Source organism: Pseudomonas sp. MEJ086 (genome assembly GCF_030209025.1).
Classification (GTDB): domain Bacteria; phylum Pseudomonadota; class Gammaproteobacteria; order Pseudomonadales; family Pseudomonadaceae; genus Aquipseudomonas; species Aquipseudomonas fulva_A.
The window spans coordinates 57,672-112,869 of record NZ_JARVSV010000041.1 but is presented as its reverse complement, the minus strand read 5'-3'; the positions used below and the strand labels follow the sequence as shown (position 1 = coordinate 112,869).

The window sequence follows — 55,198 nt, the reverse complement described above, 5'->3', positions numbered from 1 at the left end:
CGAATGGCCGCCAATCGCTGGCAAGCCAGCTCCTACATGGGCTCAGCTATCAACGCGATCACGTAGGAGCCGGCTTGCCGGCGATGCGATGGTGGGTGTGTTGCGCAATCTGTGCTGCCGATGAGATTCGCCGCGAGGGCATGGCTCCTACGCTGGCTTAGCTTTCTCTATCTCTATTGCCCACCAAGCTATCGACGGTCGGCACGCGGGTGTCCGTTTCCATCTGCGCATCGTGTTCCAGTTGGTGGCTGAAGCGCTCCAGGGAGCCGTTTTCCGGTTGTGCGTCGCTGGCGAATACCGGTGGGCTGAGCAGGTAGGCGCCCAGCAGGCGGGAGAGGGCGGCGAGGCTGTCGATATGGGTGCGTTCGTAGCCGTGGGTGGCGTCGCAGCCGAAGGCGATCAGCGCGGTGCGGATATCGTGGCCGGCGGTAACCGCGGATTGGGCATCGCTGTGGTAGTAGCGGAACAGGTCGCGGCGTACCGGGATCTCGTTGTCGCTGGCCAAGCGCAGCAGTTGTCGGGACAGGTGGTAATCGTAAGGGCCGCCGGAGTCATGCATGGCCACGCTGACGGTGTGCTCGGTGGAGCGTTGGCCAGCGGCGACCGGAGCGATGTCGATACCGACGAATTCGCTGACGTCCCATGGCAGTGCAGCGGCCGCGCCGGAGCCGACTTCTTCGGTGATGGTGAACAGCGGGTGGCAGTCGATATGCGGCTCCTGGCCACTTTCGACCACGGCCTTGAGCGCGGCGAGCAGCGCTGCGACACCCGCCTTGTCGTCCAGATGGCGGGCACTGATGTGGCCACTCTCGGTGAACTCGGGGAGCGGATCGAAGGCCACGAAGTCACCAACCGAAACCCCAAGGCTTTCGCAGTCGGCACGGCTGGCGACCAGGGCGTCCAGGCGCAGTTCGACGTGGTCCCAGGAAATCGGCATCTGGTCGACTTCGGTGTTGAAGGCGTGCCCGGACGCCAGCAGGGGCAGCACGCTGCCGCGCAGCACGCCATGGTCGCTGAACACGCTGACGCGGCTACCTTCGGCGAAGCGGCTCGACCAGCAGCCGATGGCGGTCAGGCACAGGCGGCCGTTGTCCTTGATCTCGCGCACCATGGCGCCAATGGTGTCGAGGTGCACGGAAACCGCACGGTCCGGGCTGTAGCGACGGCCTTTGAGGGTGCCGCGGATGGTACCGCGCCGGGTCATCTCGAAAGGGATGCCGATTTCCGTCAGGCGCTCGGCAACGTAGCGCACGATGGTGTCGGTGAAGCCGGTTGGGCTGGGAATGGCGAGCATTTCCAGCAGTACTTTCTGCATGTACTCGAGGTCGGGTTCTGGAATTTGCGACATGGGATCTCCATCTATGACGGGGATGGCCGCCGAGCGGCGTCAGTCTTGGGTGAATGCTTTGACGCCTGTCGACGGACGGTAAGAATCAGGTCTCTGTTACATGCTGACCTGCTATAGCGGTGAGGGTTTCAAAGAGCTTTGGGGATCGTTCGCGCCGGGGGCGACGCTCCTACGCACGAGGTGATGCAACCGCCTCGTGGGAGCCGCGCCCCCGCGGCGAATCGTTTGGGCAGCGCCGACATTGCGGTATGGCCGCTATCGTTCGCGCCGGGGGCGACGCTCCTACATACGGCGTGATGCAACCACCTCCGTGGGAGCCGCGCCCCCGCGGCGAATCGTTTGGCCAGCGCCGGCATTGCGGTATGGCCGCGATCGTTCGCGCCGGGGGCGACGCTCCTACACACAGTGTGATGCAACCACCTCGTGGGAGCCGCGCCCCCGCGGCGAATCGTTTTGGCAGCGCCGACATTGCGGTATGGCCGCCATTGTTCGCGCCGGGGACGACGCTCCTACGCGGTATGCCGCAACCAGTAAGAACTTCCGGAATCACCTGTCATACTCAATCGCCTACGCCATGGCTGAGCGGGAACAGCAGGTCGATGAATCGCTCGGCGGTCGGCTGCGGCTCGTGATTGGCGAGGCCGGCGCGTTCGTTGGCCTCGATGAACACGTGCTCGGGCTGATCGGCTGCCGGTACCAACAGGTCGAGGCCTACCACGGGAATGTCCAGGGCGCGAGCGGCCTTGACCGCGGCTTCAGCGAGCGTCGGATGGAGGATGCCGGTGACGTCTTCGAGAATCCCGCCAGTGTGCAGGTTGGCGGTCTTGCGCACGGCCATGCGCTTGCCCTGAGGCAGCACGCTGTCGTAGTCGAAGCCGGCGGCATGCAGGGTGCGCAGGGTTTCGGCATCCTTGGGGATGCGGCTTTCGCCACCCGTAGCAGCCTGACGACGACGGCTCTGCGCGTCGATCAGCTCGCCGATGGTGTGGCGGCCATCGCCCAGCACTTCTGCCGGGCGGCGTATCGCGGCGGCGACCACTTCGAAGCCGATCACCACGATGCGCAGGTCGAAACCTTCGTGGTAACTCTCCAGCAGCACACGCTCGTCGAAGGGGCGGGCGCGCTCGATGGCGGCTTGCACGTCGGCCGGTGTGCGCAGGTCGACGGCGACGCCCTGGCCCTGTTCGCCGTCTACCGGCTTGACCACCAGGCTGCCGTGCTCGGCGAGAAAGGCCGCATTGTCTTCCGCGCTGCCTGCCAGGCGCTGGGCTGGCAGGCTCAGACCGGCACGGCTGAGGGTGCGGTGGGTCAGGCGCTTGTCCTGGCACAAGGTCATGGTCACGGCGCTGGTCAGGTCGGTCAGCGATTCACGGCAGCGGATGCGGCGTCCACCCTGGCTGAGGGTGAAGAGACCGGCTTCGGCGTCATCGATATGGGCATCGATGCCACGGCGCCGTGCTTCGTCGACGATGATGCGCGCGTAAGGATTGAGGTTGTCGTCCGGGCCGGGGCCGAGGAACAGCGTCTGGTTGATGCCGTTCTTGCGTTTGACGCTGAAGGTCTGCAGCTCGCGGAAACCCAGCTTGGCATACAGCTTCTTGGCTTGGCCGTTGTCGTGCAGCACGGACAGGTCGAGGTGGCTCAGGCCACGGCTCATGAAGTGCTCGACAAGATGGCGCACCAGTACTTCGCCAACGCCTGGGCGGCTGCAGGCTGGGTCCACCGCCAGGCACCACAGGCTGCTGCCGAGTTCCGGGTCGTGGTAGGCCTTCTGGTGATTGAGGCCCATCACGCTGCCGATCACCGCGCCGCTGTCTTCATCTTCGGCCAGCCAGTAGACGGGGCCGCCCTGATGACGGGGGGTCAGTTTTTCCGTGTCGATGGGCAGCATGCCCCGAGTCTGGTACAGGCAGTTGATCGCCTGCCAGTCGGCTGGCGTCTGCGCGCGCCGCACGCGGAAGCCACGAAAGCCGCGGCGGGCCTGACGGTAGTCGCTGAACCACAGGCGCAGCGTGTCCGACGGGTCGAGAAAGAGCTGTTGGGGTGCATACGACAGCACCTGCTGTGGCGCCGCGACGTAAAGGGCGATGTCGCGCTCGCCGGGCTGCTCGCTGAGCAGCTCTTCAGCCAGCACCGAGGCATCCGGGAAGGTGTGCCCGATCAGCAGTCGACCCCATCCGCAATGCACGATCTGCGGCTGGCTGATGCCGTCGCCGTGTTCTTCGGCGAAGCGGGCCTGCAGGCGCTCGTAGGAGGGGGATTGGCCTCGCAGGAGGCGTTGATTGTGGGCAGTGGCTCGCATTGGAGAGTGTTCCTTTGCTTTCGCATGTCCGGCATGTGCCGGCGATCGGTTGACCTGTCTGCTGATCCGCATCGAGGCGGATTCGGCCATTCCTGTTGGGTTGCGGGGGAGCCACTGGCTCCCCCGTCCTCGCTTACAGCCCCTGTTCGCTCAGCCACAGGTTGAGTGCTGCCATCTGCCACAACTTCGAACCGCGCAGCGGGGTCAGCTGGCCTTGCGGGTCGGTCAGCAGGCGGTCGAGCATCTGCGGGTTGAAGATGCCGCGGTCATGAGCCGGGTCGACCAGCAGATCGCGAACCCAACCGAGCGTAGCGCCCTCCAGGTGCTTGAGACCCGGCACCGGGAAGTAACCCTTCTTGCGGTCGATGACCTCGGAAGGGATGACCTTGCGTGCGGCTTCCTTGAGCACGTACTTGCCGCCTTCTGGCAGTTTGTACTGGCCGGGGATGCGCGCGGACAATTCGGCCAGGCGGTAGTCCAGGAACGGCGTGCGGGCCTCGAGGCCCCAGGCCATGGTCATGTTGTCGACGCGCTTGACCGGGTCGTCGACCAGCATCACCGTGCTGTCCAGGCGCAACGCCTTGTCCACGGCCGCGTCGGCACCGGGCTGGGCGAAGTGCTGGCGGACGAACTCACCGGCCACGTCATCGGTCAGCCAGGCGGGTTGCACGCAAGCGGCATATTCATCGTGCTCGCGGTCGAAGAAGGCTTTGCGATAGGCGCTGAAGGCGTCTTCGGCACCATCGACCAGCGGGTACCAGTGGTAGCCGGCGAACAGCTCGTCAGCGCCCTGGCCGCTTTGCACCACCTTGCAGTGCTTGGCCACTTCCCGCGAGAGCAGGTAGAAGGCGATGCAGTCATGGCTGACCATCGGCTCGCTCATGGCGCGGAAGGCGGCTGGCAACTGATCGAGAATCTCGTTCTCGCCGATGCGCAGTTGGTGATGCTGAGTTTCGAAACGTTTGGCGATCAGGTCCGAGTACTGGAACTCGTCGCCACGCTCGCCACCGGCATCCTGGAAACCGATGGAAAAGGTCAGCAGGTTCTCGACGCCGGCCTCACGCAGCAGGCCGACCAGCATGCTCGAGTCGACCCCGCCGGAAAGCAGTACGCCGACATCGACCGCCGCACGCTGACGGATCGAGACCGCCTCGCGCATGCCGTCGAGTACCGCATCGCGCCACTCGTCGAAACCGTAGTTGGCTTCGTCGGCGTTCGGGCCGTAGTTCAGCGTCCACCAGACCTTCTGCTCGACCTTGCCATTGACGTCGATGCGCATCCAGGTCGCGGGTGGCAGCTTCTCGACACCGGCAAGAATGGTGCGCGGTGCTGGCACCACGGCGTGGAAGTTCAAGTAGTGGTTGAGTGCGATGGGGTCGAGGGTCTTGCCGATGTCGCCGCCTTTCAGCAGCGCTGGCAGGCTGGAAGCGAATCGCAGACGATCCTTGGTCTTGGACAGGTACAGCGGCTTCACGCCAAGACGGTCGCGGGCGATGAACAGCTGTTGGCTGTCGCGTTCCCAGATCGCGAAGGCGAACATCCCGTTGAGTTTGGGCAGCAGGTCGGCGCCCCAGGCGTGATAGCCCTTGAGCAGCACTTCGGTATCGCCGCCCGAGAAGAAGCGATAACCAAGCTGTTCCAGCTCGCCACGCAATTCCGGGTAGTTGTAGATGGCGCCGTTGAAGACCATCGACAGGCCGAGATCGTTATCGATCATCGGCTGGCCCGAAGCCTCGGCGAGATCCATGATCTTCAACCGGCGATGACCGAACGCAACGGGGCCGCGGCTATGGAAGCCATGGGCGTCAGGGCCACGCGGGGCGAGGTGGTGAGTGATACGTTCAACGGCAGCCAGGTCGGCTGGTTGGTTATCGAAGCGTAGTTCGCCTGCTATTCCGCACATAGTCTATAAAGCCCTCGTATTTCCTGGGCTCTGTTCCTCCTTAGCGTCAGTCCGTACCAGTTGTGTACCGGTTCTGAGTTCCAGCGCGCGTCACCGCGCACCGGAGACAATCGAGCATCTGGGACCGATGCATGCCTGCGGCAGCACAGCGGTCCCGAGCTTTTTCGAGTCACCTCGGCGCAGGAATGTTCAATAAAATGACGGGGTGGGTGGCGTACGGCTTGCGAATCCTTCCTTGCGGCCAGTACTGGCGGCAGTGCCGAAATCGCGGCGTGGTCACGATCATTCGCGCCGGGGGCGACGCTCCTACGGATGCGGTATCGCGATCACCATGGTAGGAGCCGCGCCCGCGCGGCGAATCGCAAGGGCAACACCGAAATCGCAGTATGGCCACGATCATTCGCGCCGGGGGCGACGCTCCTACGGATGCGGTGCTGCGATCGCCATGGTAGGAGCCGCGCCCGCGCGGCGAATCGCAAGGGCAACACCGAAATCGCAGTATGGCCACGATCATTCGCGCCGGGGGCGACGCTCCTACGGATGCGGTATCTCGATCACCATGGTAGGAGCCGCGCCCCCGCGGTGAATAGCAAGGGCAACGCTGAAATCGCGGCACATCCACGAACATTCGCGCCGGGGGCGACGCTCCTACGGATACGGTATTGCGATCACCGTGGTAGGAGCCGCGCCCTCGCGGCGAATCGCAAGGGGAGCAATCGAATTGCGGTATGGCCCACTAGAGCCAGATTGCATCCCAGTGCGGATAATCGCCTATTCGCTTTACCAATCCAGCGCGCAATGGATTGGCTACGATGTAACGCGCAACATGAAGTACATCGTCCTCTCTGCGCACTGCATGATCGTGGAAACCCTTTTGCCAGATTGGCTCACCGATATGCCTCGACGACAGCGACTTCACTCTACCAACGAGCTGTGACAGGGTTCCTTGTCGTAACTGAAAGAGCCAATGTAGATGATCAGGCATCAACACATAGCTTAACGTCGTGTGCGTACCCGCCAGTGCGTCCTGCTTGATTATGTTGATCAGCTTCCTGGCTTGGTGAAAGTCAGCGAAGACAGGTTTTCTATTCAGAGTCACCGTGGTTATCAGGTAAACCTGGCCATGGGCTGACCACCTTCCCAAGCGAAGCCTATGGGCAAATCGGTGATTGGCGTTCACATTAATCCCTCCTTGGATCTACGTGTTTCGCTAGTGTAGTTCAGCGATCGGAACATTCGTTTTTGGCGAACAGCTGGGATCCGCGGTACAGCCACGATCATTCGCGCCGGGGGCGACGCTCCTACGGATACGGTATTGCGATCGCCATGGTAGGAACCGCGCCCCCTCGGCGAATCGCAAGGGCAGCGTCCGAATCGCGGTAAGGCCGCAACTGTTGGCGCGCCGCGCACCAATCGGTAGATATCAGCCCTTGCGGATCAGTTGCCGCAGCATGAAGCGGTTGGGGTGGCAGGCTTCGGCGATGTCCTGGGGGACTGGCAGCGGTTCGTCGTTGAGCCAGGCGGCGATCAGCTCGCCGGACAGCGGTGCGGTGATCAGCCCGCGGGAGCCGTGACCGCCGTTGATGTACAAGCCTTCCTGCCAGGGGCAAGGTACCTGCGGCACCTGGCGGGCGTCACGGGCCAGTACGGCGTAGGCCTCGGCGAAGGCGACAGGATCGGCGAGCGGCCCGACGATAGGCAAATAGTCCGGGCTGGTGCAGCGAAAAGCCGCGCGACCTTGCAGCGTATCCGGCTCGAGCGCGTCGACTTGCAGGCGGTCGGCGAGGTCGCCGGATATCTCCCGCAGCAGCTCCAGATTGCTGGCGTGTTCGGCGCCACTCGGCGTCAGGTCATCGCTGTCGAAATTGAAGCTGGCGCCCAGGGTATGTTCGCCCTGGCGAACCGGCGCCACATAACCTTCGGCGCACACCACAGTGCGCAACGCGATGCTCGTTGGTGACGCAGGCAGGCGGCTGATCTGCCCGCGGATGCGCTTGAGCGGCAACTGCGCGCTCTGTGCGAAGCGGGTGATATCCGCAGCCCCGCAGAGCACGACAACCGCTGCGCGGGCAATCATTCGCTCACCGCTCCAGGCCTGCCACTCACCGTCCACGCGTTTGAGCTGCAAGGCATGTTGACAACCGTGCAGGTTCACCTTTGAGTGAGCGATCAGATGCTGGCAGAGCGCAGGCGGGTGCACCCAGCCGGCGTCGGGGTAGAACAGCCCGCCGCTGGCCAGCCCGACACCCGCCTTGCGCTCGGCTTTCTCACGATCGATCTGAGTCAGCAAGGTGTCGGGAAAGGCGGCGGCAAGCTTGGCCTGGCGCTGTGCTTCACGCTCGTCGAAAGCCAGTTGCAGCACGCCGCAGTCGTCCCAGTCCTGTCCCTTGTGCAGACGCTCGAGCAGCCGGCGGGTGAAACCGAAGCCGTCGACGATCAGCCGCGACAGTGCCGTGCCATGGGCGGAGAGCTTGAGATACAGCACGCCCTGTGGATTGCCGGACGCTTCCTGAGCGATGGTCGCATGGCGTTCCAGCAGCTCCACCTGCCAACCCCGCGCGGCAAGGCTGGCGGCGGTGGCGCAGCCGGCGAGCCCTGCGCCGATCACCAATGCACTGCGCTCGCGTGGCCTATGGGCCGGGCGGGCGAACCACGGCTTGCTCAAGGTGCTGGCTGCACCGCCGAAGGTGCCGCGCATGACTTCCCATTTCTTGCCGAGGCCGGGAACCCGCTTCATCTGGAAGCCCGCGTCGTTGAGCGCACGGCGAACGTAGCCGGTGGATGTGAAGGTGCCGAGCGTGGTTTGCGCGGTGCTTAGCCGGGCCAGTTGAGCGAACAGGTCGGGGGTCCACATCTCGGGGTTCTTCGAGGGCGCGAAACCGTCGAGAAACCAGGCGTCGACACGAGTATCGAGCTGCGGCAGCATGGCCAACGCGTCGCCGATCATCAGCGTCAGTACCACGCGACCGGCGTCGAAAACCAGGCGCTGAAAGCCCGTGTTGATACCGACATATCCATCGAGCAGTTGCTGGCTGTAGCGCTGCAGCGACGGCCACAGCGCTAGCGCGCGCTGCAGGTCGGCGTGGGTAAGCGGGTGCTTTTCGACACTGACGAAATGCAGCCGTGCACCGCTTGGGGCCATTTGCTCGAACAGCTCCCAGGCGCAAAGAAAGTTCATGCCGGTGCCGAACCCGGTTTCGCCGATCACCAGCTGCTCGTCAGGTTGCAGCGCAGCGAAGCGTTGCGGCAGGTCGTTGTTGCTGAGGAATACGTAGCGCGTCTCTTCCAGGCCGTTCTCCCGGGAGAAATAGACGTCGGCGTATTGGCGTGACGAGGGCTGGCCCTGTTCGTCCCAGTCGAGTTGTGCGTGTTGATCGGCCATGGCGGCGTTCCTGAACGGGCAGGGCGGCGATTCTAACAGGGGCGATGTGCAGCGTGAGCGCCAACGCGGCTTGCACTGCAATGCCAACGGCCCCTAGTCTGGAGCATACCGTTCAGGAAGAGGTGCTTATGTTCGAATCCGCCGAGATCGACCACGTCATCGACAAGGCCACTTTCGACGCCGAAGAGCAGGTGCTGCGCGAGGCGCTGCTCGAGGCGCAATATGCGTTGCGCGAGCAGGGGCGTTCGGCGGTGATCATCCTGATCAACGGCATCGAAGGCGCAGGCAAGGGCGAGACGGTCAAGTTGCTCAACGAGTGGATGGACCCGCGCCTGATCCAGGTCAGCACCTTCGACCAGCAGACCGACGAAGAAATGGCCCGACCGGCAGCCTGGCGCTACTGGCGGCAACTGCCGCCCAAGGGGCGGATCGGTATCTTCTTCGGCAACTGGTACAGCCAGATACTGCAGGGCCGCGTCCACGGCGACCTGAAGAAGGACGACCTCAATGGCGCCATCGACGGCGCGCTCGGCCTGGAGCAGATGCTCTGCAACGAAGGCACGTTGATCTTCAAATTCTGGTTCCACCTCTCCAAGAAACAGATGCTGGGCCGTCTCGAGAGCCTGCGGGACGATCCGTTGCACAGCTGGCGCCTTAGCCCGTTGGACTGGCAGCAGTCGAAGACCTACGACAAGTTCGTACGTGTTGGCGAAGATCTGTTGCGGCGCACCAGCCGCGATTACTCGCCCTGGTACATCGTCGCCGGGGCGGACGCCAATTACCGCAGCCTGACTGTTGGGCGCGTTCTGCTCGAGGGGTTGCAGGCCGCACTGCGCGGTACGGGTGAGCGTGCGCCGCTGCCTCATGCCACGCCGTTGATGACTCGAACCGACCAGCGCAGTCTGCTCGACAGCCTGGATATGAGTGCGCACCTGAGCAAAGCTGACTATCGCGAGCAATTGACCCGCGAACAGGCACGCCTGTCACTGTTGATGCGCGACAAACGCATGCGCCGCCATGCCTTGGTGGCGGTGTTCGAGGGTAACGATGCCGCTGGCAAGGGCGGAGCCATACGCCGGGTCGCCGCGGCGCTGGACCCCCGGCAATACCGTATCGTGCCGGTGGCAGCGCCGACCGAGGAGGAACGTGCGCAACCTTATCTTTGGCGTTTCTGGCGGCACATTCCGGCGCGCGGCAAGTTCACCGTGTTCGATCGTTCCTGGTACGGCCGGGTATTGGTGGAGCGGGTCGAGGGCTTCTGCGAACCGGCGGACTGGTTACGTGCCTATGGCGAGATCAACGATTTCGAGGAGCAGCTCAGTAATGCCGGCGTGGTGCTGGTGAAGTTCTGGCTTGCCATCGATGGCGACACCCAGCTGATGCGTTTTCGCGAGCGCGAGGCCAATCCGGTGAAGCGCTTCAAGATCACCGAGGAAGACTGGCGCAACCGCGAGAAGTGGCCGCAGTACCGCGAAGCGGTGGGCGATATGGTCGATCGCACCAGTACTCGCCTGGCGCCTTGGACGCTGGTCGAAGCCAACGACAAGCAGTTCGCCCGTGTAAAGGTACTGCGCACCATCAATGATGCGCTGGAAGCTGCTTTCGAAAAGGACGGGCGCTGAGGCCGTCGATATCCGCGGCCCCTGGCCTGGCGTTGAGTGAAGCGATACCCAGGGTTGATGGCCGATGGGTCAGGGCCTGAAGCCACCCTCGCTGTTGCGGCTCTCGATGATTGCCAGCGACTGCAGCATGCGGTCGATATAGCGAGGGATGCTGCGCTCGGCCTCATCCCGGGAAAAGTAGGGGCCTTCGAGGGTGCCTTCGCGCGTCGTGAAGAAGAACCGACCATTGATCGTGGTGACCCGGTCACTGCGGAAATGGGTGGTCGGGGTCGTATCCTGTGCACGCTGAGTCATCATGCCTGTCACCTCCTGTGAACTGATCTCCCATGCAGTGTATCAGCGGATGGAAAATCTGCTGGCGATGCCCGGACGTGCAGTCTGGCTGTCTGCGGTCATGCCGATGGATCCGGGCGGATCAACCATCGCCCGCAAGCGGGCTCCTACAGTCGAGTGGCGTTTTGGGGGTGAGGGCGTGAGCCGATATCGAGATATTCCAACCTTTCGCACGGTAGTGATTCGCGCCGCCGCGCACCCCGTAGGAGCCCGCTTGCGGGCGAGGCGATGGTGGCCATTCTGATAGATCGGGGGCTGAACGACGGATCGCCCGCAAGCGGGCTCCTACAGTCGGGTGGCGTTTTGGGCTTGAGGGCGCGAGCCGAATTCGAGACATTCCAGCCTTCCGCACGGAAGTGATTCGCGCCGCCGCGCATCCCGTAGGAGCCCGCTTGCGGGCGAAGCGAGGGTGGCCATTCTGATGGATCGGGGAGGCCGAACGACGGATCGCCCGCAAGCGGGCTCCTACAATTGAGTGATTTTTTGGACTTGAGGGCGCTAGCCGATTCGAGACATTCCAGCCTTCCGCACGGAAGTGATTCGCGCCGCCGCGCACCCCGTAGGAGCCCGCTTGCGGGCGAGGCGATGGTGGCCATTCTGATAGATCGGGGGCTGAACGACGGATCGCCCGCAAGCGGGCTCCTACAGTCGGGTGGTTTTTTGGACTTTAGGGCGCGAGCCGATTCGAGATATTCCAACCTTTCGCACGGTAGTGATTCGCGCCGCCGTGCACCCCGCAGGAGCCCGCTTGCGGGCGAAGCGATGGTGGCCATTCTGATGGATCGGGGAGGCCGAACGACGGATCGCCCGCAAGCGGGCTCCTACAATCGGGTGGTGTTTTGGGGTTGAGGGCGAGCCAATTCGAGAAATTCCAGCCTTTCGCACGGAAGCGATTCGCGCCGCCGCGCATCCCGTAGGAGCCCGCTTGCGGGCGAAGCGATGGCGGCCATTCTGATAGATCGGTGGCCGAACGACGGATCGCCCGCAAGTCGAGTGGTGTTTTGAGCTTGAGGGCGCGAGCCAATTCGAGACATTCCAGCCTTTCGCACGGAAGCGATTCGCGCCGCCGCGCACCCCGCAGGAGCCCGCTTGCGGGCGAAGCGAGGGTGGCCATTCTGATAGATCGGGTGCCGAACGACGGATCGCCCGCAAGCGGGCTCCTACAGTCGAGTGGTGTTTTGGGCTTGAGGGCGTGAGCCGATTCGAGACATTCCAGCCTTCCGCACGGTAGCGATTCGCGCCGCCGCGCACCCCGTAGGAGCCCGCTTGCGGGCGAAGCGATGGTGGCCATTCTGATGGATCGGGGAGGCCGAACGACGGATCGCCCGCAAGCGGGCTCCTACAGTCGAGTGGTGTTTTGGGCTTGAGGGCGCGAGCCGATTCGAGATATTCCAGCCTTCCGCACGGTAGTGATTCGCGCCGCCGCGCACCCCGTAGGAGCCCGCTTGCGGGCGAAGCGATAGTGGCCATTCTGATAGATCGCGGGCCGAACGACGGATCGCCCGCAAGCGGGCTCCTACAGTCGAGTGGTGTTTTGGGGGTGAGGGCGCTAGCCGATTCGAGATATTCCAGCCTTCCGCACGGTAGCGATTCGCGCCGCCGCGCCCCCCGTAGGAGCCCGCTTGCGGGCGAAGCGAGGGTGGCCATTCTGATAGATCGGGGAGGCCGAACGACGGATCGCCCGCAAGCGGGCTCTTACAATCGAGTGGCGTTTCCGGCGCGCAGGTGCTGTCGGCTATTCAGCGTCGGTCCGGTAGCGTCTTCTGTTTGAGGATGTACAGGCTGACGAGCACGGCGCTGGTCAGCATGAACAGGCGGGCCCATATCAGTGGTACCAGCCAGCAGGAAACACCGATGCTCAGCCACATCAGGCCGATCGCGTAAATCTTAGCCTTGCGGGGGATGCCTTCACCTTCGAGATAGTCGCGAATCCATGGGCCGAGGCGAGGGTGTTCCACCAGCCATAGATAGAAGCGTCGTGAACTGCGCATGAAGCAGGCCGCAGCCAGCAGCAGGAAGGGAGTGGTTGGCAATACCGGCAGGAAGATGCCGAGTACGCCCAGCGCTACGCTCAACCAGCCGAGGGTCAGCAGGCTATAGCGCAGCAGCGGGTTGCGTGTTTCGTAAGGTTCGCGCGCCATATCGATGGCGTCGCCATCAATGATGGCGAGGTTTGAGCAGGGCGGGCTTCTCTTCTGGCGCGTTGCACAGCAGGAACAGGGCGGTGAGCAGTTCGGGGATCTGCTCGATCATGCTGTCGACCAGATCGCGGTCACGGGCAATTTCGGCGAATTCCGGCTGCTCGTCGAACAGGCCGGAACCGACCATGATCGGCAGCAGCAGTTCGCTAACTTCGTCTTCGGCGTCGTCGAACCATACCGCTTCGCGCAGGAACACGCCTTCCATGAAGCCGATGCACCAGCCGCGCAGGTCGGAGTCGTCAGGCTCGTCGCCCAGGTCCAGGTCGCAAGGGACTTCCGGCTCGTCGTCACTGGCCAGCTGGCGAGCGATGTGGGACTGCAGCTGGATAAGCGTGGCTTCGATGTCATCGCGCTCTTCATCGCTGCGGTAGTGCGGCGGCTCGGAGAACAGGGCATCGATCCACTCGCGGGTCTCGACCTTGTCCGGGCAGATGGAGAGGGCGGTCAGGTAACCGTGTGCGGCGACATAGTCCAGCGCCTCTTCGTGCAGATCATCAGCATCGAGGAAGGCTTGCAGACGGGACAGTTGCTCGGCGAAGGACATCGGTGGCTACCTTGAAGAAGTAAACGAGGCTGGATTCTAGCAGGCTGTTGAAAAACTATCTGCGTTGCCGTTGCTTCGTTGAAAACAGGTTCGAAATGCTCATTTACAACTCGTAAACTCCGCGTTCCCACCTGTTTTCGCCTTGCACCGGCTGCCTCGCCTAGGTTTTTCAACGGCCTGTTAGAGCAGACCAACCAGCCCGGCCAGAGTTGCAGGCAAAACGGCGTGCTAAACGCTAAAAAACACATCCTTTGCCCGTCGCCGCGAGACACTTGCGTATAATGCCCCGCTTGATTCGGAGACCCTACATGCTCGAGCAGGCGCAACGCATCCTCAAAGACGTATTCGGCTATGACAGCTTCCGTGGCCGCCAGGGTGCGATCATCGAGCGCGTGGCCAGTGGTGGCGATGCGCTGGTGCTGATGCCGACCGGTGGCGGCAAGTCGCTGTGTTTCCAGGTGCCGGCGTTGCTGCGCGATGGCCTGGCGGTAGTGGTTTCACCGCTGATCGCGCTGATGGACGATCAGGTGGCGACCCTGGAAGAGCTGGGTGTGGCCGCTGTGGCGCTGAACTCTACGCTGGATGCGGATCAGCAGCGCGATATCGCTGATCGTATCCGTCTCGGCGAGATCAAGATGCTCTATCTTGCCCCGGAGCGTCTGGTGCAGCCGCGCATGCTGGCCTTCCTGCAGCAGTTGCAGATCGCGCTGTTCGCCATCGACGAGGCTCACTGCGTGTCCCAGTGGGGGCATGATTTCCGTCCCGAATACCTGCAGTTGGGGCAACTGGCCGAGCTGTTCCCCGATGTGCCGCGCATCGCCCTGACCGCGACCGCGGACATGCGTACCCGTGAGGAAATCGTCAATCGTCTGCATTTGCAGAATGCCGAGCGCTTCCTGTCCAGCTTCGACCGTCCCAACATCTTTTACCGCATCGTGCCCAAGGAGCAGCCCCGCAAGCAGTTGCTGGCGTTTCTGGCCGCGCGCAAGGGCGATGCAGGCATCGTCTATTGCCTGTCGCGCAAGAAGGTCGAAGAGGTGGCAGGCTTTCTGACCGAGCAGGGCTTTCCGGCGCTGCCCTATCACGCCGGCCTGCCGGCCGAACTGCGGGCCTACAACCAGAAGCGCTTCCTCAATGAGGAAGGGCTGATCATGGTGGCGACCATCGCCTTCGGCATGGGTATCGACAAGCCCAACGTGCGCTTCGTCGCGCACCTCGATCTGCCCAAGTCGCTGGAAGCCTATTACCAGGAAACCGGCCGTGGCGGCCGCGACGGTCTGCCGGCCGACGCCTGGATGGCCTACGGCCTGCAGGACATGATCTTCCTCAAGCAGATGCTCGCCAATTCCGAAGGCGACGAGCGCCACAAGCGCGTGGAGCAGCACAAGCTCGATGCGATGCTCGCGCTGTGCGAGGAAACCCGTTGCCGCCGCCAGGTGCTGCTGGCCTATTTCGACGAAGAGTTGCCGCAGCCCTGCGGGCATTGCGACAACTGCACCGACGGCGTGCAAACCTGGGACGCCACCGAACCGGCGCGCCAGGCGCTGTCGGCCATCTACCGCAGTGGTCAGCGTTATGGCGTCGGCCACCTGGTGGACATTCTGCTCGGCCGTGACAACGAGAAAATGCGTGGCCTTGGCCATCAGCATCTCTCTGTTTTCGGTGTGGGCAGTGCGCTCAGCGAAGGCGAGTGGCGCTCGCTGTTCCGTCAGTTGGTCGCGCGTGGCCTGGCTGATGTGGACTTGGAGGGCTACGGCGGGCTGCGCCTGTCCGACAGCTGTAGGCCATTGTTAAGGGGGGAGGTGACGCTGCAACTGCGCCGTGACCTCAAACCGCAACAGAGTGCCAAGGCCTCGGGTAGCCCGGCGCGGCAGTTGGTGCGGGGTGAGGAGCGCGAGCAGTGGGAAGCACTGCGTGCCCTGCGCAAGCGTCTGGCCGAGGAGCACGCGGTGCCGCCTTACGTCATCTTCCCGGATGCCACGCTGCTGGAGATGCTGCGCAGCAAGCCCACCACGCTGGCGGAAATGGCCCGTGTCAGTGGTGTAGGCGCGCGCAAGCTGGAGCGTTACGGCGATGCTTTCCTCGAAGTGCTGGCCGGCAACGAAGCGCCGCAGCCGGTGATCGATCTGCGTCATGAATTGGTCAGCCTGGCGCGTGCCGGGATGACCCCCGCGCAAATCGCCAGTCAGCTCGGCTGCAGTCAGAAGAGCGCCTACTCGCTGCTTGCCGAGGCCATCGCTGACCAGCAGATTTCCCTGGAGCAGGCTCTCGATCTGCCTGAGGAACTGCTCGGCGAGATTCAGGACGCTTTCCTCGATGGCGAGGGTGAGCTACCACCTGTGGCGCAGATCAGCCCGCTGTTCGTCGGGCGCGTGGAGGAGGGTGTGCTGCATTGCGTCCGAGCCGCATTACAAGCTGAATTCGAAGCCTGATCGACGATTATTGACGCGACAGTCTCTTATCTCGCAACGACCGCAATCTTGCTCTCTGTCAAAAGCTATGGTTAGCTCGCTAATAATTAGTTTTTGATAATTCCAAGAGCGGCCTCAATGTCCCAATCCGAACAACACCGTTTTGCCATGCAGTTGGCCCAGCTGTCCCGTTCCTGGCGCGCCGAGCTGGATCGGCGGCTTGCCGGTCTGGGGCTGTCCCAGGCGCGCTGGCTGGTGCTGCTGCACATCGGCCGTTTCGCCGAGCTGCCGACCCAACGTGAGTTGGCCCAAAGTGTCGGTGTGGAAGGGCCTACCCTGGCCCGCTTGCTCGATAGCCTCGAGGCGCAGGGGCTGGTCACCCGCCAGGCAGTGCCCGAAGATCGTCGCGCCAAGAAGATCGCCTTGTGCCCTGCCGCCAAACCGCTGATCGAGCAGATCGAAGCCATCTCCACGCAACTGCGTGAAGAGCTTTTCGCTGGCATCGACGAGGAGGATCTGCGGCGCTGCCAGCAGGTCCACGCACGCATTCTGGGTAACCTGGAACGGCGTTGATGCAGGACCTGTCTCTCCTGCAGAGACGCTTCGGGCCACGTTATCCGCAGTATCTGTTGGTCGTGCTGATGCTGGGCAGCATGGCGATGATTCTGGCGTCGACCAGCATCAATGTGGCATTGCCGGCGATCATGGTCGATTTCCACATTGGCCGCCCCCTTGCCCAGTGGCTGTCCACCGGGTTTCTCGCGGCGATGACCGCTGGATTGCTGCTGTCTGCCTGGGCCCAGGCCCGGTTCGGCGCTCGCCGGACGGCGCAGGCGGGCCTGGGGTTGTTCATCGTTACCTCGTTGCTCGCGCTGGTGGCCGATGCCGCCTGGCAACTGATCGCCTTGCGCGTCATTCAGGGGCTGTGCGCCGGTATCGTCCAGCCGCTGGCGATGGTGCTGATCTTTCAGGTGTTCGCTGGCGGTGGTCGCGGTACCGCGCTGGGGGCTTACGGGCTCGGCGTGATGATCGCGCCAACGCTGGGGCCGACCATCGGCGGCTATCTGGTCGATGACTTCGGCTGGTATGCGGTGTTCTGGCTGCCTCTGCCAATGTGCGTGCTGGCCATGCTCGCCGGGCAGTTTCTGATGCCCAGCGCGCGTCAGCGCAATACGCCATTTCTCGACCTGTGGGCATTCAGCCTGTTGTGCGTTGGTCTGTTCGCCTGGCTCGGTGCCCTGGCCGAAGCGCAGCGCTTTCCCTGGGGGCAGCCACGGGTCTGGCTCACTGGCCTGCTCGGCAGCCTGGCGATGGCAGGCTTTCTATGGCGCAGCCGCCACAGTGCTCGCCCGCTGCTGCCGCTCGGGCTCTGGCGGCATGTCGGCTTTCGCAAGGCCAGCTGGGTGGCGCTCGCGCTCGGCATGGGGCTGTACGGCACTACCTATCTGATTCCACTGCATGTGCAGACCATCGAGGGCTATAGCGCGGGCAGGGCCGGTCTGCTGTTGCTGCCAACCGGCATTCTGATGGGCGTGGCCTCGTTTCTCGGTGGCTGGCTGAGTGACCGTCTGTCCACTGCGGTGTTGCTGGTCAGTGGCTTGCTGATGTTGGCGCTGTCTTCGTTCGGGCTGGGTTGGCTGGAACCGGGGGCATCCTTTTTGGTGCTTTGCTGCTGGGCCTGCGTGGGACGAGTCGGCCTGGGTATTCTGTTGCCCGCACTGAGCACCGGAGCGCTGGACATTCTCGGCCGTGAACAGCTGGCGCACGGAGCGGGCGCAATCACCTTCGTGCGTCAGTTGGGCGGTGCATTCGGCGTCAACCTGCTGACGTTCTTTCTGGAGTGGCGACATCGCCGGGAGGGCGGGGATTTCTCTGCCGAGGTGGTGGCGTTTCAGCAAAGTTATCTGCTGATGGGGGCGCTGTTCGTCTTGACCGTTTTGGCTGCCTGGAACATTCGCCCGTCACAACGTTGACGTCGTTCACATAACTAGCCGTATTTCTGGCTTTTTGCGTATGATGGCCAGATGCTCGACTTCGAGCGGATCATGCGGGTTGAAAACTCGCAAGCCGTTGAATCGAGACCATACTCACTACTCGGTGGGACAAGGAGCGTTTGCCGACGCAGCGCTGTGCTACGCCGCATCTTGCAGGAAGACCGATCCGGTTTCGGTTGCTGCAGCTACTCTTCGAGCGGAGTTATCGGGAGCTTTTATGACTCGTGTTCGTCACTTACTGATCGGCCTGGCATCAGGTTCGGCATTCTATTCGGGACTGGCGCCAGCGCTGGGGCTGGGTGAGATCACCCTGCATTCGGCACTCAATCAGCCGCTGAATGCCGAGATCGAACTGCTGGCGGTCGGCGATGACATGAGCACTTCGGATATCAAGGTCTCGCTGGCGCCGGCAGATGCCTTCAATCTTGCCGGTGTCGAGCGCATCTATTTTCTCAATGACCTGCGCTTCAGCCCGGTACTGCGCGGCGGCAACAGCGTCGTGCGGGTGGTCTCCAATCAGCCGGTGCGTGAGCCCTATCTGAACTTCATCGTCGAGCTCAAGCGGCCGGGCGGCCAGTTGCTGCGCGAATACACGGTGCTGCTCGATCCGCCGACGTCATCGTCCTACACCAGCCAGGCGGCTCAGGTTGGCAACGAACAGTTCACATCGTATGCGCCGCCGCGCCGCACGCCGATCGCCAGCCGCGGTGAGCGTTATCAGGTCGCCAGCGGCGAGAGCTTGTGGACCATTGCGTCCAAGCTGCGGGTTGAGGGCAATCAGTCCTCCCTGCAGGACCTCATGCTGGACATTCACGCGCTCAACCCCGAGGCCTTCAGCAACGGTGATATCCATCGTCTGCGCGCCGGGGCCTCGTTGCTGCTGCCGGATCACGCCCGCATAGCCGAAGCCGCACCCAGCCAGCCTGCGCAGTCAGGGCCTGCACCGCAGCCTGCAGCCCCTGCGCAGATCATCCCCGATACCGCGCCGCAACAGCCTGCCGAACCGCAGGTGGAAGTGCTTGCGCAGATTCGCCGTGTCGAGGAAGAGGTCGCCAACCGCAGTGCCGAGAACCTGCAACTGCAGCAGGACCTGCTGGTGGTGCAGAACCAGTTGAAAGACATGATGACGCGCATGGAGGCGCGTGATCAGCAGATCGCCCAGTTGCTCGAGCAGCTCGCCCAGCGCCCGGCAGCAGCTGCGCCTGCAGTGCCGGCCGCCGAGAGCGCACCGCCTGCGGCCGCGCAGGAGCCTGTTGCCGCTCCGGCACCTGCTGCGCAGCCGGCTGCGGAAGGTTTCTGGAATCTGTGGAACATGCTGCTGGCAGCCCTGCTGGGCTTACTGGCGCTCCTGTTGTTGCTGTTCAAGCGCAAGCGCACGCCTGCCCCCGAAGTCATCGCCGAGCCGGTCGTGGTGGTGCCGCCAGTGGTTCAGGCGCCCGCGCCCGAGGCTGTCGAACCGGTCGTGGCGCCGCGGGCCACGGTGGTGGATGTACCGCTGCCAGTACGCCCTGCAGTTGTCGCGAGGGCGGAGCCGAATCCCACCGATCCGCTGGATGGCGCCAATATCTACCTCGCCTATGGCCGTATAGGCGAAGCGGTATCCGTACTGCGCCAGGCGTCGCAAGCCAACCCGCAGCGTCTGGACATTCGCTTCCGTTTGCTCGAAGTGCTGGCACAGCAGGGCAATACGGCCGCTTTTGCCGAAGAAGAGAGCACGTTGCGTAACGCCGGGTTCGACGGTGAGCGTATCGACGAGCTCAAGGGCCGTTACCCGGCACTGTTCGCCTCGCAGCTGAGTGCCCAGGACCCTGACGATTCACTGGAGCCGCTGGAAGGTCTCGATGAGCTGATCCTCGAATTGGACGACACACCGGCTCCGGCGCCCGCGTCCGAGCAGAGGAAAGCCCAGGAGGACGATTTCCAGTTGAACCTGGACGATCTGTCGCTGGATGCCGACTGGGATCTGGTCAACCCCTTCGAAAATGGAGCACGCAAGAAGCGTGGTGGCGTCGAGGCCGAATCCTCCGCGGCGCAGAGTGCCGAGCAGTCCACCGATATCTTCGGCCACGATGCCAGTAGCCCGTTCGCTGGCACCATGCTGGTCGAAGAGGAGGGGCCGGAGGATGAATGGCTCGAGCTGGACGATCTGCCCAGTGAGTCGGCTGAAGGGTTCGACCGCTTCGTCACCAACCACGAGAACCTCACCAAGCTCAACCTGGCGATGGCCTACATCGAACAGGACGATCTGGAAGCAGCCTGCGACATCCTCAACGAAGTGATCAACGAGGGTGACGAGGACGAGAAGCAGGAAGCCCGCGAGCTGCTCGCGCGTATCGCGTAGGCGCGTTCCCCCTGGCGCGAATGATTTTGCCTTACCGAAATTTGGGTGTTGGCCGCACGATTCGCCGCGGGGGCGGTTGCAGCACATCGCAGGTGGGAGCGTCGCCCTCGGCGCGAACGATTTTGGCCTCACCGCAATTTTGGTGTTGGCCGCACGGTTCGCCGCGGGGGCGCGGCTCCTACGCTAATGCGGCATTTCCGCCGACTGTAGGCGCGTCGCCCTGGCGCGAAAGCGATTGCGGCCATTCCACAAGACTGCAGCGCTACGACCATTCGCCGCGAGAGCGCGGCTACAGGGCTGGTGCAGTAACGCGGCTTGTCATGGCCGGCGCGCTGTTAAGATAGCGGCCAGAGCAATGGAGCCCACCCATGACCCCCAGCAAAGCCGAAGTCACCATCACCTATTGCACCCAGTGCCAGTGGCTGCTGCGCGCGGCGTGGTTAGCCCAGGAACTGCTGTCGACCTTCGCCGATGACCTTGCCAGGGTCAGCCTCGAACCAGCCACCGGCGGTACTTTCCGCGTTCAGTGCAACGGTGTCGAGATCTGGGAGCGCAAGGCCGATGGCGGGTTTCCCGAGGCCAAGGTGCTCAAGCAGCGGGTGCGCGACCAGATCGACCCGGCCCGCGACCTGGGCCACAACGACAGGCCCGCAGCCAATTGAGTCGCGCCGACTAGGCGGTTTTCGGCACTTGCCGCGAGCTGGCCTGAGCAGCGCTCATGCATACCGCGAAGATGATCAGGCTGCCGCCAGCGAGCATGCCAGGAGTCGGAACCTGGTTGAACAGCAGCCAGGCGAAGCCGATGCCGTACACCGGCTCGAGGGCGAAGATCAGTGCTGCATTGCGCGCTTTGACGACCCGCAAGCTGGCCACCAGCAAGCTGTGCGCCAGCGCCGTGCACAACACGCCCAGTAGCGCCAGCCAGAACCATTGAGCGGCTGCCAGGCTCGGCAGCGTTGCACCCGCGAATGGCAGGGAACAGGCCAGTGCCACGAGGTTCTGCCCCATCGCCGCCTGGATCGGCTCGACGTGTCTGGCGATGGTTCGGCCAAGCAACGACAGCAGGGCGAACAGCAGCCCCGACATCACTCCCCAAAGCAGTCCCTGGGTGTGGCTGTCGCTCGGATCCAGAGCGGGCGCAACCAGCAGCAGACCGATACTGACCAGCGCGACCATCAGGTATTCACCAGGCCGTGGGCGTTCACCCAGCAGGAGCACTTCAAGCAGCACGGTGAAGGCTGGAAAGCTGGCGAAACCCAGCGTCGCGATGGCCACGCCTGACACCCGCACCGATTCGAAGAAGGTCAGCCAGTGCGCTCCCAGCAGCAGGCCGCCCAATACCAGCCAGGGCAGGTGACGGGCTGCGACGCGCAACGGTTTGCGTGTTGCGAGCAGAAACAGGCCCAGTGCAAGCACGGCGAACAGCGCGCGGCCGCTGACGATGGCGATCGGCGAGGTGCTCGCCAACTCGCCGAAGATCCCGGACAGGCCAAACGCCAGGGCGCCCAGATGCAGGCCTAGCAGTGCATTGCGGGTGTTCATGCCAGGCGCGCGCCATTGGGCAAGGGCTTGTCGAAGCTGGCCAGGACGACTTTGCCATCGCTGTCATAGACTCCCGTGACCAGTACTTCGGAACGCACGCCGGCAATGCGTTTGGGGGCGAAGTTGCAAACGCAGAGCACTTGGCGCCCCACCAGTTCGTCGGCGCCGTAATGGGCCGTGAGTTGGGCGCTGGAGGTACGGACGCCCAGCTCGCCGAGGTCCACCTGCAGCACGTAGGCGGGTTTCAAGGCTTTTTCGTTGGGCGATGCGCTGATGAGGGTGCCGACGCGCAGCTCGACGCGTTCGAAGTCCTGCCATTCGATGATTTGCATGATACCGCTCCTGTTTTGGCTGCACTCTAAAGGGCCGGAACAGGATCAGCTGTCGCGTGACTGGCGTTATTTGTCGCGAGGCTGGCGCTCGCGCAGCGCTTTGGGCGTTTCGCCGAATTGTCGGGAGAGGGCGGCGGTGAACGCGCTCTGCGAGGTGTAGCCGACTCGTGCAGCGATCTCGCCGACGCTCAGGCGGCTGTTGTGCAGCAGTTGCCGGCCCAGGCGCAGGCGTTTATCGCGCACGTAGGCCATGGGGGTGAGTCCAGTCTCGTCGAGAAAGCGGTTGTGAAAGCGTGCGGCCGAAAGCCCGGCAAGGCTGGCCAGGTCCGCCACCTGAATAGGATGGGCAGCGTGCCGCTCGATATAGGCGTTCAGCGCGCTCAGCGGCAGGCCCAGGCTGGGACGTGGATCCGCCTGCGCACTAAGGCTGGCCAGCAGCAGGATAGAGCCCTGGCGAGCGATCAGCGGATCGTTGATCGGGCTGGCGGCCAGCCAGTTGACCAGGCCGCTCTGCGTGACCGACAGCTCGACCTTCTGCGGCGCGTCCAGCAGGCGTCGGCTGGCATCGACATGGTTGCCCAGGTGTCGCTCCAGCCAGTCACCCGCCGGTACGTCGAACACCAGGCATTCGCTACCGTGGCGGCTGTCGCAGGCATGGCGTGCGCCGGCTGGCACCACCACCAGGGTTTGCCGGCTGATACGACTGCCCAGGCCCGCCACCTCGAACTGCAGGTGCCCGCTCAGGCCGAAAACCAGTTGGGCATGGTCATGCTCGTGGCAGACGATGTCCTGATGGTAGTGGCGTACTGACAAGAGCGCTGACATGGCGGAGTTCCTCGAACGGTCGTTGCAGTTTACTCCGTGAGCCGGTTTTTGGGATGTGGGCAACGGGCGGGCGTCTGCGAAAAGGCCGCTGTCGTGATGCTGCTGTCATCGAATCGCCATGCCACGTTCACAATCATTTCACCGCTTTCGCTCAAGCTCGGCCGAAAATCTGCCGGAGATCGCCCGATGAGCATCGCACAACTGGTAAGGCCGAGCCGCAAGCAACGTGTCCGTACGCTGTGGATTTCCGATGTGCATCTGGGCACACGGGACAGCCAGGCCGAGCACCTGGCGGCCTTCCTCAAGCGTTATCAGGCCGAGCGTATCTACCTGGTGGGCGACATCATCGATGGCTGGAAGCTGCGTGGCGGCATCTACTGGCCGCAGGCGCATACCAACGTGATCAGGCGCCTGCTGACCATGAGCAAGCGCGGCACCCAGGTCATCTACGTCACCGGCAATCATGACGAGTTCCTGCGCCGCTATTCGAAGCTGTTGCTGGGCAACATCCAGCTTGTCGACGAAGCTGAACACGTCACCGCCGATGGGCGACGCCTGCTGGTGATCCACGGCGACCAGTTCGACGTGATCACCCGCTATCACCGCTGGTTGGCCTTTCTCGGCGATTCGGCCTACACCGTCACCCTGGTGCTCAATCGCTGGCTCAATCACTGGCGGCGCCGCTATGGGTACGGCTACTGGTCGCTGTCCGCGTACCTGAAGCACAAGGTCAAGACGGCGGTGAACTTCATCAGCGATTTCGAGGAGGCCATCACCCACGAGTGCGCTCGTCGTGGCTTCGACGGTGTGGTGTGCGGGCATATCCACCACGCGGAGATTCGCACGCTGGGAGACGTCGAGTACCTCAACTGCGGCGACTGGGTCGAATCCTGCACGGCGCTGATCGAGCACCCGGACGGGCGCATCGAACTGTACCGCCTGGCCGATGAGCAGGAGCGCCTGGCGCAACTGCAGGCAGACAAGGTCGCGGTCATCGAGCCGGCCGCATGAGGCTGCTGATCGTCACCGATGCCTGGGCGCCGCAAGTCAATGGCGTGGTCACCAGCCTGCAGGCCCTGGTCAGCGAGTTGCGGGACATGGGGCATCTTGTCGACGTGCTTTCACCCGGTGCGTTTCGCTGCGTGCCCTGTCCGAGCTACCCGGAGATTCCCCTGGCCTGGGACCTCTGGCGGGTCGCTGCGGCCATCGAGGCATTCGCGCCTGATTGCGTGCACCTGGCGACCGAGGGGCCCCTGGGGTGGGCCGCGCGACGTTGGCTGCTGCGCCGAGGCATGGCCTTTTCCAGCGCGGTGCATACCCGCTTTCCCGAGTACCTGACGACGCGCTGTCCGTGGCTTCCGCTGGGGTTGGGGTATGCCTATCTGCGTCTGTTTCATCGTCCCAGCCAGGCGGTGCTGGTGAGTACCGAACGCTTGCGCGAGGGGCTTGCCGGCCGAGGGCTGCAGCGCCTGGCGTTATGGCGCAAGGGCGTGAATACCCATTTGTTCGCCCCCAAGGCCCGTGACCAGGCGCCGGTGACTGCGGTATTCCTGTACGTGGGGCGCATCGCGCCGGAGAAGAACCTGCAGGCATTTCTCGATCTCGACCTGCCCGGCGAGAAGTGGGTGGTCGGTGATGGGCCGCAGCGAGAGGCGCTGCAGCAGGCGTATGCTCAGGTCAGATTCTTCGGCTACCGTCACGGTGAAGCGTTGGCCGACTTCTATCGTCGCGCCAGCGTGCTGGTGTTTCCCTCGCTGACCGATACCTACGGCCTGGTGATGCTCGAGGCCCAGGCCTGCGGCACCCCGGTGGCGGCCTTCGCCGTGCCGGGACCGCTGGACGTGGTGGTGCCGGGCGTGACGGGCGTGCTCGCCGACGATCTGCGTCAGGCCTGCCTGGCAGCGCTGGAGCTGGATCGCAGGCAGTGTGCGGAGGAGGCCGGGCGACAGTCCTGGCGTGCCTCGGCTATCGAGTTTCTGGCCCGGCAGCCCCTGTTGAGCGGTGAGCCGCTGGAGATCGCATTGCCGGCTCGCGTCGCGGGCAGTTGCTGACGCCCGGGTCGCGTTCGCGCTGGCGGTGTCACATGATGATCTTGTCGCGCAGCTTCTCGGCAGCCTGTTGCAGGGCCTGGATGACCCGTTCCTTGTCGAAGTTCTGAATGCCGTTGGTATCCAGGTACATGGAGAACCCGGGCAACTCGTGCTCGACGTAGCTGGAGGTGGCGCCCAGGTCGCGGCGGAAGTCCACCACCTGGTAGATCTGCACTGGTCGAGTGAAGCCCTTGACGTTGATCTGCCCCTTGTCGCGGCACATGATCACGTCCTTGATCAGCGAGTAGGTCTCGTGGGAGATCAGGATCTCGCCGGCTTCGGCGGCGCTTTCCAGGCGGCTGGCCAGGTTCACGTCGCGACCGATGATGGTGTAGTCCATCCGCGTATCGGCGCCGAAGTTGCCCACCGTGCAGTAGCCGGTATTCAGGCCCATCCGGATTTCCAGCGGTTTGGTGATGCCCTGGGCGCGCCAGTGCTGGCGCAACACCTTCATGTGCTTGCGCATGGCGATGGCCATCGAGACCGCTGCCATGGCGTCCTTCTTGGCGCCCTGGCTGCTCGGGTCACCGAAGAACACCATGACGCTGTCGCCGATGAACTTGTCGATGGTGCCGCCGAACTTCATGCAGATCTTCGACATCTCGTTGAGATAGGTGTTGAGCAGGTCGGTCAGGGCCTCGGCTTCCAGTTCTTCGGACAGTTCGGTGAAACCGCGAATGTCGGAAAAGAACACCGTGAGCTTCTTGCGCTGGGTTTCCAGGCGCACGTGTTTCTTGCCGCTGAAGATCGACTCCCACACTTGCGGCGACAGGTACTTGGCCAGGTTGCGGGCCAGGCGTGCGGCTTTTTCCTGCTCACGCTTGATCTCGATACGTACCTGACTCAGGCGGATGCTCTGCTGGTGCACGAAGTACGCGGTGATGCAGATGTACAGGGTGGTAAAGACGATACTGACCAGCGCCACCAGAGCAGGGGTTTCCGGTGCGACGTGCAGGTCGGTGAGCGAGGCGGTGAGCAGTGCACCGCTGCACGCCACCAGCAGCGCCAGGCCCATGTCGCGCAGCCCGCCGACGATCAGGGCACTGAACGTGAGGGTGAGCAGGCACATCAGGCTGGGTACCACCGAAAAACCCAGCAGTGCGGCGGCGGCACCACAGTGCAGGGCATCGACGAACAGCAGGGTCATGACGGTACGGTGTGGATGCTCGTCCCTGAAACGCTTGCTGAGCCAGTACGCCAGGTGCGGGTAGAGCAGGGCGTAGGGCACCAGCCACAATAGTTCGTGGCTGAACACCTGCGCGTAGGTACCAGCGGCAACGCTGGCGGCCACGGCGATATAGGCCAGCACACGGGAGTAATACTCGCGCGTAGGCAGCGTTGGTAACCCGTTCGGAATGGCGGAAAGAGTTGCATTCATGCGGTGGTGACGATCCCTGCTGTAAATCCGACTGCATTACCGGGAGCCAGGCAGCACGGGGCGTGCGGACGGGGCCAGCGGAAAACCGGGATCATATACGTTGACGTCCAGACCAGCAAAGGCGAAGTGCCATAAGGCTCCGAACGGTCGCGTCGAACGGCTTGCCGGTCTTGCCGACGCGCCCGGCTAGAAACGGATTTTCCCTGTCAGGGCGTCCTTGAGCATGACCCAGTCGCCCATCAGCGAGTACAGCGGATGCTGGAAAGTGGCCGGTCGGTTACGTTCGAACACGAAGTGCCCCAGCCAGGCGAAGCCATAGCCGATGACCGGCAGTGCCAGTAGCCAGAGCCATCGCTGGCTGACCAGCGCATAGCCGAGTACCAGCAGCACCAGCAGGCTGCCGACGTAATGCAGGCGCCGGCAGATCGGGTTGGCGTGCTCCTGCAGGTAGTACGGATAGAACTCGGCGAAGGAGTTGAAACGCTCGTGGGGCTGGCTGCTCATCGACGGCCTCCTGTTTTTGTTATGTCAGGAGAGTATAGGGCCTGTTAACGCTGGCGCACGACCGTGCTGGCGGCCCTGTGAGCTGTGCGCAAGCCTCAGCAGGCCTTGGCCGAATCCGGGCGCTCGTGGCGCCCGGTCATCTGTGGCCTGGCGGTATCAATGCCGCCAGAACGCGGGCATCAGCAGCACCAGCACGGTGAGGATTTCCAGGCGGCCCAGCAGCATGCCCAGAGTCAGCAGCCACTTGGCCATGTCCGGCAGGCTGGCGTAGGTGCCGGCAGGGCCGATGATCGGGCCCATGCCGGGACCGACACCAGCGACCGTGCTGGCGGCGCCGCTCAGCGCGGTGATCCAGTCCAGGCCGCAGAGGGTCAGCGCCAGCGCCAGCAGGGCGATGGTGATGGTGAAGAAAAACGAGAAGGTGAGAATCGAGCGGACGATGTCCTCGTCGAGACGGTGGCGGTTGTACTGCTGCTTGATCACCGCGCGGGGGTGCACCAGCTGCATCAGGTTGGCCTTGAGCAGAATGTAGGCGACCTGAAAACGGAAGATCTTCAAGCCACCGGCGGTGGAGCCGGAGCAACCGCCGATGAACCCCAGATAGAAGAACAGCATCCCGGCGAAACCACCCCACAGTGAGTAGTCGCCGAGTGCGAAACCGGTGGTGGTCATGATCGAGGTGGTATTCACCGCGACGTGGCGCAGGGCATCGAGCCAGTGCAGGTCGGTAGTCAGGTAGTACCAGATGCCGAGGATCAGCCAGGTGCCCAGCAAAATGGAGAGAAAACCACGCACTTGCTGGTCGCCCAGCACCGCGCCGAAGTTGCCGCGCAAGGTCGAAACGTAGAGCACGAATGGCAGGCTGCCGAGAATCATCAGCACCACGGCCACCCAATGCACCGCCGGTTGCGTCCACTTGGCCAGCGACAGGTCCGAGGTGGAGAAGCCGCCTGTCGAAATCGCCGACATGCTGTGGTTGATGGCGTCGAAGAAACTCATACCGGCCAGCCACAACCCCAGGCAGCCGAGCAGGCTGATACCCAGATAAGCCACCACCATGTACTTGGCGACCATGTGCGAGCGCGGCATGACCTTGTCGGAACGGTCCGACGACTCGGTCTGGAACAGCCGCATGCCACCGATGCGCAGCATCGGCAGAATGGCCACCGCCATGGCGATGAAGCCGATACCGCCGAGCCAGTGCAGCATGGAGCGCCAGATCAGGATGCCCGGTGACATGTTGTCCAGGCCGATCAGCACGGTGGCGCCTGTCGCCGTGATGCCCGACATGCTCTCGAAGAAGGCGTCGGTGTAACTCATGTGCTGGGTGAACATGAACGGCAGCGCGGCGAAAATGCACACCATCAGCCAGCTCGAAACCGTCAGCAGGTACATGTCGCGGGGGCGCAGATGCACATCCTGAGGACGGCCACGGGCGATCATCGACAGCCCGGCGATGAAGGTGATCAGGCTCGACCAGGCGAAGGGACTCACTTCTGCGGCGCGATCGAAGACGAACAGGGTGAACATCGGGCCGACCATGCCGATGGCCAGGGTGATCAGAAAAATGCCATTGATGAACGCGATGAGTCTTAGGGTTGGCCAGGCCATCGGTTTTATCCGCGAAAAAGTGGCGCCATTCTACCTGTGCCGCTGATGCTGTAAACCAGCCCGCTCAGGCGCCTCGATCGCCCGTCAGGGCGGCCACTCGTGCCACTTTACAAGTCCGTGGCGATGCATAGAATACGCCCTCAGGTGCCGGCCCTTGCCGGTTTCTGAGCCCTTTCCAAATCATGTCCAATCCTTGTCTCGCGTGTGGCGCCTGCTGTGCGCATTTTCGTGTGTCTTTTTTCTGGGGTGAGTGCCAGTCGGCAGGCGGAACCGTGCCGGACGAGCAGGTCATCCTGATCACTCCGCACCGCGTCGCCATGCGCGGCACCGAGGCCAAACCATCACGCTGCACCGCCTTGCTGGGCGATGTGGGGCAGGGCACTCGCTGCACACTGTATGAACAGCGTTCCAGCACCTGCCGCGAGTTCGAGGCCTCCTGGGCCAACGGCGAGCACAACCCGCATTGCGATGACGCGCGCAGGGCCTACGGCTTGCCGCCGCTGGTGCCGCCGTTGGAGCCTGAGCTGTCGCCGGACCGGGTTGCCTAGCGGCCAGGCCACGCATTTATGCGGGCATCCACCATCGCTTCGCCCGCAAGCGGGCTCCTACGGATCTGGGCCCGTTCGCGCGCTTGTTGTAGGAGCCAGCTTGCTGGCGATGGGTGGCTGCGCCGCGGATTGGCGTGATGGCCGCCATCGCATCGCCCGCAAGCGGGCTCCTACGGATCTGTGGTTGGTCGCGCGCTGGTTGTAGGAGCCGGCTTGCCGGCGATGGGTGGGTGCGCCGCGGATTGGCGTGATGGCCACCATCGCATCGCCCGCAAGCGGGCTCCTACGGATCTGTGGCTGGTCGCGCGCTGTTTGTAGGAGCCGGCTTGCCGGCGATGGGTGGGTGCGCCGCGGATTGGCGTGATGGCCGCCATCGCATCGCCCGCAAGCGGGCTCCTACGGATCTGTGGCTGGTCGCACGCTGGTTGTAGGAGCCGGCTTGCCGGCGATGGGTGGCTGCGCCGCGGATTGGCGTGATGGCCGCCTTCGCATCGCCCGCAAGCGGGCTCCTACGGACCTGTGGCTGGTCGCGCGCTTGTTGTAGGAGCCAGCTTGCTGGCGATTGGTGGGTGCGCCGCGGATTGGCGTGATGGCCGCCATCGCTTCGCCCGCAAGCGGGCTCCTCCGGAGCTGCGTCCAGGCCGTGCGTATGTGGCTCATGCTGGCGTCGCTTGGCTGGTAGAATCCCGGTTCTTTTTCTGGAGGTGAACCGATGGATGCTCTCGATGCGCTGATCTACCGTGTTTCCGCTCCTCGTTTGATCGACCCTGCACCCACCGCCGAGCAGCGTGAGCAGCTGTTTCGTGCCGCGTTGCGGGCGCCGGATCACGGGCAACTGCGCCCCTGGCGTTTCCTGACCGTCGAGGGTGATGCACGTCATGCGCTGGGCGAGCTGTTTGCCGAGGCGATCGCGGGCAAGTATCCCGATGCTGACGAGGAGGCGCTGACCAAAGCACGTAACATGCCGCTGCGGGCGCCACTGCTGATCGTCGTGATTGCCCGTACCCAGGAGCACCCCAAGGTTCCAGCTCAGGAGCAGGTACTGGCTGCAGGCTGCGCGGCGCACGGCATTCTGCTCGCCGCCTACGCCCAGGGTATCGGTGCGGTGTGGCGGACCGGCGAGTTGTCCCATGATCCGCTGGTGGATGCCGGCCTCGGCCTCGCGGGCAACGAGCAGGTGATTGGCTATCTCTATCTGGGGACGCCACAACGTGAACTGCGCGCGGTGCCACAAGTGGATACCGGCGAGTTCGTCAGTACCTGGGTGGGCAACGCTTAGGGCTCGTTGACGTTCCTGCGCGAGCCGCGTTGCCGCGAGAAATCTCCACGGACCCTAACTACTTTCCCGCTCGATCAGCTCGCACGCCAGCGGTTGCGGGGCATCGCTCGGTGCCTCCTCGAGTACACCCAGTTTCTGCAGGATGCGCTGCGCCGCCACTTCGCCGATCTGCCTGGCCGGTGGCCGGATGGTGGTCAGGCTGGGTATCAGCATCGGTGCGAAGGCGTAATCACCAAAGCCCACCACCGCGCAGTCTTCCGGGATGCGCAGGTCGGCGCGGCGGCCGGCGAGCAGGCCGCCAGCGGCCAGGTTGTCGTTGGCGAAGATGATCGCATCCGGGCGCTGCGCCCCCTGCATCAGGCTTTCCATTGCCTGCTTGCCCGCTTCAAAGGGTTGCAGGTTCTCATCCGGTGCGAACGCCCAAGGCTCGAGACCTGCTGCCCGCAAGGTATCGGCGTAGCCGTCGCGGCGCTCCAGCGCGCTGAAATCCCCAGGCACGCTGTTCTGCACGAATGCGATGCGCCGATAGCCCTTGCCCAGTAGATAGCGCGCCGCGGTCACGCCAACCTCGTAATGCACGAAGCCTACCTGCAGGGGCGCTCGTTCGGGGCGGTAGTCCCAGATCTCCACCAGCGGGATGTCGGCATCGGCGAGCATCTTTTCCGTACCGGCACTGTGGAAGTGGCTGGTGACCACCAGAGCGGCCGGCGACCAGCCGAGAAAGGCGCGCACTGCGCTTTCTTCCTGTTCCTCGCTGAAATAGCTGGAAGCCAGCAGCAACTGGTAGCCGTGGCGGCTGAGGGTGTCGCTGAAGCCCTGGATGGTCTGGGCGAAGATCGGCCCGGAGATGTTCGGGATGACCATGCCGACGATCCGCCCCCGCGCGGATGCCAACCCGCCAGCCACCAGATTGGGCACGTAGCCTAATTCGTCCACCGCACTGCGGATGCGCTCACGCAGTTCTTCGGACACCTGATCCGGCTGGTTGAAGTAGCGCGAGATGGTGATCGAGGACACGCCGACGCGCTCTGCGACGCTGCTCAGCGTGACGCGGCCTGCGCCGCGTCTCTTGCGTGGCGAGTCGGCTGGAGGGCGGGGCATGGGTGATCCTGACAGGAGGCTGGGGCGCTAAACATACTGCAACGTTAGCGCTAACAAAAGCGTTGGCAGCGCGTCTGGATATTTATTTTTTTGGAATATAAAAAGCATTTTTTATTATTTGACGATCTCTGAGGCGCTCTCCACACTTTGCCTTGTTAGCGCTAACAGCGCATCGCACTTCCGTCGCATGACTGCCACTCGCACGAGCGAGATCCGTTGACGACTGTGTGCAGTACGCTCGCCATGGGGCGAGCATCAATCGGTCAATCAGGCAGTGAACGTCATGCATAACGCATTTTTGCCGGCCGCCCGCAGTGCGCGCCGCCTCCGTGGTTCGATTTCCCTCCACCCACTGGCGGTCGCCGTGGTGCTCGCTTCCGGGGCCGCACCGCTCTGGGCGGCCGAGCCGAGCGAGCCCGCCGCCACTTCGTTGAAAGCCGTGACGGTCACCGCGACCCGCCGCGAGCAATCCCTGCAGGACGTGCCGGTCGCCGTGTCGGTGGTCGATGGCGAGCAGCTCGAGCGTGACAATCGCAATGGCGTCGCCAGCATCGTGCAGCAGGTGCCTACCCTGAATTTCCGCTCCGGTGCATCGAACAAGGACACCTCGCTGTTCATTCGCGGCGTAGGCACCATCTCCACCTCGCCAGGTGTCGAGCCGACCGTCGCGACGGTGATCGACGGCGTGGTGTTCGGCCGGCCGGGGCAGTCGACCCTGGACCTGCTCGATCTCGAGCGCATCGAGGTGCTGCGTGGCCCTCAGGGCACCTTGTTCGGCAAGAACGCCTCGGCTGGCGTCCTCAACATCGTTACCCGTGAGGCGCCCGAGGAGACCCGCGGTTATGTGGATTACTCGCACTTCGGTGGCGGCAACGAAAACCGCCTGCGCTTCGGCATCGGAGGCCGGTTGACCGACACCCTCAAGGGGTCGCTGAGTACCCTGTGGGGCAGCTACGACGGCAACGTCGAGAACGTCGCCAATGGTCATGACGTCAACGGTTACGACCGCAAGGGCGTGCGCGGCAAGCTGCAGTTCGAGCCCAACGAGGATTTCAAATTCACCCTGATCGGTGATTACCTGGAAGGCGAAGACACCATTCCCAGCGGCATCATCGTGTCGACCACCGCGCCGGCACTGTCCGCCGGTTTGCGGCCGAGCGAGCACAACGGCAAGATCAACAGCGATTACAAGACCCACGTCGAGGACACCAATACCGGCTTGTCCGGGCAGGCCGACTGGAGCCTGGGTGATTTCACGCTAACCTCGATCACTGCCTGGCGCGGCTGGGACAACACCCAGTACCAGGATGGCGACCGCAGTGCCCAGCTGCCGACCACTGCCTCTCATGACAAGGGCGACGTACGCTACGACCAGTATTCTCAGGAGCTGCGCCTGGCTTCGCCAAAAGGCGAATTTCTCGAATACGTGGTGGGCGCCTTCTACATGCATGGCCGTTCGGATGAGGTCTATCGCCGTCAATCGACCAACGGCGGCGTTACCAACAACGGCCGTGCCGATTACAGCGTGACCAACGACAGCTACGCGGTGTTTGGCGAGAACACCTTCCATTTCACCGATGATTTGCGCGGCATCCTCGGTCTGCGCTGGACCCATGACGACGTCGAGTACGATCACCGTCGCGCCTCCACATCGGCCACGGCAGTCACCGGCATCCAGCCAGCGACGCGCAGCTCCGGTTCGGTCGATGAAGATGGCTGGACCGGCCGTATCGGCGGTCAGTACGACTTCACCGACAACCTGATGGGCTACGCCACCTACTCGCGTGGTTACAAAGGGCCAGCCTACAACGTGTTCTTCAACATGCAGCCGCGCGATACCGAGGCGCTGAAACCGGAGACCTCCGATTCGTATGAAATCGGCCTGAAGAGCACCGCCTGGAACAACCGCCTGGTCACCAACCTCGCGGTATTCCACACCGATTACGATAACTACCAGGCCAACTTCTTCGACACCGTGGCCAATCAGGTGGTAACCCGCCTGATCAACGCTGGCAGCGTCAAGACGCAGGGCGTCGAGCTGGATTACAGCCTGCAGGCCACTCGTCAGCTGAAACTGTCCGGCGCCGTTGCCTACACCAAGGCGCGGGTCGACAGCTTCCAGTGCCCGCCGGGCGCTGCGGCAACCTGCGATATCGACGGCTCGCCATTGCCGTTCACGCCGGACTGGAAGAGCTACGTGCGTGCCGACTACAGCATCCCGCTGGACAACGGCCTGGACGTGGAACTGAGCTCGGACTACAGCTGGCAGGACAAGGTGCAGTACAGCCTCGACCAGAACCCAGGCACCACCCAGAGCGCCTACGGCATCTGGAATGCCAGCGTGGCCCTGGCCAACTACAACGATGGCTGGCGTGTGGCGCTGTTGGCGAAGAACCTGACCGACAAGTCCTACTCCACCATGCTGGCCTCGGGCGGTAACCATATCTACCGTATGGCGCCACGTGACGATCAACGCTATTTCGGTGTGCAACTGCGCAAGGATTTTTGACAAACAGCGTGCCTACCTAGCGTGCGGAACCCGCCCGAGCCGATAGAACGGCAGGGCGGTCATGCATTCACCCAGGGATTCATCATGACTCGATCCACCCGCCAGCTCAGTCTCGGCGCATTTCTCATGGCCACCGGGCACCACGTCGCTGCCTGGCGCCATCCGGACGTACCAGCCGATCCACTGGATTTCTCGGTTTACAAACGTACTGCGCAGATCGCCGAAGCGGCCTGCTTCGACGCGCTGTTCGTGGCCGACAGCGTGGCTGCACCGACCGATGCCATCGCCAGCCGGATGCCGCGCTCGGCGCATTTCGAACCCCTGACGCTGCTTTCTGCGCTGAGCGCGGTGACCGAGCGCATCGGCCTGATCAGCACGGTAACCACCAGCTACAACGAGCCCTATCACGTGGCCCGCAAGTTCGCCTCCCTTGACCAGCTCTCAGGTGGTCGCGCAGGCTGGAACCTGGTGACATCGGACGCCGCCGCCGAGGCCTACAACTTCGGCCGCGACGCGCACATTCCCCACGCCGAGCGCTATGCCCGCGCGCGGGAGTTCCATGATGTGGTCACCGGGCTCTGGGACAGCTGGGCAGACGACGCCTTCCTGCACGACAAGGCCAGCGGCCAGTTCTTCGATCCGGCCAAATTGCATGTGCTCGACCATCAGGGGGAGCACTTCAAGGTACGCGGGCCGCTGAACGTGGCCCGCTCGCCCCAGGGCAGGCCGGTGATCGTTCAGGCGGGCTCCTCGGAAACCGGTCGGCAGCTCGCCGCAGAGACCGCCGAGGTGGTCTTCACGGCGCAGACCTCGCTGGCCAAGGCCCAGGCGTTCTATGCCGATCTCAAGGGGCGGTTGCACGGCTTCGGGCGCCGCGAGGATTCGCTGAAGATCATGCCCGGCGTGTTCGTGGTGGTCGGTCAGAGCGAGGGCGAAGCCCGCGAGAAATTCGAGCGCTTCCAGGAGCTGGTCGAACCACAGGTCGGCATCGCGCTGCTGGGGCGCATGCTGGGCAACTTCGATCTGTCCGGCTACCCGGCCGATGGTCCGCTGCCGGAGCTGCCGCTGACCGAGAATGGTCAGCAGAGCCGGCAGAAACTGCTGACCGAACTGGCAGGGGCGGAGAACCTGACCCTGGCGCAACTGGGGCGGCGTATCGCTGGCGGGCGCGGGCATTACAGCCTGATCGGCACACCCACGCAGATCGCCGACGAATTACAGGCCTGGTTCGAGGAGCGCGCTGCCGACGGCTTCAACGTGCTGGTACCGCATCTGCCGGCCGGTCTGGAAGATTTCGCCACGCAGGTGGTGCCCGAGTTGCAGCGTCGCGGGCTATTCCGCCGCGAGTACCAAGGCCGCACGCTGCGCGATCATCTGGGCCTGAGTGCGCCGCAGAACCGCTTCTTCACGCAGGAAAATCGATGAAACTCGTCCTCGCCTGTCTGTTGGCCCTCGGGATTCCCGGCAGCGCGTTCGCGCTGTATGGCGACGCCCGCCCAGACGCCCCCGAGCTTGCCGCGCGCGGTGAGCATCAGGTGGGCGTACGTACCCTTGAGCTGGTAAACCGCGATCAACTCGACGTGCTGTCCATCGATGCCAAGAATCCTGCGCCGCGTTACGAGCGAAGGCTGCGCCTGGAAATCTGGTATCCCGCGCAACTGTCGGCCGGGCAACAGGAGCTGACCACCTACCGCGACGTGCTGGGTGCCGGTGCCAACGACCCCAAACGGCCCAACACGCCGTTCGAGTTCCAGGGCCGAGCCTTGCGTGATGCGCCGGCGAGCGAGGGCCGTTACCCGCTGGTCATCGTCTCCCACGGCTACCCGGGCTCGCGTCTGCAGATGAGCTACCTGACCGAGCACCTGGCCTCCCACGGTTATGTGGTGGCGGCCATCGATCACCCGGAGTCGACCCGCGCGGACAAGGCCGGTTTCGCCAGCACGCTGCTCAATCGCCCGCTGGACGATCTGTTCGTGCTCCAGCAGTTGAGCGCCTTGAGCGAGGTAGGCAGTGACAGCTTCCTGGCCGGGCATCTGGACGTGCAGCGCACCGCTTTGCTGGGTTACTCCATGGGCGGCTACGGCGCATTGAATGCCGCCGGCGCCGGAGTCAGCGCGGTGGCCAGCAGCCTGGTGCCGGGCTCCGCGCTCGAGTCGCGACGTGCCGGAAACAGCGTTTACGAGGGTGGCCGAGATACACGGATCAAGGCGTTGGTGCTGTTCGCGCCCTGGGGCGGGCGGCAGGGCATCTTCGATCAGGCCGGTCTGGCTGGCCTGCGGGTGCCTAGCCTGTTCGTCGCCGGTGACCAGGACGACGTCTCCGGTTATCGCGACGGTATCAGGCGCCTGGTGGACGGCGCGGTGAATGCCGAGCGCTATCTGCTGGTCTATCAAAATGCACGCCATAACGTGGCACCGAATCCGCCACCGCCTGCCGCCAGCAGTCATCCCGACGATTTCTCCGCCTATGCGGAGCCGGTGTGGGACAGTGCGCGGATCAACAACATCAACCAGCATTTCGTTCTGGCGTTTCTCGACCAGCAGCTCAAGGGGCTGGACAGAAAGGCCTATCTTGATCTGACGCCGCTGGCCGTCGACGGCAAATGGTCGCTGGACGGCGAGGGTCGCCAGCAGGCCGACCACAGCTACTGGCATGGTTTCAAGCAGCGCAGCGCCGTGGGCCTCGAGTGGTACCACCTGCCCGCCGCGCAACCTGCACCTATTCCCTGATGGAGAACTTCTGATGACCTACATCGCCAACCCGCAGCGCTATGAGCGTGTACCCTATCGCCGCGTCGGCCGCAGTGGCCTGGTGCTGCCGGCCCTGTCTCTGGGCCTGTGGCACAACTTCGGTGACGCCACTCCCATCGACACCCAGCGCGCGCTGCTGCGTACGGCGTTCGATCTGGGGATCAATCACTTCGATCTGGCCAACAACTATGGGCCGCCCTATGGCAGCGCCGAGAGCAATTTCGGCCGTTTGCTGCGTGAGGATTTCAGGCAGTACCGTGATGAGCTGATCATCTCCACCAAGGCCGGCTGGGACATGTGGCCTGGCCCCTACGGGCAGGGCGGCAGTTCGCGCAAGTACCTGATTTCCAGCCTCGACCAGAGCCTGCAGCGCCTCGGCGTGGACTACGTCGACATCTTCTATTCGCACCGCTTCGACCCGCACACGCCGCTGGAAGAAACCGCCGGGGCACTGGCCAGCATCGTCGAGCAGGGCAAGGCGCTGTACATCGGCATCTCCTCCTACTCGGCAGGCAAGACCCAGGAAATCGCCGCGCTGCTGCGGGCACGCAACGTGCCGCTGCTGATCCATCAGCCGGCCTACAACCTGTTCAATCGCTGGATCGAGAAGGATCTGCTGACGGCGACCGAGGAGGAGGGCGCCGGGGTGATCGTGTTCACCGCGCTGGCCCAGGGGCTGCTCAGTGACAAGTACCTCGATGGCATTCCCGCCGACGCTCGGGTCAATCGCCCGGGTGGCGCGTCACTGCGGCCCGAGCATCTGTCCGACGACAACATCGCTCGTGCCCGCGCCCTCAACGAAATCGCTCAACGCCGCGGCCAGAGCCTGGCACAGCTGGCGCTGGCCTGGACCCTGCGCGATCCGAGGGTCACCTCGGCGCTGATCGGCGCGAGCAAGCCGGAGCAGATCACCGAGAACGTCGCGGCGCTGGACAACCTGGCGTTCAGCGCCGAGGAACTGGCGGAGATCGACCGCTACGCCGTCGAGGGCGGCATCAACCTCTGGGAAAAACCGTCGACCGACTGGCAGGAGTGAGCATGAAAGGTATGAAGTTAGCGCTCGCCGCACTGGCGTTGATCGGTCTTGCGCAGGCTGTACATGCCGACCCGCAGACCTTGCGCATCGGCTACCAGAAAGGCTCGGTCAGCCTGGTGCTGGCCAAGGAGCACGGCATGCTGGAAAAGCGTTTCGCCGACACCAAGGTGCAGTGGATCGAGTTCCCTGCGGGCCCGCAAATGCTCGAAGCGCTGAACATCGGCAGCCTGGACATCGGCGCCACGGGTGATATCCCGCCGATCTTCGCCCAGGCCGCAGGCGCCGATCTGCTGTACATCGCCGCCGAGCCACCGAAGCCCCAGGCCGAGGTGATTCTGGTGCCCAAGAGCAGCTCCATTCAGTCGGTAAAAGAACTCAAGGGCCGCAAGGTCGCCTTGCAGAAGGGCTCCAGCGCGCACAACCTGGTACTGCGTGCGCTGCAGCGTGAAGGCCTGAGTTTCGCCGATATCCAGCCGATCTACCTGGCGCCCTCTGACGCCCGTGCCGCCTTCGAGAGCGGTAGCGTGGATGCCTGGGCCATCTGGGACCCGTTCTATTCGGCCATCGATCTGGAAGGCAAGGCGCGTCTGCTGGCCAATGGTGAGGGCCTGGGTTTCATCGGCCCGTTCTTCCTCGCTGCGCGGCCCTATGCCGAAGCCAACCCGGCATTCATTGCGCAACTGCTGGAAGAACTCGGCCGCGCCGAGGCACTGACTCGTGATGACAAGGCAGCCAGCATCAGCCTGCTGTCACGTTTCATGGGTTTGCCCGAAGCGGTGATCGAGCGCACCTTCAGCCACCGCCCGCCGTCGCCGCCCATCCCGGTCAGCGACGAAATCGCCGCCGCCCAGCAGCGCACCGCCGACCTGTTTCTGGAAAACCGCCTGCTGCCCAAACGAGTCGATGTGCAGAGCGCCGTCTGGAGGCCTTGAGGTAGACGATACGATCGTTCCCACGTTGAACCGCGGCCTCTGGCGACACTTGGATCGTTCCCACGCTCATGCGTGGGAATGCCTCTGAGGACGCTCCGCGTCCAGTACCTCGCGTGACCACGCAGGCACGTGGGAACTATCGACAACGGACGGTGACCGGCTTATTTGGGCGCGCGCGAGGCGCGCGAATCGCGGGCATGGCCCGCTCCCACGGTGGAGCGCACGGTGTCAGCTCACCGCTTCGTGACCGCGATGGTAGATGGAAAGAGCGTCAGCTACGCGTCCCGATCCGCCCTACATCTGTGTGGGAGCGCGCCATGCGCGCGAATCGCGGGCGCGGCCCGCTGCCACGTTAAACCACCGCCTCGAGCGGCAGAATCAGTTGTGGATCGTTCCCACGCTCCTGCGTGGGAATGCCTCTGAGGACGCTCCGCGTCCAGTACCTCGCGTGACCACGCAGGCACGTGGGAACTATCGACAACGGACGGTGACCAGCTTGTGTGGGCGCGCGCGGCGCGCGCGGCGCGCGAATCGCGGGCATGGCCCGCTCCCACGGTGGATCGCACGATGTCAGCTCACCGCTTCGTGACCGCGATGGATCGTTCTCACGCTCCTGCGTGGGAACGCCTCTGAGGACGCTCCGCGTCCAGTACCTCGTGTGACCACGCAGGCACGTGGGAACTATCGACAACGGACGGCGACCTGCTTATTTGGGCGCGCGCGAGGCGCGCGAATCGCGGGCATGGCCCGCTCCCACGGTGGAGCGCACGGTGTCAGCTCACCGCTTCTTGAGCGCGATGGTGTATGAAAAGAGCGTCAGCTACGCGTCTCGATCCACCCTGCATCTGTGTGGGAGCGCGCCATGCGCGCGAATCGCGGGCATGGCCCGCTCCCACGGTGTGTCGCACGATGTCAGCTCACCGCTTCGTGACCGCGATGGTGAATGAAAAGAGCGTCAGCTACGCGTCCCGATCCGCCCTACATCTGTGTGGGAGCGCGCCATGCGCGCGAGGCGCGGGTGCGGCCCGCTGTCACGTTAAACCACCGCCTCGAGCGGCAGAATCAGTTTGGCGCTGAAACCACCGTCCGGATGGTTTTCCAGTTGCAGGCGACCGCCGTGGCGTTCTGCGGCGCGGCGGGCGATGGCCAGGCCGAGGCCGTGGCCGGCAGCGCTCTGGCCGGGGGCGCGGAAGAAGGGTTCGCCGAGTTGTGCCAGGTGCTGTTCGGGAACGCCGGGGCCGTGGTCGCGGACCTCCAGGTACACCTCATCGGTGCGGCGTACGAAATTCAACTCGATGGGCTGCCCCTCGGGGCTGAAGCGCAGGGCGTTGCGCAGCAGGTTGTCCAGCGCCCGCTCGAGCATGTCCGGCCAGCCCAGCAAGTGCATGCCCGGCTGCAGGCTGACGTCCAGTTGCTGTTCGGGATGGCTGAGTTTGACGTCCTCGCGCAGCTTGCCGGCCAGTTGTGCCAGGTCGATGCCCTGCGCCGAACCCGGTTCAGCGTCGAGGCGTGCCAGGGCGAGGATTTCGCTGATCAGGTCTTCCAGGCGATCGCATTCGCGAATCAGCCGTGGCCAGAGTTTTTCCCGCTCCGCAGGCTCTGCGCGTTCCGCCAGCGCCAGGGCGATGCGCAGGCGGGCGAGCGGCGAACGCAGCTCATGGGAGACGTCGCGCAACAGCTGGCGCTGGCTGCCGATCAGGTCCTGCAGGCGCGCGCCCATGCGGTTGAAGTCGTTGGCCAGCACACCCAGTTCATCACGGCGGCTGGCCAGGCGTGCCAGGCTGTTCTGCTGGTAAGCGGTCTGCCCGAGGTCGTGTACCGCGCCACGCAAACGATCCAGCGGGCGGGTGATGGACAGGGTCAGCAGTAGGCTGAACAGGGTCAGCACCACCAGTGCGATACCCAGCGCACTCAGCGGCCAGAGCAGGCTGCCACGGTGCCAGGCATCCAGCTCCGGGTGCGGGATGCGGTAGATGAACAGGTAGGTCTCACCGCTCGACGGGCTGGTGTAATCGGTGGTCAGGCGCCGCCAGGGCAAGCGCCGCTCGCCCTCGTTGCGCTCTTCGAAGGCCGCGGCGCGGGGCGGGAAGGTGCCGCGAACCACAGGCTGACCGGTTTCCGTCAGCACCTGGGTGTCGATGCGAAAACGCCGTTTGCGCTTTTCCAGCACGTCCTGCGCGGCGCGTGCGCCGTCCGTTTCATACGCCTGCACCCATTGTGCGGGCAGGTTTTCCAGGCCGGGGTGCTGGTTGAGAATCCAGGCGTCCTGGTTCAGGGCGCGACCCAGCAGCATGGACAGGCCTGCCACCAGGGCAATCGCCAGCCAGAAGCTGCCGAGAATCCGCCAGAACAATGAACGCACGTGAACTCCTTCAGACGCAGAAGCCTGTGCCACCCGAGGTGGCACAGGCGAGTAGTGGGGCCGTCATCTGGTCTTCAGACGACGGGCTGTCACGATCAGCCAGCTTTCTTGTGTTCGGCTTTCCAGGCTTCGAAGGCTTCGCGATCGGCCTTGCGTTCTTTCATCTTGGCCGCCTGTTCGTCGAAGGTCTTCTGCTGTTCCGGGGTCAGCAGGGCGCGAATGGCGCTCTGCTGCTTGTCGCGGGAAGCCTTGCGCTCGGTTTCCAGCGCCTGCTTGTCGGCAGCCGGCAGCTTGTCCAGATAACGCTGGGTGAGTTCGCGATCGTTCTTTCTCTGTTCGCCCATCAGTTTGTGTACCTGGCGTTGCTGGTCCTTGCTCAGATCCAGCTCATGGAAGAACCGCGGGCCGTGATCAGCGCCTGGGCGATGGTCACCACCGGGGGCTGCCATTGCCAGGGTCGGCAGGGTCATGGCGAGGAGCAGGGCGGTCATGGTCTTGCGCATGGTGTATCTCCTTGTCTCGAAACCGGCCAGTTGCCGGATGTGCCCAGATTAGGGGTTTCAAGGTAAGGCGCGGTCAGCCAAGGTAAAGGCAGGGTAAAGAGACTGAGTGCTATGTAAGTTGCTCAGATCGCGTAGTAATAGCCGCGGCTGCGCAGGGCGATGATGCGCTGGCGACCATCCGGGTGCGGGCCGATTTTCTTGCGCAGGTTGCTGACGTGCATGTCCAGGCTGCGGTCGTACAGGGTCAGCTTGCGGCCCAGGGCCAGTTGCGCGAGTACCTGCTTGTCCACCGGCTCGCCGGGTTGCTTGAGCAGTGCTTCGAGGACCCGGCTTTCGGACAGGGTCAGGACGATCTCCTGGCCATCTTCGCCAAGTGCGGCCACGCCGCGCGCCGGGCTGAAGCGCAGATCGCCCAGTTCCAACTGGCTGGAGGTGGCGGGCGGCAGGCTGCGGCGCAGCACGGCGCGCAGGCGGGCGGTCAGTTCACGGGGGTCGCAGGGTTTGGCCAGGTAATCGTCGGCGCCCAACTCCAGGCCGAGAATCCGATCCAGCGGCTCACCCCGGGCAGAGAGCATCAGCACGGGCAGTTCGGGGTGTTCGCCGCGTAGCTGCTTGAGCACCTCGAGGCCACTGCCGTCAGGCAGCATCACGTCCAGTACCACGGCGTCAGGGGCGCTTCGCGCGAGTGCCTGGCGGGCACCCTGGCCGTCGTGGCAGGCGGTGACCTGGAAGCCTTCCTGGGTCAGCCAACTGGCCAGCAGGTCACAGAGTTCGACGTCGTCGTCGATCAGCAGCAGATTGCTCATGGTAAGAGGCGACGATTCCTGATCAGGGCAGCACGTGTTTGAACGGCTTGACCACTATTTCCGCGTAAACGCCGGCCTCGCGGAAGGGATCGGCATTGGCCCAGGCTTTGGCGGCGTCCAGTGATTCGAATTCGGCGATGATCAGGCTGCCGCTGAAACCGGCCGGGCCTGGGTCGTTGCTGTCGATGGCCGGGTTGGGGCCGGCGATGATCAGGCGTCCTTCGGTTTTCAGTTTTTCCAGGCGTGCCAGGTGGGCAGGGCGTACGGAAAGACGACGCTCCAGGGAGTTTTCCACGTCGGTGGCGATGATGGCGTAGAGCATGTCGATCCTTGTGTTCGGAAACATCGGGTGGGAACGCTGTGCAGTGCCAGCAAGAATCTGCCAGCCGAGGCATAATAACAAACATGAATCGTCGGGAAAGCGCCCCTTATGCAGGTTGATCTTCACTGTCACAGCACCGCCTCGGACGGCGCGCTGCCGCCTGCCGAAGTGGTTGCCCGCGCCCATGGGCGTGGCGTTCAGATGCTGGCGCTGACCGATCACGACACCCTCGAAGGGCTCGATGAGGCCAGCGCGGCCGCCACGGCGCTGGGGATGCGGCTGGTCAATGGCATCGAGCTGTCCTGCACCTGGGGCGGGGCGACCATCCACGTGCTCGGCTATGCCTTCGACAGTGAAGCGCCGGCATTGCGCCAGGCGATCGCCGACCTGCATCAGGGCCGCTGGTTGCGTGCCGAGGAGATTTCCCGGCGCCTGGCGCTCAAGGGCATGGATGGTGCGCTGGAAGGCGCCCGGGCCATTCAGCAGGCACAGGGGGAGAGCGGCAACGCGCCGGCGCGACCGCATTTCGCCGAGTTTCTGGTGCGCGGCGGTTACGTCAAGGACCGCGCCGATGCATTCCGCAAGTGGCTGGGTTCCGGCAAGCTGGGCGACGTCAAGCAGCACTGGCCTACGTTAGATGAAACGCTCGATACCCTGCGCCAGTCCAACGCATGGATCAGCCTGGCTCATCCCTGGCAGTACGATTTCACCCGCAGCAAGCGGCGCAAGCTGGTGACGGCTTTTGCGGCGGCTGGTGGCCATGCGTTGGAGGTGGTCAACGGCATGCAGCCTGCGGAGCAGGTCGGAGGCCTGGCGATCCTGGCGCGCGAGTTCGGTCTGCTGGCCAGTGTCGGCAGCGATTTTCACGCGCCCGGCGACTGGTCGGAGCTGGGACTGTACCGACCGTTGCCCGAAGATCTGTCACCCATCTGGACGCGGTTCGCCTGCGCCCCGTCTTCCGATGCCGTTTGAGAGCCCCTGACCATGAGCCAGTTTTTTCAGATACACCCGGAAAGTCCTCAGGCCCGCCTGATCAAGCAGGCGGTCGAAATCATCCGCAATGGCGGCGTGGTGGTCTATCCCACCGACTCGTCCTACGCGGTCGGTTGCGTGATGGGCGCCAAGAGTGCGCTGGAGCGCATTCGTCGCCTGCGTCAACTCGATGACAAACACAACTTCACCCTGGTGTGCCGTGACCTGTCGCAGCTCAGCACCTTCGCCAAGGTGGACACCGCCGCCTTTCGCCTGCTGAAGAACCACACACCCGGCCCCTACACCTTCATCCTCAACGCCACCCGGGAAGTGCCGCGCATGCTGCTGCACCCCAAGCGCCGTACCATCGGCCTGCGCGTGCCCAATCACCCGATCGCTTCGGCGCTGCTGGAGGAACTGGGCGAGACGATGATGAGTGTCAGCCTGATCCTGCCCGGCGAGGATCTGCCCATGAGCGATCCCTATGAAATGCGCCAGATACTCGAACATCAGGTGGACCTGATCATCGACGGCGGTTTCGGTGGCCTGGAAGCCTCCACGGTAATCAGCCTGGTGGACGACGAGCCCGAAGTGATCCGAGTTGGCTGTGGCGATCCGTCACCCTTTGCCGAGCAGCGCTGAGCCGATGTCCGCCCCTGCCGAACAGCTCGACAGCCAGGCCGGTGCTCAACAGGAGTTGCCATTCGCCCTGGTCTACGGGCAGGCGCTCACCGAGATGCCGGTGGATCTGTACATTCCGCCGGACGCTCTCGAGGTGTTTCTCGAGGCCTTCGAAGGCCCGCTGGACCTGCTGCTCTACCTGATTCGCAAGCAGAACATCGACGTGCTGGACATCCCCGTGGCGGAGATCACCCGCCAGTACATGGGCTATGTCGAGCTGATGCACAGCGTGCGCCTGGAGCTGGCCGCCGAGTACCTGGTGATGGCCGCCATGCTCGCCGAGATCAAATCGCGCATGCTTCTGCCACGCTCCTCCGAGGCGCAAGAGGAGGAGGACGATCCGCGTGCCGAACTGATTCGTCGCTTGCTGGAGTACGAACGCTTCAAGGCGGCGGCCGAAGGCATCGACACCTTGCCCAGGGTTGGCCGTGACCTGACCGTGCCGCGGGTCGAAGCCCCCGAAGCGCGAGCGCGCAAGTTGCTGCCCGAGGTCAGTCTGCAGGAACTGCTGGTGTCCATGGCCGAAGTGCTGCGCCGCGCCGATATGTTCGAGAGCCATCAGGTCAGCCGCGAGGCGCTCTCGACCCGTGAGCGCATGAGCGAAGTGCTGGAACGCCTCAAGGGCGGGGAGTTCGTGCCCTTCGTCGAGCTGTTCACGGCCGAGGAGGGGCGCCTCGGTGTGGTGGTGACCTTCATGGCGATTCTCGAACTGGTCAAGGAGTCGCTGGTCGAACTGGTGCAGAACGAGGCGTTCGCCGCCGTGCATGTACGTCTGCGCAATGAACAGAGCGTCGAGGAACTGGCGGACGAGCGCTGAGCCGCAGTAATCGCGTTTCACTTTCCATCGCTATTTCCAGCCATTAATCAGGACGATTCAATGAGTCTGTTTTCTCGCTTCTTCGGCCGTCAGGACGGCAGCAGCCCCGATAACACCGAGCTGGTCGCCAAGCCAGGCATCGACAACCCGCTCAGCCTGCAGGTGGTGTTCGCCCAGCCTCTGCGGATCGCCGAGGCGCCCCTGACGGCGGCCCTGCGCCGTTACCATCCGAGCATGGGCGATGCCCGCTGTGACATCGCTAACGAGGTTGAACAGTTCTTCGCCCTGGCCGGTTGGGGTTCCCATGTGGTGAAAATGGTCGGTTTCGACCATCCCTTTCCTGCTGACGCTCTGGAAAACTGCGTCGCTCCGGCGCACTACCCACAGCAGGTCAAGGACGAGGTGCGGCAACAGACCAGCCACATTCTGCTGTACTACGCAGGTCATGAAACCGATCCGCTGGAGCAATACGTGGCCCTGGCTGCCGTTGCCGGGGCGCTGGCTGGTTTCGGGGCGCTGGCGGTGCTCAACGAAACGGCGCATACCTCCTTGCCGGCTGCCGTGTTCGCCGATGAAGACATGGGCGAGCACAGTCTGGAGATCCTCCGTGACCTGCCGCTGACCATGCTGTACTGCGGCTTCGTGAAGTACCAGGTCGAGGGTGTGCATGGTGTGTGGATGCGTACTTATGGCAGTGATGCCTTCGGCCTGCCGGATTTCGCCGCGCTGGCTGCCGGTCACCATGAAGGCCAGCGTTACATGGACATCTTCAATACCGTGCTCGGCTATCTGATCCAGAGCGGCGCGCACATGGAGGCGGGGCACACCATGCAGATCGGCGAAACCGAGTTCATGCGGTTGCGCGAGCCAGCCGAGGGCGAGTACTACCTGCATGGCCCCGAGCGCGTGCTGGTTGCCGAGATCATCGCGGCGAGCGAGATCGTCAGCCAGTGACGGCGTGGCGCTCGCTGATTTGCTAAGCTGGCGCCGCCCCAGAACCAAGCAGACCTTGCCCAGACGATGAACCTGTCCGATCCCAAACAACTCTCCACCCTGCTCGAAGGCCTGCTGCTGGCAGCCGGCAAGCCCATGTCGCTGGAACGGCTGATGGAGTTGTTCGAGGAAACCGAGCGGCCCGGGGCGGACATATTCAGAAAGGCGTTGGCGATTCTGGGCGGCAGCTGCAAGGGGCGGGCCTTCGAGCTCAAGGAAGTGGCATCCGGTTATCGCCTGCAGATCCGCGAGAACCTTTCCACCTGGGTGGGGCGTCTGTGGGAGGAGCGGCCGCAGCGTTATTCCCGTGCCATGCTCGAAACCCTGGCGCTGATCGCCTACCGTCAGCCCATCACCCGTGGCGAGATCGAGGAAATTCGCGGTGTGGCCGTGAACAGCCAGATCGTCAAGACCCTGCAGGAGCGCGAGTGGATTCGCGTGGTGGGCTACCGGGAGGTACCTGGCAGGCCGGCGATGTTCGCCACCACCAAGGGCTTTCTCGATCATTTCAATCTGAAGAACCTCGATGAGCTGCCGCCCCTGGCCGCGCTGCGCGAACTGGAGCCCGAGCCGATCCTGGCCCAGGATGACGATCCGGACGTACCGCCGAGCCTGCAGGCTCGTGCCGATCTTGCCCAAGGCGAAGAACCTGAAGCGGATGGCCGCTCCGAAGCCGCTGCCGAGACCAGCTTCGGTTCGCTGCTGGCCGAACTCGATGCCATGGAGCAGGGCCTGAAAACCGATTTCGATGATCTGGCGCGCGGTGACGAAGAGCCGAACCGCGAAGAGCAGGGTGATGTCTCTACAGCTGAGGATGACAGCCGTGAAGAGAGCCCATGAAAGATCCCTGCATCAGCGTCTGCAAGTTCAGCGATACCATCTGCCTGGGCTGCGGGCGCAGCAAGGCCGAGATAAAGGCCTGGAAAAAACTCGACAAGGCTGAACAGCGCCTGGTGATGGCCGAAGCGGATATGCGCCTGATCTCGCTTGGCCCTAAAGCCCGGCGCAAGCGCTGAGTCGACATCGCTGGCTGGACGCCGTCATTTGCTCAGCTATGCTCTTGCGCCAGGTGCGTCGAGCGCCTTATCCGCGTATGATGCGCGCCCCTTCGACGACATGATCGTCCTATCACCAGAGAACACCGGGAGGTGCCCAGATGAGTGAAACCGAAGAATACAGCCCCGCTGGCGAAAAACTGCAGAAAGTCCTGGCTCGCATGGGTCTTGCTTCGCGCCGCGAAATCGAATCCTGGATCAGTGCCGGCCGCGTCAAGGTCAACGGCAAAGATGCCACCTTGGGCCAGCGCGTCGATCTGCACGACGCCATCGCCATCGACGGCCGCGTGCTGCGCCGCGAAGAAGCGGCGGAAACCGTGCGCCGCGTGCTGATCTACAACAAGCCCGATGGTGAGATCTGCACCCGCGACGACCCGGAAAAGCGCCCAACCGTTTTCGACCGTTTGCCGCGTCCGAAAGAAGGCCGCTGGATCAATATCGGCCGCCTCGACATCAATACCACCGGTCTGCTGATGTTCACCACCGACGGTGAACTGGCCAACCGCCTGATGCACCCGTCCTATCAGATGGACCGTGAGTACGCGGTGCGCGTACGTGGCGAAGTCGACGAGGAGATGATCGAACGCCTCAAGGCCGGCGTGATGCTCGAAGACGGCCCGGCGAAGTTCACCGACATCAAGGAAGCACCTGGCGGTGAGGGCTTCAACCACTGGTACCACTGCGTGGTCATGGAGGGTCGTAACCGCGAAGTGCGCCGCCTCTGGGAGTCCCAGGGACTGGTGGTCAGCCGTCTGAAGCGCGTGCGCTTCGGCCCGGTGTTCATGACTTCCGACCTGCCAATGGGCCGCTGGCGCGAAATGGGCCAGCGCGAAGTCGACATCCTCAGCGAGGAGGTCGGCCTCAAGCCAGTGGCTCTGCCGGAAATGAAGGAAAAGACTCGCGAGAAGCTCGATCGTCTGCAGCGTAAGGCCGCCAAACCCATTGGCCGAGGTGAGCGTCCGGCGCGTACCCTGCGCCCTGGCGCTCCAGCTCCCGCTCAGGGAACCGGCAGTGGTCGTGGCGCGCGTGACGAGCAGGGCGAACGCCCGACGCGTGCACCTCGCGCACCGCGCGGAGAGGGCCGCAGCGAGCCCTCGCGCGGCACGCCAGTGGCCGAGCGCCCACGTGACGTCGGCAAGAAACCCGGCAAACCGCGTGGCGAGCGTGCCGAATCCGGCGAACGCGCACCGCGCAAGCCGGCAGGTGCCGACAAGGGCCGCGGTCGCCCGGCAGGCGAAGGTCAGCGTCCGGGGTTCGGTCGTGGTAGCCGCAAGCCGCAGTGACTGGTCGTAAGGCAGCGCGTAGCGGCTGCCAGCGGCCATGAAAAAGGGCCCCCTCCGTCAGGAGTGGGGCCCTTTTGATTTTCCGGTCTGGCGAAGCTTCTATTGGTCGATCAACCGGCCATGGCCATGCAGTTGCGGCCATTGCGTTTGGCGCTGTACAGCGCCTTGTCCGCGCGGTTAAGCAGGCTTTCGATCGACTCGCCCGGCTCCAGAGCCGCGCAGCCGAGGCTGACCGACAGCTCGATGGGCTTGCCCTGAGCCACGCACTGCAGGTCGAGAACTGCCTGGCGCAGGCGCTCGCCGACCAGTGCGGCTCCCTCGCGCGGTGTGCCGGACAGCAGCACCAGGAACTCCTCACCGCCGTAGCGGAACACCATGTCGATATTGCGCAACTGGTCCTTGAGGGTCGTGGCGACGGCTTTCAACACTTCGTCGCCTGCACTGTGACCATGTTCATCGTTGATGCGCTTGAAGTGGTCGATATCCAGCATCAGCAGCGACAGCGGCTGAGCGTTACGGCGTGCCAGTTCGATTTCCCGGCCCAGTACCTGATCCATGGCAATGCGGTTGCCGGTGTTGGTCAGCGGGTCACGCAGCGCACTCTGGATGGCAACGCGATAGAGCAGGGCGTTGCGCAGAGGGAACAGCAGGCTGGCCAGTAACGACTCCAGTTGCGTCAGCTCCTGATCGGAGAAACGCTGGCGGCGGCGAAAGGTCAGTTCGCCCAAATACTCGCTCTCGTGGCTGAGGCGGTAGGTGGCCGAATGATTGGCCTGCTGGCCCATCTCCAGACGCAGATCGCTGCTCGAGTGCTGGTAGCCCAGTGCGTCGACCGGCACCAGATGCTGCAGCTCGCGGAAGAACATGCCGAGAATGCGTTCGGCATCCAGGCTGGTCTGCAGTTGCAGGCCGAGGCGCTGGCGCAACTGCGCGAGGCTGATCGGGCGAGCCTCATTCTTACGAGTCGAGAAGCCGAGGCGCTGCAGCTTGGCAGCGTCGAAATCGATCGTGTTTTTCTGGCTGGGTGGAACCATTTTGGTGAACCTCTGGCGCTTCGTTACGGCTTGTGAGCAATAGAGCGAATTTCGTGCCAGTCTTTTTGGGCCGTATAAAAGCCTTAAGGTTCAACAGGTTGGCTGCCGGGGAGGGAGGCGCATGGCCATTAGTGGCAATGCGCCGTCAGAAGGACGGCAATCATTTGCCGGTTCGGGCGTTGCCGCGACAATTTACTGTCACGGCACGTCGGCCGCGCGATGGCGAGGGCTGGGGTGGGCGATCCCGATGATGACCGGGTCGCCCGGCGTACCTATTGGGCGTCGAAGGCCTGGCCATTGATGCCCTGGCTGTCGGGGCCCATCAGGTACAGGTAGACCGGCATGATGGCCTCGGGCAGCGGTTTGCTTTCCGGGTTCTCGCCTGGGTAAGCCTGGGCGCGCATGTCGGTGCGGGTGCCGCCCGGGTTGACGCTGTTGGCGCGAATCGCCGTGATGCCGTCGACTTCGTCGGCCATCACCTGCATCAGCCCTTCAGTGGCGAATTTGGATACCGCATAGGCGCCCCAGTAAGCCCGGCCCTTGCGCCCTACGCTGCTCGAGGTGAATACCACCGAGGCATCGGCCGACAGCTTGAGCAGCGGCAGCAGCGTGCTGGTCAGCATGAACATCGCGTTGACGTTGACCTGCATGACGCGCATGAAATTCTCGCCGGACAACTGCTCCAGCGGCGTGCGCGGGCCGATGATCGAGGCGTTGTGTAGCAGGCCATCGAGCTTGCCGAATTGCTTTTCGATCATCGCAGCCAGTTCGTTGTACTGATGCGGTAGGGCACTTTCCAGATCGAACGGAATGACCACCGGTTGCGGATGGCCAGCGTGCTCGATGGCGTCGTAGGTGCGCGCCAGGTTGTCTTCGCTCTTGCCGAGCAGCAGCACGGTGGCGCCATGGGCCGCATAGGCACGGGCCGCAGCTGCGCCAATGCCACGTCCCGCTCCGGTGACCAGAATCACACGATCCTTGAGCAGGTCGGGGCGGGCGCTGTAATCGAACATGGGAATTTCTCTAGCTAATGAATCAGGAAAAGGCCGGATCAATCGTGAGGCCACGACAGACCGCTGCCAGTTTGTGTCCATCTGGATCACGGACATAGGCGCCGAAGAAGTCGGGGCCATAGTGGGGGCGCAGGCCTGGCGGGCCTTCGCAATGGCCGCCGTTGGCGAGCGCTGCGTGGTGAAAGTCTCGTACGGCCTGCCAGCTATTGGCCTTGAAGGCGATCATGCTGCCGTTGCCTGAGCTGGGTGCTTCACCGTTGAAGGGCTTGCAGAGCCAGATGGCAAGCTCCTCACGGCCATTATCGAGATAGGTGCCCCAGCCCAGAAAATCCTCCCAGCCTTCCTCGTTCGGCGTGCAGCGCTGCAGGCCTAGAGGTGCAAGGGTTGCATCGTAAAAGATGGCCGCTCGCTGCAGGTCACTGCAGCCCAGGGTGATGTAACTGAACATGGGCAAGCCTCAGCAACTGCACAGCGCCTGATCGAGTACCTTGCGCAGTTCCAGTGGGTGATCGACCACCACGTCGGCGCCCCAGTGGCGCGGGTTGTCGTCGGGGTGGATGTAGCCGTAGGTCACCGCTGCGGTCTTGGTACCGGCGTCGCGACCGGACTCGATATCGCGCAGGTCGTCGCCGACGAACAGCACGCTGGCCGGATCCAGCTTGAGGGTCGAGCAGGCGAGGATCATCGGCTCGGGGTCCGGTTTGCTGCGGGTCACGTGATCAGGGCAGATGAGGATGGAGGAGCGTTCGGCCAGGCCCAGGCGCTGCATGATCGGCTCGGCGAAGCGCAGTGGCTTGTTGGTCACCACGCCCCAGATCAGCTTGGCGCGTTCGATGTCTTCGAGCAGCGTCTCGATGCCGTCGTAGGGACGGGTCAACACGGCACAATGATCCTGATAGCGCTCCAGAAACTCCAGACGCAGGGTTTCGAAGCCATCGCTCATCGGGTCGATGTCGAAGGCATTTAGGATCATCGCCCGGGCGCCGCCGGAGACGTGATCGCGAATCAGCTTTTCATTCACCGGCGGCAGACCGCGCTCGGCACGCATGGCCTGGCAGATGGCGATGAAATCCGGCGCGCTGTCGAGCAACGTGCCATCCATGTCGAAAAGAACCGCGCGCAAGCGCATCAGGCCTCCTTGGGGATTCGAGTCTAGCGTTGGCATATCGGCCCGCAGGCTGGTGTTCGGCAGTGGGCTGGCAGTTGGTCGTCAACCAGCTGCAGCGTCTCATGTTGCCAGTTTCCAGCGTCTGATTGGGCCGTGGTAATGCTCTCACTGTATGTCACTTTGTCGCAGCGTGCAGTGAAGGGTTGGTACTTCAGCTCATCAAGCTGACCTGTGCGGCCACGATGCGCCAGTTGCCTGCCAGTTTCACCCAGCTCTGCTGCTGGCGCCCGATCCTGTCGCTGCCTTCCCGGGTGAACTCGGTGCTGCACACCGCAAAGCTGTCACCGTAGGTGGTGATGACCGTGTTCCTCAGTTCGCGGTACAGCCCTGTCGCTGGCCGCGCAGCGCGAAACGCGCGGATTTCGCCGATGCCGTAGAGGTTTTCTCCGGCGCCCAGGCGTACCGTGCGTTCGTCGTGCCAGAACAGCTCGTCCAGCACGTCGATATCGTTGCCGGTCAGGGCTTTTTCGTAGCGCTGGAAGGCATGGGTGACCTCCGCCAGAACGTCCGGCAGATCTATCTGTTCAGTATTCATCGCGTCACTCCAGGTTGGCAGGTGCGGCGTGGGCGATGCCCATGCGCTCGAGCGCGCTGGCGGCGCGCAGGCAGGCTTGTTCGTTGAACGGCGCGGCGATCAGTTGCACGCCGATCGGCAGGCCACCCGCAGTGCGCAGCGGCACGCTGACCACCGGCAGGCCGAGGAAGGAGATCGGTTGAGCCAGCATGCCCATGCTCGCGCGGGTCGGCAGGTCGGTACCGTTGATGCGCAGGGTTTCCTGGCCGATGGGCGTCGCGCTGGTGGGCGTCGCTGGTGCGATCAACACATCCACGCCGGCGAACAGCGGCAGGACCTGCTGCTGGAAGTGACGGCGGAAGCGTTGCGCCTGCACGTACCAGGCAGCCGGGATCATCGCACCGGCAAGCAGGCGCTCGCGTGACAGCGGCTCGAAGGAATCCGGCGAGCTGCGCAGTGCCGGCAGGTAGCTGCTGCCGCCCTCCGATGCACTGATGATGAACGCGGCGGTACGCGCCAGTTCTGCCTCTGCCAGGATGACTTCTTCGCTGGCGTCGAGGGCCTTGGCCACCTGGGCCACGGCATCGCGAGCGCTGTCGTCGCACCATCGCTGGAAGTAACCGCCAAGCACGCCGAAGCGCAGCCCATCGAGGTCGCGCTCCAGCAGCGCCGTTACCGGCTGCCGATCCTGCGCGGCCTGAAAGCCGTCTTGCGGGTCATGGCCTTGCAGCACGTCATAAACCTCGGCGAGATCGCGGGTGCTGCGTGCCAGTGGGCCGATGTGGTCTAGGCTGCCCACGAACGGGTGTGAGCCGCTGCGCGACAAGCGGCCGAAGGTGGGCTTCAGCCCGAATATCCCGCACAGCGATGCCGGTACGCGGATGGAGCCGTTGGTGTCGCTACCCAGTGAGAAATTCACCAGTCCGGCCGCAACGGCGGCCGCCGAGCCCCCGGAAGAGCCGCCCGCGATGCGGGAGAGATCGTGGGGGTTGCGGGTTGCGCCGAAGTGGGTGTTTTCCGTGGTGAAGCCATAGGCGTAAGCATCCATGTTCAGCATGCCCGACAGCAGGCCGCCGCTGGCTGCCAACTGGCGTACCGCCCAGGCGTCGACAGTTGCTGCTGGGCGGTTCTGGAACATGCGCGCTCCGGCCAGGGTCGGGAAGCCCGCGACATCGAACAGGTTCTTCACGGCGTAGGGCACGGCCGCCAGGGCGGGCAGGGGCGAGCCCTGGCGACGCAGGCGGTCGAGGTTGTCCGCTTCGTCTTTCATGCGCAGCTGGGTGATCTGCGTCCAGGCGTTGATCGCCGGGTCGTGCCGCTCGATGGCTTGCAGGCTGTGCTCGGCTATTTCACGTGCACTGAGCTCGCCGGATGCCAGGGCAGCGCGCAGCTGGGCAATCGATAAGAGTGCTGGATTCATGCTTTGTAGACTCCCGCGACTTCCAGTCGGTCGTCGAGCGGGTAGTCCATCAGCGGCTTGGCCATTGCCGCGATGCGGCTGAACTGGGTGAGCAATTCCTGGCGGCGCGCATCGTCCAGTTGCAGGGCCAGAACCTCTTCCATCTGCGTGACGTACGCTGCCCAGTCGGGCGTGGTCTGTGTCATGGTGATCTCCTCTCGGAGGCAGCGGCACAGCCTCCTGGCGCGGGTTGACGGGTTTCTGCGCTGCGACTTCAAGCAGGCAGGTGACTTCCTATATCATCGGCTGAATGAAACGAAAGTTACAAGGCGCCACCATGAATCAACTCGATGAACGTCTGCGCAGTCATTACTCGCAGCTCGCGCCTCAGGAGCAGCGGATCGCCGACTTCGTGCTCGACCATTACGACGATCTGGTCAGCTACAACAGTGCCGAACTGGCCCGGCTGGCTGGCGTCTCCAAGGCGACCGTAAGCCGCCTGTTCAAGCGCCTGGGCTATGAAAAATACAAGGACATGCGCGAGGAGCAGCGTACCCTGCGCCAGAGTGGCATGCCGGTCGCAGACAGCCGCGACGCGGTGCAGGGCAACACCTTGCTGGCTCGTCATTACAAGCAGGAGATGGCCAATCTCACCCAGTGGGTGAACGGCATCGATGCTGGCCAGTTCACCGAAGTGGTGCAGGCACTGGGTAGCAGCAGGCGAGTCTTCGTCATCGGCATGCGTAATGCCTTTCCCGTGGCGTTGCACCTGCGCCAGCAACTGCTGCAAATCCGTAGTGGCGTTCAGGTGCTGCCCCAGCCCGGGCAGACGCTGTCTGAGGAGCTGGTGGATCTGACTGGCGAGGACATGGTGGTGGTGCTGGCGTTCCGGCGTCGGCCGCGGATCATCCGCCCGCTTCTACAGGCCTTGCAGTTGCAGCAGGTTCCGACGCTGGTTATCTGCGAGCCCCAGGCCCAGGCAATCATCGAACTGGCCAGGTGGCAGTTGTGTACGCCGCTGGACAGCGTGTCGGCCTTCGACAGCTACGCGGGCGCCAACAGCCTGATCAACCTGCTGGTCAATGCCGTGCTGCACGAGCAGTTGACCGGAGGGCGGCAGCGAATTCATCAGATCGCCACGTTGTATGGACAACTCGACGAGCTGGAACAACGGTAGTGCACCTCAGTGGTGCATGAATTGAAGTGGGCGCCGTTTTGGCGCCCTTTTTTGTGGCGCGATTCTGGAAAAACGACCGCTCCGTGGCGGCACCAGAGCGGCCTGGATGATCGCTGGTTGCCTTGGAGGGCCCGCTATCCGGAGGTTTTTCTGTATCGATGAGGGTGATCGCAGAAAAAATCGATGGCATGAAAGGCTGTGGCACGTTGGTTGCAAAATCCTTGATAACGAATCTTTCGTTTCATGGCTGACGATAACGGGGTGACGAAAATGAAGAAAGG

General features: G+C 63.7%; 50 protein-coding genes (1 of these 50 running past the window's edge). 24 read left to right on the top strand and 26 right to left on the bottom strand.

Annotated features, from left to right (window positions below):
* Positions 1-157: 157 nt before the first annotated feature.
* The 5 genes from QRN22_RS23910 to mnmC form a co-directional block, all read right to left on the bottom strand.
* Entirely contained in the window at positions 158-1,348 is a 1,191-nt protein-coding gene (locus QRN22_RS23910) for an osmoprotectant NAGGN system M42 family peptidase (RefSeq protein ID WP_042554011.1), read from the bottom strand.
* A gap of 559 nt (positions 1,349-1,907) precedes the next feature.
* Positions 1,908-3,650 (bottom strand): N-acetylglutaminylglutamine synthetase, encoded by a 1,743-nt coding sequence (gene ngg, locus QRN22_RS23905; protein ID WP_042554012.1) that lies wholly within the window; start codon positions 3,648-3,650, stop codon positions 1,908-1,910.
* 133 nt (positions 3,651-3,783) lie between these two features.
* Positions 3,784-5,553: an N-acetylglutaminylglutamine amidotransferase gene (locus QRN22_RS23900; protein WP_042554013.1), complete on the bottom strand. Its 1,770-nt coding sequence runs from the start codon at positions 5,551-5,553 to the stop codon at positions 3,784-3,786.
* 736 nt (positions 5,554-6,289) lie between these two features.
* Positions 6,290-6,733 carry an REP-associated tyrosine transposase gene (locus QRN22_RS23895; RefSeq protein ID WP_042554014.1) on the bottom strand — a complete coding sequence of 148 codons (444 nt, stop codon included), beginning with the start codon at positions 6,731-6,733 and terminating at the stop codon, positions 6,290-6,292.
* Positions 6,734-6,976: 243 nt separating this feature from the next.
* On the bottom strand, positions 6,977-8,935 hold the full coding sequence (gene mnmC / locus QRN22_RS23890) for a bifunctional tRNA (5-methylaminomethyl-2-thiouridine)(34)-methyltransferase MnmC2/FAD-dependent 5-carboxymethylaminomethyl-2-thiouridine(34) oxidoreductase MnmC1 (RefSeq protein ID WP_042554015.1): 1,959 nt from the start codon (positions 8,933-8,935) through the stop codon (positions 6,977-6,979).
* Between the two features lie 128 nt (positions 8,936-9,063).
* Here mnmC and pap point away from each other — a divergent pair, with 128 nt between their 5' ends.
* Entirely contained in the window at positions 9,064-10,557 is a 1,494-nt protein-coding gene (pap, locus tag QRN22_RS23885; RefSeq protein ID WP_042554016.1) for a polyphosphate:AMP phosphotransferase, read from the top strand.
* Between the two features lie 69 nt (positions 10,558-10,626).
* On the opposite strand, the gene QRN22_RS23880 is transcribed toward pap, so the two are convergent.
* The 3 genes from QRN22_RS23880 to QRN22_RS23870 form a co-directional block, all read right to left on the bottom strand.
* The gene (locus QRN22_RS23880) at positions 10,627-10,854 is read right to left on the bottom strand and encodes a DUF6316 family protein (RefSeq protein WP_042554017.1); all 228 of its coding nucleotides are present in this window, start codon (positions 10,852-10,854) and stop codon (positions 10,627-10,629) included.
* 1,775 nt (positions 10,855-12,629) lie between these two features.
* Positions 12,630-13,031, bottom strand: a complete 402-nt coding sequence (locus QRN22_RS23875) for a YbaN family protein (RefSeq protein ID WP_042554018.1) — start codon at positions 13,029-13,031, stop codon at positions 12,630-12,632.
* A gap of 16 nt (positions 13,032-13,047) precedes the next feature.
* Positions 13,048-13,635: a UPF0149 family protein gene (locus QRN22_RS23870; protein ID WP_042554019.1), complete on the bottom strand. Its 588-nt coding sequence runs from the start codon at positions 13,633-13,635 to the stop codon at positions 13,048-13,050.
* A 308-nt stretch (positions 13,636-13,943) separates the two neighbouring features.
* On the opposite strand from QRN22_RS23870, the gene recQ reads away from it, so the two are divergent.
* The 5 genes from recQ (at position 13,944) to QRN22_RS23845 (ending at position 21,043) form a co-directional block, all read left to right on the top strand.
* A complete protein-coding gene (gene recQ / locus QRN22_RS23865; protein ID WP_042554020.1) occupies positions 13,944-16,067 on the top strand; it encodes a DNA helicase RecQ in 2,124 nt (707 codons plus the stop codon).
* 117 nt (positions 16,068-16,184) lie between these two features.
* A complete protein-coding gene (locus QRN22_RS23860; RefSeq protein ID WP_042554021.1) occupies positions 16,185-16,619 on the top strand; it encodes a MarR family transcriptional regulator in 435 nt (144 codons plus the stop codon).
* Positions 16,619-18,019: a DHA2 family efflux MFS transporter permease subunit gene (locus tag QRN22_RS23855; RefSeq protein ID WP_042554022.1), complete on the top strand. Its 1,401-nt coding sequence runs from the start codon at positions 16,619-16,621 to the stop codon at positions 18,017-18,019. Before QRN22_RS23860 ends, QRN22_RS23855 begins: the two co-directional genes overlap by 1 nt.
* Positions 18,020-18,257: 238 nt before the next feature.
* Positions 18,258-20,381, top strand: a complete 2,124-nt coding sequence (locus QRN22_RS23850) for a motility hub landmark protein FimV (RefSeq protein ID WP_052493799.1) — start codon at positions 18,258-18,260, stop codon at positions 20,379-20,381.
* A 368-nt stretch (positions 20,382-20,749) separates the two neighbouring features.
* Positions 20,750-21,043, top strand: coding sequence for an Rdx family protein (locus QRN22_RS23845; RefSeq protein ID WP_042554023.1), 294 nt, complete (start codon positions 20,750-20,752; stop codon positions 21,041-21,043).
* 10 nt (positions 21,044-21,053) lie between these two features.
* On the opposite strand, the gene QRN22_RS23840 is transcribed toward QRN22_RS23845, so the two are convergent.
* The 3 genes from QRN22_RS23840 to QRN22_RS23830 form a co-directional block, all read right to left on the bottom strand.
* Complete coding sequence (locus tag QRN22_RS23840) at positions 21,054-21,923, bottom strand: DMT family transporter (RefSeq protein ID WP_042554024.1); 870 nt, start codon at positions 21,921-21,923, stop codon at positions 21,054-21,056.
* The gene (locus tag QRN22_RS23835) at positions 21,920-22,255 is read right to left on the bottom strand and encodes a tRNA-binding protein (protein WP_042554025.1); all 336 of its coding nucleotides are present in this window, start codon (positions 22,253-22,255) and stop codon (positions 21,920-21,922) included. Before QRN22_RS23835 ends, QRN22_RS23840 begins: the two co-directional genes overlap by 4 nt.
* Before the next feature lie 66 nt (positions 22,256-22,321).
* Entirely contained in the window at positions 22,322-23,080 is a 759-nt protein-coding gene (locus QRN22_RS23830) for an AraC family transcriptional regulator (protein ID WP_042554026.1), read from the bottom strand.
* A gap of 186 nt (positions 23,081-23,266) precedes the next feature.
* Between QRN22_RS23830 and QRN22_RS23825 the strand changes: the two genes are divergently transcribed.
* Together QRN22_RS23825 and QRN22_RS23820 are read left to right on the top strand one after the other, a co-directional pair.
* Positions 23,267-24,091: a UDP-2,3-diacylglucosamine diphosphatase gene (locus QRN22_RS23825; RefSeq protein ID WP_042554027.1), complete on the top strand. Its 825-nt coding sequence runs from the start codon at positions 23,267-23,269 to the stop codon at positions 24,089-24,091.
* Positions 24,088-25,131 (top strand): glycosyltransferase family 4 protein, encoded by a 1,044-nt coding sequence (locus QRN22_RS23820; RefSeq protein ID WP_042554028.1) that lies wholly within the window; start codon positions 24,088-24,090, stop codon positions 25,129-25,131. The genes QRN22_RS23825 and QRN22_RS23820 overlap by 4 nt, the downstream gene beginning before the upstream one ends.
* Before the next feature lie 28 nt (positions 25,132-25,159).
* Here QRN22_RS23820 and QRN22_RS23815 read toward each other — a convergent pair whose 3' ends face one another.
* The 3 genes from QRN22_RS23815 to QRN22_RS23805 form a co-directional block, all read right to left on the bottom strand.
* A complete protein-coding gene (locus QRN22_RS23815; protein WP_042554029.1) occupies positions 25,160-26,548 on the bottom strand; it encodes an adenylate/guanylate cyclase domain-containing protein in 1,389 nt (462 codons plus the stop codon).
* A gap of 186 nt (positions 26,549-26,734) precedes the next feature.
* Entirely contained in the window at positions 26,735-27,052 is a 318-nt protein-coding gene (locus QRN22_RS23810; RefSeq protein WP_042554030.1) for an Mpo1-like protein, read from the bottom strand.
* A 156-nt stretch (positions 27,053-27,208) separates the two neighbouring features.
* Positions 27,209-28,663: a TrkH family potassium uptake protein gene (locus QRN22_RS23805; RefSeq protein WP_042554031.1), complete on the bottom strand. Its 1,455-nt coding sequence runs from the start codon at positions 28,661-28,663 to the stop codon at positions 27,209-27,211.
* Between the two features lie 182 nt (positions 28,664-28,845).
* Here QRN22_RS23805 and QRN22_RS23800 point away from each other — a divergent pair, with 182 nt between their 5' ends.
* Positions 28,846-29,211: a YkgJ family cysteine cluster protein gene (locus QRN22_RS23800; RefSeq protein ID WP_042554032.1), complete on the top strand. Its 366-nt coding sequence runs from the start codon at positions 28,846-28,848 to the stop codon at positions 29,209-29,211.
* Positions 29,212-29,923: 712 nt separating this feature from the next.
* Positions 29,924-30,490 carry an NAD(P)H nitroreductase gene (locus tag QRN22_RS23795; RefSeq protein ID WP_042554033.1) on the top strand — a complete coding sequence of 189 codons (567 nt, stop codon included), beginning with the start codon at positions 29,924-29,926 and terminating at the stop codon, positions 30,488-30,490.
* A gap of 54 nt (positions 30,491-30,544) precedes the next feature.
* On the opposite strand, the gene QRN22_RS23790 is transcribed toward QRN22_RS23795, so the two are convergent.
* Positions 30,545-31,591, bottom strand: a complete 1,047-nt coding sequence (locus QRN22_RS23790; protein ID WP_042554034.1) for a LacI family DNA-binding transcriptional regulator — start codon at positions 31,589-31,591, stop codon at positions 30,545-30,547.
* A gap of 283 nt (positions 31,592-31,874) precedes the next feature.
* Here QRN22_RS23790 and QRN22_RS23785 point away from each other — a divergent pair, with 283 nt between their 5' ends.
* From QRN22_RS23785 to QRN22_RS23765, 5 genes are all read left to right on the top strand, one after another.
* On the top strand, positions 31,875-34,100 hold the full coding sequence (locus QRN22_RS23785; protein ID WP_082045787.1) for a TonB-dependent receptor: 2,226 nt from the start codon (positions 31,875-31,877) through the stop codon (positions 34,098-34,100).
* A gap of 84 nt (positions 34,101-34,184) precedes the next feature.
* The gene (locus QRN22_RS23780; RefSeq protein WP_042554035.1) at positions 34,185-35,525 is read left to right on the top strand and encodes an LLM class flavin-dependent oxidoreductase; all 1,341 of its coding nucleotides are present in this window, start codon (positions 34,185-34,187) and stop codon (positions 35,523-35,525) included.
* On the top strand, positions 35,522-36,829 hold the full coding sequence (locus QRN22_RS23775) for an alpha/beta hydrolase family protein (protein ID WP_042554036.1): 1,308 nt from the start codon (positions 35,522-35,524) through the stop codon (positions 36,827-36,829). The genes QRN22_RS23780 and QRN22_RS23775 overlap by 4 nt, the downstream gene beginning before the upstream one ends.
* 13 nt (positions 36,830-36,842) lie before the next feature.
* Complete coding sequence (gene mgrA, locus QRN22_RS23770; RefSeq protein WP_042554037.1) at positions 36,843-37,886, top strand: L-glyceraldehyde 3-phosphate reductase; 1,044 nt, start codon at positions 36,843-36,845, stop codon at positions 37,884-37,886.
* Positions 37,887-37,888: 2 nt separating this feature from the next.
* Positions 37,889-38,818: an aliphatic sulfonate ABC transporter substrate-binding protein gene (locus QRN22_RS23765; RefSeq protein WP_082045788.1), complete on the top strand. Its 930-nt coding sequence runs from the start codon at positions 37,889-37,891 to the stop codon at positions 38,816-38,818.
* Between the two features lie 1,036 nt (positions 38,819-39,854).
* On the opposite strand, the gene QRN22_RS23760 is transcribed toward QRN22_RS23765, so the two are convergent.
* The 4 genes from QRN22_RS23760 to QRN22_RS23745 form a co-directional block, all read right to left on the bottom strand.
* Complete coding sequence (locus tag QRN22_RS23760) at positions 39,855-41,180, bottom strand: sensor histidine kinase (protein WP_042554038.1); 1,326 nt, start codon at positions 41,178-41,180, stop codon at positions 39,855-39,857.
* 95 nt (positions 41,181-41,275) lie between these two features.
* A complete protein-coding gene (locus tag QRN22_RS23755) occupies positions 41,276-41,683 on the bottom strand; it encodes a Spy/CpxP family protein refolding chaperone (protein WP_042554039.1) in 408 nt (135 codons plus the stop codon).
* Between the two features lie 122 nt (positions 41,684-41,805).
* Positions 41,806-42,489, bottom strand: a complete 684-nt coding sequence (locus tag QRN22_RS23750) for a response regulator transcription factor (protein WP_042554040.1) — start codon at positions 42,487-42,489, stop codon at positions 41,806-41,808.
* A gap of 22 nt (positions 42,490-42,511) precedes the next feature.
* Positions 42,512-42,811: a YciI family protein gene (locus QRN22_RS23745; RefSeq protein WP_042554041.1), complete on the bottom strand. Its 300-nt coding sequence runs from the start codon at positions 42,809-42,811 to the stop codon at positions 42,512-42,514.
* 108 nt (positions 42,812-42,919) lie between these two features.
* Between QRN22_RS23745 and QRN22_RS23740 the strand changes: the two genes are divergently transcribed.
* The 7 genes from QRN22_RS23740 to rluB all read left to right on the top strand — a co-directional run bounded on the left by QRN22_RS23740 (position 42,920) and on the right by rluB (position 48,612).
* A complete protein-coding gene (locus tag QRN22_RS23740; protein ID WP_042554042.1) occupies positions 42,920-43,783 on the top strand; it encodes a PHP domain-containing protein in 864 nt (287 codons plus the stop codon).
* Positions 43,784-43,795: 12 nt separating this feature from the next.
* The gene (locus tag QRN22_RS23735) at positions 43,796-44,425 is read left to right on the top strand and encodes an L-threonylcarbamoyladenylate synthase (RefSeq protein ID WP_042554043.1); all 630 of its coding nucleotides are present in this window, start codon (positions 43,796-43,798) and stop codon (positions 44,423-44,425) included.
* 4 nt (positions 44,426-44,429) lie between these two features.
* Positions 44,430-45,281 (top strand): segregation and condensation protein A, encoded by an 852-nt coding sequence (locus QRN22_RS23730; RefSeq protein ID WP_042554044.1) that lies wholly within the window; start codon positions 44,430-44,432, stop codon positions 45,279-45,281.
* A gap of 60 nt (positions 45,282-45,341) precedes the next feature.
* On the top strand, positions 45,342-46,235 hold the full coding sequence (locus tag QRN22_RS23725) for a DUF4261 domain-containing protein (protein WP_042554045.1): 894 nt from the start codon (positions 45,342-45,344) through the stop codon (positions 46,233-46,235).
* A gap of 66 nt (positions 46,236-46,301) precedes the next feature.
* Complete coding sequence (scpB, locus tag QRN22_RS23720) at positions 46,302-47,114, top strand: SMC-Scp complex subunit ScpB (protein WP_042554046.1); 813 nt, start codon at positions 46,302-46,304, stop codon at positions 47,112-47,114.
* Positions 47,111-47,290 carry a DUF1289 domain-containing protein gene (locus tag QRN22_RS23715; protein WP_042554047.1) on the top strand — a complete coding sequence of 60 codons (180 nt, stop codon included), beginning with the start codon at positions 47,111-47,113 and terminating at the stop codon, positions 47,288-47,290. The genes scpB and QRN22_RS23715 overlap by 4 nt, the downstream gene beginning before the upstream one ends.
* A 140-nt stretch (positions 47,291-47,430) precedes the next feature.
* A complete protein-coding gene (gene rluB, locus QRN22_RS23710; protein ID WP_042554048.1) occupies positions 47,431-48,612 on the top strand; it encodes a 23S rRNA pseudouridine(2605) synthase RluB in 1,182 nt (393 codons plus the stop codon).
* Positions 48,613-48,722: 110 nt separating this feature from the next.
* On the opposite strand, the gene QRN22_RS23705 is transcribed toward rluB, so the two are convergent.
* From QRN22_RS23705 to hpxX, 7 genes are all read right to left on the bottom strand, one after another.
* The gene (locus QRN22_RS23705) at positions 48,723-49,646 is read right to left on the bottom strand and encodes a GGDEF domain-containing protein (RefSeq protein ID WP_042554049.1); all 924 of its coding nucleotides are present in this window, start codon (positions 49,644-49,646) and stop codon (positions 48,723-48,725) included.
* 272 nt (positions 49,647-49,918) lie between these two features.
* Entirely contained in the window at positions 49,919-50,659 is a 741-nt protein-coding gene (locus QRN22_RS23700; RefSeq protein WP_042554050.1) for a YciK family oxidoreductase, read from the bottom strand.
* A 22-nt stretch (positions 50,660-50,681) separates the two neighbouring features.
* Entirely contained in the window at positions 50,682-51,107 is a 426-nt protein-coding gene (locus QRN22_RS23695) for a VOC family protein (RefSeq protein WP_042554051.1), read from the bottom strand.
* Positions 51,108-51,116: 9 nt separating this feature from the next.
* Positions 51,117-51,788 (bottom strand): N-acetylmuramic acid 6-phosphate phosphatase MupP, encoded by a 672-nt coding sequence (mupP, locus tag QRN22_RS23690; protein WP_042554052.1) that lies wholly within the window; start codon positions 51,786-51,788, stop codon positions 51,117-51,119.
* Positions 51,789-51,978: 190 nt separating this feature from the next.
* Complete coding sequence (hpxZ, locus tag QRN22_RS23685) at positions 51,979-52,362, bottom strand: oxalurate catabolism protein HpxZ (protein WP_042554053.1); 384 nt, start codon at positions 52,360-52,362, stop codon at positions 51,979-51,981.
* A gap of 4 nt (positions 52,363-52,366) precedes the next feature.
* A complete protein-coding gene (locus QRN22_RS23680; RefSeq protein WP_042554054.1) occupies positions 52,367-53,761 on the bottom strand; it encodes an AtzE family amidohydrolase in 1,395 nt (464 codons plus the stop codon).
* On the bottom strand, positions 53,758-53,946 hold the full coding sequence (hpxX, locus tag QRN22_RS23675) for an oxalurate catabolism protein HpxX (RefSeq protein WP_042554055.1): 189 nt from the start codon (positions 53,944-53,946) through the stop codon (positions 53,758-53,760). The genes QRN22_RS23680 and hpxX overlap by 4 nt, the downstream gene beginning before the upstream one ends.
* 131 nt (positions 53,947-54,077) lie before the next feature.
* Here hpxX and QRN22_RS23670 point away from each other — a divergent pair, with 131 nt between their 5' ends.
* Together QRN22_RS23670 and QRN22_RS23665 are read left to right on the top strand one after the other, a co-directional pair.
* The gene (locus QRN22_RS23670) at positions 54,078-54,917 is read left to right on the top strand and encodes a MurR/RpiR family transcriptional regulator (RefSeq protein ID WP_042554056.1); all 840 of its coding nucleotides are present in this window, start codon (positions 54,078-54,080) and stop codon (positions 54,915-54,917) included.
* Between the two features lie 261 nt (positions 54,918-55,178).
* Positions 55,179-55,198 carry the 5' end (the start) of a transporter substrate-binding domain-containing protein gene (locus QRN22_RS23665; RefSeq protein ID WP_373565149.1) on the top strand. It continues 775 nt past the right edge of the window, so only the first 20 of its 795 coding nucleotides appear in the window; its start codon is at positions 55,179-55,181; its stop codon lies off the right edge, out of view.

Coding starts and splice junctions, on each gene's coding strand:
- QRN22_RS23910 (WP_042554011.1), bottom strand. CDS start 1,348: ATGTCGCAAATTCCAGAACCCGACCTCGAGTACATGCAGAAAGTACTG.
- ngg (WP_042554012.1), bottom strand. CDS start 3,650: ATGCGAGCCACTGCCCACAATCAACGCCTCCTGCGAGGCCAATCCCCC.
- QRN22_RS23900 (WP_042554013.1), bottom strand. CDS start 5,553: ATGTGCGGAATAGCAGGCGAACTACGCTTCGATAACCAACCAGCCGAC.
- mnmC (WP_042554015.1), bottom strand. CDS start 8,935: ATGGCCGATCAACACGCACAACTCGACTGGGACGAACAGGGCCAGCCC.
- pap (WP_042554016.1), top strand. CDS start 9,064: ATGTTCGAATCCGCCGAGATCGACCACGTCATCGACAAGGCCACTTTC.
- QRN22_RS23880 (WP_042554017.1), bottom strand. CDS start 10,854: ATGATGACTCAGCGTGCACAGGATACGACCCCGACCACCCATTTCCGC.
- QRN22_RS23875 (WP_042554018.1), bottom strand. CDS start 13,031: ATGGCGCGCGAACCTTACGAAACACGCAACCCGCTGCTGCGCTATAGC.
- QRN22_RS23870 (WP_042554019.1), bottom strand. CDS start 13,635: ATGTCCTTCGCCGAGCAACTGTCCCGTCTGCAAGCCTTCCTCGATGCT.
- recQ (WP_042554020.1), top strand. CDS start 13,944: ATGCTCGAGCAGGCGCAACGCATCCTCAAAGACGTATTCGGCTATGAC.
- QRN22_RS23860 (WP_042554021.1), top strand. CDS start 16,185: ATGTCCCAATCCGAACAACACCGTTTTGCCATGCAGTTGGCCCAGCTG.
- QRN22_RS23855 (WP_042554022.1), top strand. CDS start 16,619: ATGCAGGACCTGTCTCTCCTGCAGAGACGCTTCGGGCCACGTTATCCG.
- QRN22_RS23850 (WP_052493799.1), top strand. CDS start 18,258: ATGACTCGTGTTCGTCACTTACTGATCGGCCTGGCATCAGGTTCGGCA.
- QRN22_RS23845 (WP_042554023.1), top strand. CDS start 20,750: ATGACCCCCAGCAAAGCCGAAGTCACCATCACCTATTGCACCCAGTGC.
- QRN22_RS23840 (WP_042554024.1), bottom strand. CDS start 21,923: ATGAACACCCGCAATGCACTGCTAGGCCTGCATCTGGGCGCCCTGGCG.
- QRN22_RS23835 (WP_042554025.1), bottom strand. CDS start 22,255: ATGCAAATCATCGAATGGCAGGACTTCGAACGCGTCGAGCTGCGCGTC.
- QRN22_RS23830 (WP_042554026.1), bottom strand. CDS start 23,080: ATGTCAGCGCTCTTGTCAGTACGCCACTACCATCAGGACATCGTCTGC.
- QRN22_RS23825 (WP_042554027.1), top strand. CDS start 23,267: ATGAGCATCGCACAACTGGTAAGGCCGAGCCGCAAGCAACGTGTCCGT.
- QRN22_RS23820 (WP_042554028.1), top strand. CDS start 24,088: ATGAGGCTGCTGATCGTCACCGATGCCTGGGCGCCGCAAGTCAATGGC.
- QRN22_RS23815 (WP_042554029.1), bottom strand. CDS start 26,548: ATGAATGCAACTCTTTCCGCCATTCCGAACGGGTTACCAACGCTGCCT.
- QRN22_RS23810 (WP_042554030.1), bottom strand. CDS start 27,052: ATGAGCAGCCAGCCCCACGAGCGTTTCAACTCCTTCGCCGAGTTCTAT.
- QRN22_RS23805 (WP_042554031.1), bottom strand. CDS start 28,663: ATGGCCTGGCCAACCCTAAGACTCATCGCGTTCATCAATGGCATTTTT.
- QRN22_RS23800 (WP_042554032.1), top strand. CDS start 28,846: ATGTCCAATCCTTGTCTCGCGTGTGGCGCCTGCTGTGCGCATTTTCGT.
- QRN22_RS23795 (WP_042554033.1), top strand. CDS start 29,924: ATGGATGCTCTCGATGCGCTGATCTACCGTGTTTCCGCTCCTCGTTTG.
- QRN22_RS23790 (WP_042554034.1), bottom strand. CDS start 31,591: ATGCCCCGCCCTCCAGCCGACTCGCCACGCAAGAGACGCGGCGCAGGC.
- QRN22_RS23785 (WP_082045787.1), top strand. CDS start 31,875: ATGCATAACGCATTTTTGCCGGCCGCCCGCAGTGCGCGCCGCCTCCGT.
- QRN22_RS23780 (WP_042554035.1), top strand. CDS start 34,185: ATGACTCGATCCACCCGCCAGCTCAGTCTCGGCGCATTTCTCATGGCC.
- QRN22_RS23775 (WP_042554036.1), top strand. CDS start 35,522: ATGAAACTCGTCCTCGCCTGTCTGTTGGCCCTCGGGATTCCCGGCAGC.
- mgrA (WP_042554037.1), top strand. CDS start 36,843: ATGACCTACATCGCCAACCCGCAGCGCTATGAGCGTGTACCCTATCGC.
- QRN22_RS23765 (WP_082045788.1), top strand. CDS start 37,889: ATGAAAGGTATGAAGTTAGCGCTCGCCGCACTGGCGTTGATCGGTCTT.
- QRN22_RS23755 (WP_042554039.1), bottom strand. CDS start 41,683: ATGCGCAAGACCATGACCGCCCTGCTCCTCGCCATGACCCTGCCGACC.
- QRN22_RS23750 (WP_042554040.1), bottom strand. CDS start 42,489: ATGAGCAATCTGCTGCTGATCGACGACGACGTCGAACTCTGTGACCTG.
- QRN22_RS23745 (WP_042554041.1), bottom strand. CDS start 42,811: ATGCTCTACGCCATCATCGCCACCGACGTGGAAAACTCCCTGGAGCGT.
- QRN22_RS23740 (WP_042554042.1), top strand. CDS start 42,920: ATGCAGGTTGATCTTCACTGTCACAGCACCGCCTCGGACGGCGCGCTG.
- QRN22_RS23735 (WP_042554043.1), top strand. CDS start 43,796: ATGAGCCAGTTTTTTCAGATACACCCGGAAAGTCCTCAGGCCCGCCTG.
- QRN22_RS23730 (WP_042554044.1), top strand. CDS start 44,430: ATGTCCGCCCCTGCCGAACAGCTCGACAGCCAGGCCGGTGCTCAACAG.
- QRN22_RS23725 (WP_042554045.1), top strand. CDS start 45,342: ATGAGTCTGTTTTCTCGCTTCTTCGGCCGTCAGGACGGCAGCAGCCCC.
- scpB (WP_042554046.1), top strand. CDS start 46,302: ATGAACCTGTCCGATCCCAAACAACTCTCCACCCTGCTCGAAGGCCTG.
- QRN22_RS23715 (WP_042554047.1), top strand. CDS start 47,111: ATGAAAGATCCCTGCATCAGCGTCTGCAAGTTCAGCGATACCATCTGC.
- rluB (WP_042554048.1), top strand. CDS start 47,431: ATGAGTGAAACCGAAGAATACAGCCCCGCTGGCGAAAAACTGCAGAAA.
- QRN22_RS23705 (WP_042554049.1), bottom strand. CDS start 49,646: ATGGTTCCACCCAGCCAGAAAAACACGATCGATTTCGACGCTGCCAAG.
- QRN22_RS23700 (WP_042554050.1), bottom strand. CDS start 50,659: ATGTTCGATTACAGCGCCCGCCCCGACCTGCTCAAGGATCGTGTGATT.
- QRN22_RS23695 (WP_042554051.1), bottom strand. CDS start 51,107: ATGTTCAGTTACATCACCCTGGGCTGCAGTGACCTGCAGCGAGCGGCC.
- mupP (WP_042554052.1), bottom strand. CDS start 51,788: ATGCGCTTGCGCGCGGTTCTTTTCGACATGGATGGCACGTTGCTCGAC.
- hpxZ (WP_042554053.1), bottom strand. CDS start 52,362: ATGAATACTGAACAGATAGATCTGCCGGACGTTCTGGCGGAGGTCACC.
- QRN22_RS23680 (WP_042554054.1), bottom strand. CDS start 53,761: ATGAATCCAGCACTCTTATCGATTGCCCAGCTGCGCGCTGCCCTGGCA.
- hpxX (WP_042554055.1), bottom strand. CDS start 53,946: ATGACACAGACCACGCCCGACTGGGCAGCGTACGTCACGCAGATGGAA.
- QRN22_RS23670 (WP_042554056.1), top strand. CDS start 54,078: ATGAATCAACTCGATGAACGTCTGCGCAGTCATTACTCGCAGCTCGCG.